Source organism: Pseudomonas sp. UC 17F4, assembly GCF_900101695.1.
Lineage (GTDB): Bacteria > Pseudomonadota > Gammaproteobacteria > Pseudomonadales > Pseudomonadaceae > Aquipseudomonas.
This window is the reverse complement of record NZ_FNKV01000001.1, coordinates 2,927,250-2,981,949: the sequence shown is the minus strand read 5'-3', so window position 1 is coordinate 2,981,949 and position 54,700 is coordinate 2,927,250. Positions and strand designations below refer to the sequence as shown.

57 protein-coding genes (2 of these 57 only partly in view) are annotated in these 54,700 nt (G+C 64.3%); 22 read left to right on the top strand and 35 right to left on the bottom strand.

The features are described from left to right. The 6 genes from BLR26_RS13780 to BLR26_RS13755 form a co-directional block, all read right to left on the bottom strand. On the bottom strand, positions 1-670 hold the 5' portion of the coding sequence (locus BLR26_RS13780; RefSeq protein WP_093381393.1) for a LysR family transcriptional regulator. The gene continues 239 nt to the left of window position 1, outside the view; 670 of the gene's 909 nt are visible here — the first part of the coding sequence; its start codon is at positions 668-670; the stop codon falls past the left edge of the window. After that, the gene (locus BLR26_RS13775) at positions 670-981 is read right to left on the bottom strand and encodes an NIPSNAP family protein (RefSeq protein WP_093381391.1); all 312 of its coding nucleotides are present in this window, start codon (positions 979-981) and stop codon (positions 670-672) included. Before BLR26_RS13775 ends, BLR26_RS13780 begins: the two co-directional genes overlap by 1 nt. A gap of 60 nt (positions 982-1,041) precedes the next feature. Beyond that, on the bottom strand, positions 1,042-1,701 hold the full coding sequence (locus BLR26_RS13770) for an HD domain-containing protein (protein WP_045195652.1): 660 nt from the start codon (positions 1,699-1,701) through the stop codon (positions 1,042-1,044). An 86-nt stretch (positions 1,702-1,787) separates the two neighbouring features. Further along, positions 1,788-2,351 (bottom strand): hypothetical protein, encoded by a 564-nt coding sequence (locus BLR26_RS13765; protein ID WP_093381389.1) that lies wholly within the window; start codon positions 2,349-2,351, stop codon positions 1,788-1,790. Next, positions 2,348-2,869 carry a GNAT family N-acetyltransferase gene (locus BLR26_RS13760; RefSeq protein ID WP_093381387.1) on the bottom strand — a complete coding sequence of 174 codons (522 nt, stop codon included), beginning with the start codon at positions 2,867-2,869 and terminating at the stop codon, positions 2,348-2,350. Before BLR26_RS13760 ends, BLR26_RS13765 begins: the two co-directional genes overlap by 4 nt. A 73-nt stretch (positions 2,870-2,942) precedes the next feature. Beyond that, the gene (locus BLR26_RS13755; RefSeq protein ID WP_038995826.1) at positions 2,943-3,155 is read right to left on the bottom strand and encodes a PLD nuclease N-terminal domain-containing protein; all 213 of its coding nucleotides are present in this window, start codon (positions 3,153-3,155) and stop codon (positions 2,943-2,945) included. Positions 3,156-3,282: 127 nt separating this feature from the next. Here BLR26_RS13755 and BLR26_RS13750 point away from each other — a divergent pair, with 127 nt between their 5' ends. Beyond that, entirely contained in the window at positions 3,283-4,290 is a 1,008-nt protein-coding gene (locus tag BLR26_RS13750; protein WP_093381385.1) for a GlxA family transcriptional regulator, read from the top strand. On the opposite strand, the gene rarD is transcribed toward BLR26_RS13750, so the two are convergent. Further along, entirely contained in the window at positions 4,254-5,183 is a 930-nt protein-coding gene (gene rarD, locus BLR26_RS13745) for an EamA family transporter RarD (RefSeq protein WP_093381383.1), read from the bottom strand. The genes BLR26_RS13750 and rarD overlap by 37 nt on opposite strands. A gap of 98 nt (positions 5,184-5,281) precedes the next feature. On the opposite strand from rarD, the gene BLR26_RS13740 reads away from it, so the two are divergent. Beyond that, positions 5,282-5,737 (top strand): Lrp/AsnC family transcriptional regulator, encoded by a 456-nt coding sequence (locus BLR26_RS13740; protein WP_045194217.1) that lies wholly within the window; start codon positions 5,282-5,284, stop codon positions 5,735-5,737. 635 nt (positions 5,738-6,372) lie between these two features. On the opposite strand, the gene BLR26_RS13735 is transcribed toward BLR26_RS13740, so the two are convergent. Continuing rightward, positions 6,373-6,843, bottom strand: a complete 471-nt coding sequence (locus BLR26_RS13735; protein ID WP_093381381.1) for an FAD/FMN-containing dehydrogenase — start codon at positions 6,841-6,843, stop codon at positions 6,373-6,375. Between the two features lie 100 nt (positions 6,844-6,943). On the opposite strand from BLR26_RS13735, the gene BLR26_RS13730 reads away from it, so the two are divergent. Further along, entirely contained in the window at positions 6,944-7,477 is a 534-nt protein-coding gene (locus BLR26_RS13730) for a hypothetical protein (RefSeq protein WP_093381379.1), read from the top strand. 8 nt (positions 7,478-7,485) lie between these two features. Here the strand turns inward: BLR26_RS13730 and BLR26_RS13725 are convergent, their stop codons facing one another. After that, positions 7,486-8,706: a benzoate/H(+) symporter BenE family transporter gene (locus tag BLR26_RS13725; RefSeq protein ID WP_093381377.1), complete on the bottom strand. Its 1,221-nt coding sequence runs from the start codon at positions 8,704-8,706 to the stop codon at positions 7,486-7,488. A 100-nt stretch (positions 8,707-8,806) separates the two neighbouring features. Here BLR26_RS13725 and BLR26_RS13720 point away from each other — a divergent pair, with 100 nt between their 5' ends. Continuing rightward, positions 8,807-10,321 (top strand): MocR-like pyridoxine biosynthesis transcription factor PdxR, encoded by a 1,515-nt coding sequence (locus BLR26_RS13720; protein WP_093381375.1) that lies wholly within the window; start codon positions 8,807-8,809, stop codon positions 10,319-10,321. Positions 10,322-10,343: 22 nt separating this feature from the next. Here BLR26_RS13720 and BLR26_RS13715 read toward each other — a convergent pair whose 3' ends face one another. Both BLR26_RS13715 and BLR26_RS13710 read right to left on the bottom strand, forming a co-directional pair. Then, the gene (locus tag BLR26_RS13715; protein WP_093381373.1) at positions 10,344-10,922 is read right to left on the bottom strand and encodes a thioredoxin family protein; all 579 of its coding nucleotides are present in this window, start codon (positions 10,920-10,922) and stop codon (positions 10,344-10,346) included. Positions 10,923-10,946: 24 nt separating this feature from the next. Beyond that, positions 10,947-11,210, bottom strand: coding sequence for a DUF2790 domain-containing protein (locus tag BLR26_RS13710; protein WP_093381371.1), 264 nt, complete (start codon positions 11,208-11,210; stop codon positions 10,947-10,949). Positions 11,211-11,425: 215 nt separating this feature from the next. Here BLR26_RS13710 and BLR26_RS13705 point away from each other — a divergent pair, with 215 nt between their 5' ends. Both BLR26_RS13705 and BLR26_RS13700 read left to right on the top strand, forming a co-directional pair. Further along, positions 11,426-12,160 (top strand): response regulator, encoded by a 735-nt coding sequence (locus tag BLR26_RS13705; RefSeq protein WP_093381369.1) that lies wholly within the window; start codon positions 11,426-11,428, stop codon positions 12,158-12,160. Positions 12,161-12,174: 14 nt separating this feature from the next. Continuing rightward, positions 12,175-13,464, top strand: a complete 1,290-nt coding sequence (locus tag BLR26_RS13700) for a sensor histidine kinase (RefSeq protein ID WP_093387472.1) — start codon at positions 12,175-12,177, stop codon at positions 13,462-13,464. Between the two features lie 7 nt (positions 13,465-13,471). Here BLR26_RS13700 and BLR26_RS13695 read toward each other — a convergent pair whose 3' ends face one another. The 5 genes from BLR26_RS13695 to BLR26_RS27490 form a co-directional block, all read right to left on the bottom strand. Beyond that, a complete protein-coding gene (locus BLR26_RS13695; RefSeq protein WP_093381367.1) occupies positions 13,472-13,723 on the bottom strand; it encodes a hypothetical protein in 252 nt (83 codons plus the stop codon). 96 nt (positions 13,724-13,819) lie between these two features. Then, positions 13,820-14,767: a FecR domain-containing protein gene (locus tag BLR26_RS13690; RefSeq protein WP_093381365.1), complete on the bottom strand. Its 948-nt coding sequence runs from the start codon at positions 14,765-14,767 to the stop codon at positions 13,820-13,822. Continuing rightward, positions 14,764-15,273, bottom strand: coding sequence for a sigma-70 family RNA polymerase sigma factor (locus BLR26_RS13685; RefSeq protein WP_045194228.1), 510 nt, complete (start codon positions 15,271-15,273; stop codon positions 14,764-14,766). The genes BLR26_RS13690 and BLR26_RS13685 overlap by 4 nt, the downstream gene beginning before the upstream one ends. 73 nt (positions 15,274-15,346) lie before the next feature. Continuing rightward, positions 15,347-16,189, bottom strand: coding sequence for an SDR family NAD(P)-dependent oxidoreductase (locus tag BLR26_RS13680; RefSeq protein ID WP_256326719.1), 843 nt, complete (start codon positions 16,187-16,189; stop codon positions 15,347-15,349). A gap of 105 nt (positions 16,190-16,294) precedes the next feature. Further along, positions 16,295-18,805: a hypothetical protein gene (locus tag BLR26_RS27490; protein ID WP_256326718.1), complete on the bottom strand. Its 2,511-nt coding sequence runs from the start codon at positions 18,803-18,805 to the stop codon at positions 16,295-16,297. 120 nt (positions 18,806-18,925) lie between these two features. Between BLR26_RS27490 and BLR26_RS13670 the strand changes: the two genes are divergently transcribed. Next, positions 18,926-19,840 (top strand): LysR substrate-binding domain-containing protein, encoded by a 915-nt coding sequence (locus tag BLR26_RS13670; protein ID WP_093381361.1) that lies wholly within the window; start codon positions 18,926-18,928, stop codon positions 19,838-19,840. Here BLR26_RS13670 and BLR26_RS13665 read toward each other — a convergent pair. From BLR26_RS13665 to BLR26_RS13655, 3 genes are all read right to left on the bottom strand, one after another. After that, complete coding sequence (locus tag BLR26_RS13665; RefSeq protein WP_093381359.1) at positions 19,785-20,120, bottom strand: DUF2790 domain-containing protein; 336 nt, start codon at positions 20,118-20,120, stop codon at positions 19,785-19,787. The two genes, BLR26_RS13670 and BLR26_RS13665, sit on opposite strands and share 56 nt — an antisense overlap. 75 nt (positions 20,121-20,195) lie before the next feature. Beyond that, on the bottom strand, positions 20,196-20,945 hold the full coding sequence (locus tag BLR26_RS13660) for an anti-sigma factor family protein (protein ID WP_093381357.1): 750 nt from the start codon (positions 20,943-20,945) through the stop codon (positions 20,196-20,198). Continuing rightward, positions 20,942-21,451 carry a sigma-70 family RNA polymerase sigma factor gene (locus BLR26_RS13655; RefSeq protein WP_093381355.1) on the bottom strand — a complete coding sequence of 170 codons (510 nt, stop codon included), beginning with the start codon at positions 21,449-21,451 and terminating at the stop codon, positions 20,942-20,944. The genes BLR26_RS13660 and BLR26_RS13655 overlap by 4 nt, the downstream gene beginning before the upstream one ends. A 131-nt stretch (positions 21,452-21,582) precedes the next feature. On the opposite strand from BLR26_RS13655, the gene BLR26_RS13650 reads away from it, so the two are divergent. From BLR26_RS13650 to BLR26_RS13625, 6 genes are all read left to right on the top strand, one after another. Further along, positions 21,583-22,629: a catalase family peroxidase gene (locus tag BLR26_RS13650; RefSeq protein ID WP_093381353.1), complete on the top strand. Its 1,047-nt coding sequence runs from the start codon at positions 21,583-21,585 to the stop codon at positions 22,627-22,629. Further along, positions 22,626-23,156, top strand: a complete 531-nt coding sequence (locus tag BLR26_RS13645) for a cytochrome b (RefSeq protein WP_093381351.1) — start codon at positions 22,626-22,628, stop codon at positions 23,154-23,156. The genes BLR26_RS13650 and BLR26_RS13645 overlap by 4 nt, the downstream gene beginning before the upstream one ends. Before the next feature lie 132 nt (positions 23,157-23,288). Then, on the top strand, positions 23,289-24,542 hold the full coding sequence (locus BLR26_RS13640) for an OprD family porin (RefSeq protein WP_093381349.1): 1,254 nt from the start codon (positions 23,289-23,291) through the stop codon (positions 24,540-24,542). Between the two features lie 88 nt (positions 24,543-24,630). Then, positions 24,631-25,161, top strand: coding sequence for a sigma-70 family RNA polymerase sigma factor (locus BLR26_RS13635; protein WP_045194244.1), 531 nt, complete (start codon positions 24,631-24,633; stop codon positions 25,159-25,161). Further along, the gene (locus BLR26_RS13630) at positions 25,158-26,111 is read left to right on the top strand and encodes a FecR domain-containing protein (protein ID WP_093381347.1); all 954 of its coding nucleotides are present in this window, start codon (positions 25,158-25,160) and stop codon (positions 26,109-26,111) included. The genes BLR26_RS13635 and BLR26_RS13630 overlap by 4 nt, the downstream gene beginning before the upstream one ends. Positions 26,112-26,197: 86 nt before the next feature. Beyond that, the gene (locus BLR26_RS13625) at positions 26,198-28,699 is read left to right on the top strand and encodes a TonB-dependent siderophore receptor (protein WP_093381344.1); all 2,502 of its coding nucleotides are present in this window, start codon (positions 26,198-26,200) and stop codon (positions 28,697-28,699) included. A 48-nt stretch (positions 28,700-28,747) separates the two neighbouring features. Here BLR26_RS13625 and BLR26_RS13620 read toward each other — a convergent pair whose 3' ends face one another. Further along, positions 28,748-29,608 carry a hypothetical protein gene (locus BLR26_RS13620; RefSeq protein WP_093381341.1) on the bottom strand — a complete coding sequence of 287 codons (861 nt, stop codon included), beginning with the start codon at positions 29,606-29,608 and terminating at the stop codon, positions 28,748-28,750. A gap of 221 nt (positions 29,609-29,829) precedes the next feature. On the opposite strand from BLR26_RS13620, the gene BLR26_RS13615 reads away from it, so the two are divergent. Further along, the gene (locus BLR26_RS13615; protein WP_093381339.1) at positions 29,830-31,035 is read left to right on the top strand and encodes an MFS transporter; all 1,206 of its coding nucleotides are present in this window, start codon (positions 29,830-29,832) and stop codon (positions 31,033-31,035) included. 72 nt (positions 31,036-31,107) lie between these two features. Beyond that, on the top strand, positions 31,108-31,653 hold the full coding sequence (locus BLR26_RS13610) for a cupin domain-containing protein (RefSeq protein ID WP_010226800.1): 546 nt from the start codon (positions 31,108-31,110) through the stop codon (positions 31,651-31,653). Between the two features lie 75 nt (positions 31,654-31,728). On the opposite strand, the gene BLR26_RS13605 is transcribed toward BLR26_RS13610, so the two are convergent. Then, positions 31,729-33,219 (bottom strand): DASS family sodium-coupled anion symporter, encoded by a 1,491-nt coding sequence (locus BLR26_RS13605; protein ID WP_093381336.1) that lies wholly within the window; start codon positions 33,217-33,219, stop codon positions 31,729-31,731. 362 nt (positions 33,220-33,581) lie between these two features. Here BLR26_RS13605 and BLR26_RS13600 point away from each other — a divergent pair, with 362 nt between their 5' ends. Continuing rightward, positions 33,582-33,914, top strand: coding sequence for a hypothetical protein (locus tag BLR26_RS13600; RefSeq protein WP_283817199.1), 333 nt, complete (start codon positions 33,582-33,584; stop codon positions 33,912-33,914). Positions 33,915-34,032: 118 nt separating this feature from the next. Next, complete coding sequence (locus tag BLR26_RS13595; RefSeq protein WP_093381334.1) at positions 34,033-34,455, top strand: group II truncated hemoglobin; 423 nt, start codon at positions 34,033-34,035, stop codon at positions 34,453-34,455. Here BLR26_RS13595 and BLR26_RS13590 read toward each other — a convergent pair. The 3 genes from BLR26_RS13590 to BLR26_RS13580 form a co-directional block, all read right to left on the bottom strand. Beyond that, complete coding sequence (locus BLR26_RS13590) at positions 34,446-34,748, bottom strand: hypothetical protein (protein ID WP_045194260.1); 303 nt, start codon at positions 34,746-34,748, stop codon at positions 34,446-34,448. The two genes, BLR26_RS13595 and BLR26_RS13590, sit on opposite strands and share 10 nt — an antisense overlap. Before the next feature lie 138 nt (positions 34,749-34,886). Then, positions 34,887-35,072 carry a hypothetical protein gene (locus tag BLR26_RS13585; protein ID WP_045194262.1) on the bottom strand — a complete coding sequence of 62 codons (186 nt, stop codon included), beginning with the start codon at positions 35,070-35,072 and terminating at the stop codon, positions 34,887-34,889. 164 nt (positions 35,073-35,236) lie between these two features. Further along, the gene (locus tag BLR26_RS13580) at positions 35,237-35,557 is read right to left on the bottom strand and encodes a YbjQ family protein (protein WP_045194264.1); all 321 of its coding nucleotides are present in this window, start codon (positions 35,555-35,557) and stop codon (positions 35,237-35,239) included. 177 nt (positions 35,558-35,734) lie between these two features. On the opposite strand from BLR26_RS13580, the gene BLR26_RS13575 reads away from it, so the two are divergent. Both BLR26_RS13575 and BLR26_RS13570 read left to right on the top strand, forming a co-directional pair. Next, positions 35,735-37,165: an MFS transporter gene (locus tag BLR26_RS13575; RefSeq protein WP_093381331.1), complete on the top strand. Its 1,431-nt coding sequence runs from the start codon at positions 35,735-35,737 to the stop codon at positions 37,163-37,165. After that, positions 37,162-37,806 (top strand): helix-turn-helix transcriptional regulator, encoded by a 645-nt coding sequence (locus tag BLR26_RS13570; protein WP_045194267.1) that lies wholly within the window; start codon positions 37,162-37,164, stop codon positions 37,804-37,806. The genes BLR26_RS13575 and BLR26_RS13570 overlap by 4 nt, the downstream gene beginning before the upstream one ends. A gap of 10 nt (positions 37,807-37,816) precedes the next feature. On the opposite strand, the gene BLR26_RS13565 is transcribed toward BLR26_RS13570, so the two are convergent. Beyond that, the gene (locus BLR26_RS13565) at positions 37,817-38,701 is read right to left on the bottom strand and encodes an EamA family transporter (protein ID WP_045194269.1); all 885 of its coding nucleotides are present in this window, start codon (positions 38,699-38,701) and stop codon (positions 37,817-37,819) included. Positions 38,702-38,912: 211 nt separating this feature from the next. Between BLR26_RS13565 and BLR26_RS13560 the strand changes: the two genes are divergently transcribed. Then, positions 38,913-40,334: a purine-cytosine permease family protein gene (locus BLR26_RS13560; protein ID WP_093381328.1), complete on the top strand. Its 1,422-nt coding sequence runs from the start codon at positions 38,913-38,915 to the stop codon at positions 40,332-40,334. Positions 40,335-40,388: 54 nt separating this feature from the next. On the opposite strand, the gene BLR26_RS13555 is transcribed toward BLR26_RS13560, so the two are convergent. Then, positions 40,389-40,604: a TOBE domain-containing protein gene (locus tag BLR26_RS13555; RefSeq protein ID WP_010227092.1), complete on the bottom strand. Its 216-nt coding sequence runs from the start codon at positions 40,602-40,604 to the stop codon at positions 40,389-40,391. Between the two features lie 215 nt (positions 40,605-40,819). On the opposite strand from BLR26_RS13555, the gene BLR26_RS13550 reads away from it, so the two are divergent. Continuing rightward, complete coding sequence (locus BLR26_RS13550; protein WP_093381325.1) at positions 40,820-41,995, top strand: acyl-CoA dehydrogenase family protein; 1,176 nt, start codon at positions 40,820-40,822, stop codon at positions 41,993-41,995. Between the two features lie 10 nt (positions 41,996-42,005). Then, on the top strand, positions 42,006-43,106 hold the full coding sequence (locus BLR26_RS13545; protein ID WP_093381322.1) for a sigma-54 interaction domain-containing protein: 1,101 nt from the start codon (positions 42,006-42,008) through the stop codon (positions 43,104-43,106). A 90-nt stretch (positions 43,107-43,196) separates the two neighbouring features. Here the strand turns inward: BLR26_RS13545 and BLR26_RS13540 are convergent, their stop codons facing one another. From BLR26_RS13540 to BLR26_RS13500, 9 genes are all read right to left on the bottom strand, one after another. Then, positions 43,197-44,549, bottom strand: coding sequence for an MFS transporter (locus tag BLR26_RS13540; RefSeq protein WP_256326771.1), 1,353 nt, complete (start codon positions 44,547-44,549; stop codon positions 43,197-43,199). A 61-nt stretch (positions 44,550-44,610) separates the two neighbouring features. Next, positions 44,611-45,819, bottom strand: coding sequence for an acyl-CoA dehydrogenase family protein (locus BLR26_RS13535; protein ID WP_093381317.1), 1,209 nt, complete (start codon positions 45,817-45,819; stop codon positions 44,611-44,613). Positions 45,820-45,845: 26 nt separating this feature from the next. Then, entirely contained in the window at positions 45,846-47,507 is a 1,662-nt protein-coding gene (locus BLR26_RS13530; RefSeq protein ID WP_045194277.1) for a dipeptide ABC transporter ATP-binding protein, read from the bottom strand. After that, entirely contained in the window at positions 47,504-48,394 is an 891-nt protein-coding gene (locus BLR26_RS13525) for an ABC transporter permease (protein WP_093381314.1), read from the bottom strand. Before BLR26_RS13525 ends, BLR26_RS13530 begins: the two co-directional genes overlap by 4 nt. Positions 48,395-48,417: 23 nt before the next feature. Continuing rightward, positions 48,418-49,473 carry an NADP(H)-dependent aldo-keto reductase gene (locus BLR26_RS13520; protein ID WP_093381312.1) on the bottom strand — a complete coding sequence of 352 codons (1,056 nt, stop codon included), beginning with the start codon at positions 49,471-49,473 and terminating at the stop codon, positions 48,418-48,420. Between the two features lie 27 nt (positions 49,474-49,500). After that, entirely contained in the window at positions 49,501-50,844 is a 1,344-nt protein-coding gene (locus BLR26_RS13515) for an LLM class flavin-dependent oxidoreductase (RefSeq protein ID WP_093381309.1), read from the bottom strand. Positions 50,845-50,863: 19 nt separating this feature from the next. Continuing rightward, positions 50,864-52,147, bottom strand: a complete 1,284-nt coding sequence (locus BLR26_RS13510) for an acyl-CoA dehydrogenase family protein (protein WP_256326717.1) — start codon at positions 52,145-52,147, stop codon at positions 50,864-50,866. A gap of 22 nt (positions 52,148-52,169) precedes the next feature. Then, a complete protein-coding gene (locus BLR26_RS13505) occupies positions 52,170-53,102 on the bottom strand; it encodes an ABC transporter permease (protein ID WP_093381307.1) in 933 nt (310 codons plus the stop codon). Next, positions 53,099-54,700 carry the 3' portion of an ABC transporter substrate-binding protein gene (locus BLR26_RS13500; protein ID WP_093381304.1) on the bottom strand. It continues 114 nt past the right edge of the window, so the window shows 1,602 of its 1,716 coding nt (coding positions 115-1,716); its start codon lies off the right edge, out of view — the gene reads right to left on this strand; the stop codon is at positions 53,099-53,101. The genes BLR26_RS13505 and BLR26_RS13500 overlap by 4 nt, the downstream gene beginning before the upstream one ends.

The following is a 54,700-nucleotide window of genomic DNA, read 5'->3' as shown; positions in this document are numbered from 1 at the left end:
CATCGCAGCGGTATTCGCCGTGCACCCGCACTTCGTTCACTTCACTGCCACGCGCAAAGCGCCACAGGTCATAGGGCCGGCCGTTGCGCTGGTAGATCACGCACTGATGGTCAGCCAGCTCCTGGGGCATAGAGGGCGTGCCGTGGCGCGCCAGGTACTCGGGGCTGGCGCAGGCCACGCGGTGGTGATCGAGCAGAATCGGCAAGGCGACCATGTCGGAATCGGCCGGCACGCCAAAACGCAGGGCGACGTCGACCGGTTCGCGGTACAGGTCGCTGGCCTGGTCGTTGAGCAGCAGTTGCAGCTGTACCCGCGGGTATTCGCGCTTGAACGCATCGAGCCAGGCCAGCAGCACGCTGCGGCCAAAGTCAGAGGGCGCCGCCAGTTGCAGCAGGCCGCCCATTTCCAGCGCCTGCTCGCGCAGGGCCTGCTCGCCTTCGGCCAGCGCGCCCAGGGCCAGGCGCACGCTGTCGAGGTAGCGCCGGCCTTCGTCGGTCAGCCGTTGCTGGCGGGTCGAACGGGCAAACAGGCGTACCTGCAGGCGCGTTTCCAGGCGCTTGAGCGCAAGGCTGGCGGCTGCCGGAGTGATATCGAGGCTACGCGCGGCGGCAGACAGGCTGCCCTCGTCGGCCACCCGCACGAACAGTTCCAGGTCGAAAAGCGTGCTCATCAGTCCTGCCCGAACACCGGGCGCAAGAACGAGCGCTCATAGCTGAGGATGCAACGGGTGTCCTGGGCGTACTGGAAGGCGGCCAGGCACTCGGGGTCGTTCATCGAGTCCTGGCGGTAGCGTTCGTACGCGGCAAGGTTTGGAAAGGTGAACATCGCCATGGCGATATTGTTGGCACCTTCCGAAGGCAGGAAGTAGCCGTGGTGCTGGCCGCCGAAGCGCTCCACCAGCGGGATCCAGAGTTTGCCGTAGTGTTCGAACTCGGCGAGTTTGTAAGGGTCGAGGACGTAGCGCAGGTAGCAGGTGATCATCGGTGGCTCTCGCTGAAGTTGCTCGGCAGCCGAGAATGCACGATTCCAGCGCTGCCCGCATCAGTCTTGAGGGCCGCCAATCTCATCCATGAAACCTTGCACAAACAGCTCAAGCCGCCGATGCCGCTCGGCCGCCAGACGTGCGCCCTCCCCGGTTTGAAAGCCCGAGGCCAGTTTCAGCAATTTGGTGTGAAAGTGCTCGAGGCTGAACTGGTGGTCCAGGTAGTCGCGGCCTGCCGCGCTGGGATTAGTGAAATCGTACAGGGCCGAGCCCATGCGCCCACCGACGTAGAAGCAGCGAGCCACACCGACCATACCGATGGCGTCCAGACGGTCACTGTCCTGAAGGATTTTTGCCTCGAGGGTTTCCGGCGCCAGGCCGGCTGAAAAACTGTGCGTAGCGACGGCATGAGCGACAGCGCTGATGCGCTCGCCGGGCCAGCCAAGATCGGCGAGTATCCGGGCAGCTTTTTCCGCAGACAGGGTCGAGGCCTGGGCGCGCAGCGGCGAGTTCTTTTCGACCGCGACGCAATCGTGCAGCAGCGTGGCGGCCAGCAGGATGGACAGATCGCCGCCCTCCCGGGCCTGAATCCGCCGGGCATTGCTCCAGACCCGGTGGATATGCGTCAGGTCGTGAGAGCCATCGCCGTTGTCCGCCGGCAGGTGCGGCAACAGCAGGTCCGCAAGGGCTTGGCAGGGATGGAAAGGTTGGGTAGTCATCAGCATTGGGTCTGTATACCAAAATCTGTGGGAGCGGGACTTGCCCGCGATCGAGCGCGAAGCGGTCGTAACCCGGGCAACACGATTCACCCGCGAAGAGCCGCCGCGCGGCCATAGATCAGCAACTCGCCACCGGTGGCGATCACCAGGCTCAAACCGGTATAGGAAAACCCGAAGGCACGCACTTCGGTCTCGATTGCCAGGGTATGAAACCTGGCGGGCCGGTTGTAGCGCGCGCCATGCAGCCAGGAACCCGGCTCGACCAGCAGCAGGTGCTGCTCGGGCCAGGCCAGGGTGATGTTCTCCACCACCCAGCCATCGCTGGTGCTGATCGGCAGGCCGCCGCCCTGGATGCCCGACATGCGGATCACCCGCTCGTTGAGCGGGCCGATGCCGCGGGTTTCCAGATAATGGTCGCTGCCCAGGTTGTCGGTGCGGTCGCGGGCGATTTTCTCGCCGCTGCGACAGTCGATCACACTGCGGCCTGAACTCGAAGCCACCAGCAGCCGCTCGCTGTCACGGTCGAAGCCGATTTCCAGCAGGCCGGCGACGGTGAACTGGCCAGTCAACCGCCACGGCGCAGGTGCGGGTGCAACCGCTTGTTGGCGGATGACCTGGCGCAACGGGTCGAGGTGTCTGCTGCTGGTCATGGTGCCTTCCAGTGCGGATGCGTCAGCCGATACACCCGCACCGGCCGCTCGTGAAACTGCACAGTATCGAAGGCATTGAAGCCGGCTTTTTGCGCCACGCGCAAGGAGGCGATGTTGGCCGCTTCAATAATTGCAATCACTGCCGCCAGCCGCTGCTCGCTGAACGCGTGCTCAAGCACGCCGCGCACCGCTTCGCTGGCCAGTCCCTGACCCCAATAGCGTGTAGCCAGACGATAGCCCAGGCTGGCCTGCTCTACCCCTTCGACCTGCTCCGGGCTGACGCCGCAAAAACCGACCAGCTCGCCGTTGGCCTTGTCGACCAGCGCCCATTGGCCCATGCCGTAGCTGGCGTAGCACTGCACGCACCAGTCGATAAAAGCCCCGGTCATCTGTTCGTCGCAGACACCGCGCACCGAGAATTTCATCACCTCAGGGTCGCTGAGAATGGCGGTCAGGGCGGGCAGGTCTTGACGCGAGAGTTCGCGCACGAGCAGGCGTGGGGTTTCAAACAGCGGCATGAAGTGCTTCCTTGGGTCATGCAGGCGCGACGATGCGCCGTCGCCCCTACAATCCCTGTCGCCAGCCGCCGGGTCAACCCTCCCGCGAAATCGGCACCCCCGCGCTGGCTTTCGGCCCGGCCACGGCCCAGGCAATCAGGCCCAGCACGGGTACAAAGACGATAAACACGATCCACAACATCTTGCGATCCGCCCGGCTCTTGCTGCCGATGATGCGTTTGATGGCCCAGAGTTCGACCAGGGTGAGCAATACGGCAAGGGTGATCCAGATATGACCGTTTTCCATGGGTAGCCTCCAGAGGGGTTCTGAAGGTTAGGTGTGCGCAGCCAGCCGGGGTTCATTCTGATTGCCATTGCGGGCCGGGCAATATCTGGCATCATCGCCTCAACCTGCCAGTTCGCGGAGCCGCGCCTTGCCCACCCCACGCCAGTTCAGCAAGAAATCCAGCACCAGTAACATGCTCAACCTCAAGCACCCCGAGGCTGCCTCGACCCCGGCGTACCAGGTGGGCTTTTTGCTGCTGGAGAACTTCTCCATGGCCAGCTTTACCGTGGCCATGGATGTACTGGTGACGGCCAACCTGCTCAAGAGCAACCTGTTCTTGAGCACGCCGTTTTCCCTGGGCAGCGAGCGGGTCACCAGTGACCTGGGCCTGGAGGTTTATGCAGCGCACCTGGACCGCGCAGCGCTGGACAACCTCGACATGCTGATTGTTTGCGGCGGCCTGCGTACCCCACTCAAGTACCCGCAGCTGGACAAGCTGCTGAGCGATGCTGCCGCCCACCAACTGGCCCTCGGCGGGCTGTGGAACGGCGCCTGGTTTCTCGGCCGTGCCGGGGTGCTGGAGGGCTACAACTGCACCATCCACCCCGAACAACGGGCAAGCCTGGCCGAGCGCAGCCCGCAGTGCACCATCACCCCGGCAAGCTTTGTGCTCGACCGCGAACGCCTGACCGCCGCCAGCCCCAACGGCGCGCTAGAGATGATGCTGGCGCTGCTCAAGCTGCAACATGGCGAAGCGCTTGCCGAGGGCGTCGAGGAGATCCTGGCGTTTTCCAGCGCGCGCTTTCGCCGGGTCGACAGCAGCCAGAAGAAAACCATGAGCGCGCCACTGCGCACCATCGTCGAGCTGATGGAAAGCAACCTTGAAGAAACCCTCAGCCTCGATCAACTGGCGGCCTACAGCGGCCGTTCGCGCCGGCAGATCGACCGCCTGTTCCAGGCGCAACTGGGCACCTCGCCAAGCCGCTATTACATGGAACTGCGCATCACCAAAAGCCGGCGTCTGTTGCAGTATTCCGACCTGCCGCTGATGGACGTGGCGATTGCCTGTGGTTTTGTCTCGGTCTCGCACTTCAGCAAGTGCTACTGCGCCTACTTCGGCTACCCGCCTTCACGCGAGCAACGGCTGGGCGAGTAAGCGCGGCGGTTGCCGTTGAGGCTCAAACCGCCCTCCACCACCAGCACCAGCACCGCCAGCCAGATCGCAATATAGGTCGGCCACTGCGCCGGGGCGATGCTGTCGCCCAGCAGCACTGCGGCGACCACCAGCAGCACCGGCTCGACATAAATCAGCAGGCCAAACAGGGTCAGGTTCAGCCGTGGTGCCGACAGCGCCTGCAGGCCCAGGGCTGCGGCGCTGATCGCGCCGAGGCCGAGCACCAGCCAGGGCAAGCTTGAGGCTGCCCCGGCAAGGCCGAGCACTACCCCGCCCTTGAGCACGAAATACAGGCTCACCGGCAGGCTCAGGCTCATGTCGAACCACAACCCGCCCATGTTGTTGGTGTCGGTCACCCGGCGCAGCCAGAAGTACAGCGGATAGCCCAGCGACACCACCAGCACCGGCCAGGAAATCGCCTTGGCGATGGCGATCTGGTTAATGATGCCCAGCGCCGCCAAGGCACAGGCCAGCAGTTGCAGGCGGCTGATCGAATCCTTGAACGCCAGGCGGCCGACAATCACCATCACCAGCGGCATCAGGAAGTAGCCCAGCGACACGTCCAGGCCATAGCCGTTGATCGGTGCCCACATGAACAGCCACAACTGCGCGCCGAGCAACACCGCCGAAACCAGGCGAATCGCCCAGAACCAGCGCTCTTCGAACAGGCGCAGGAATATCCGCCGCACCTGCGGCCAGTGCCCGCTGGCGATCACCATCAGGGTCAGGCACGGCACGGTCAGAAGGATCCGCCAGCCATAGATTTCGGCGCCGTCCAGGGGCGCGAGCAGGCTGGTGTAGGCGTACATCACCGCGAACAGCACCGAGGCGAGAACATTGAGCACGACGCCCAACGTGGAGTTATGCGCGGTCATTGCAAATTCCTTAATGAGGACCAGCAGAGGGTGATAATTTATTCCGCAGCCACTGATAAGTGCCCTCGTTTTCACCCCTCAAGATGAGAAATTTTTGCATGGACCTGGATGAATTCGACCTTGCCCTGCTTGCCGCCCTGCAGCGCGATAACAGCCAGCCCCTGCGTGAGCTGGCCGAGCAGGTGCACTTGTCTAGCGCCTCGGTGCAGCGGCGGATCCAGCGCTTGAAAAAGACCGGGGTAATCCAGGCCAATGCCGCGGTGATCAACCCGGACAAAGTCGGCCAGGTGATTACCCTGATGGTCGAGGTGCACGCCGACCGCACCCAGTCGGCGGACCTGGAAGTCATGAAGCGTGCGTTCTCGGGACCTGAAATTCAGCAGTGCTACTACGTCACCGGCGACGCCGACTTTTTGCTGGTGCTGACGGTAGCGAGCATGACCGTGTTCCAGGACATCGCCCAGCGACTGTTTCATGACAACCCGAACGTGAAGTGGTTTCGTACCATCGTGGTGCTGGATCGAGTCAAGACGACCTTGCAGGTGCCGCTGTAAGATCTGCGCCTGCCTGCACTGCCCATGTGGGAGCAATTGTCTTAAGCAGCTTGCAAGTATTGGGGCAGCCAGGCTGTTTGAGCTGATCCATTTGATGATGAGGCGCTGCCGGCGCCTTCCGCCCTTACGGCGGGTCACTTTTGCTTGGCGGCAAAAGTAACCAAAAACGCCCTGTCCCTTCATCGGCCCTGCGCTGCGCTGCGGGTTCCCTCCTTCCACCCTTGCTCCCGTGGGGGCGCGCCGAAGGGCCGTCCCTGGCCCTGCGGCGCTCGCCGGCCATCCATGGCCGTCGCCCCACTACGCAAGGGTTCCACTCGGCCTTCTGCAAGGGACGATCGGTGGCGTCTGCAATTACATACATCTAGAAGCAGAGCGCTTTTTTGCTTTCGCTACTCGTGCATCGCCGGTCCATTCGCCGACAAGGCGCAAAGGTGAAGTGTGAGCAGCATCGCCAATGGATCAGCTCGCGCCTCTAAAGGCCTACGCTACCTGTGGGAGCGGCCGTGCGGCGACCCGACTTGCCCCGCGATGGGGTCAGTTCAGCCTCCCCATCAGGTGGCGTCTGGATTGCGACCGCTTCGCGCTCGATCGCGGGTCCAGCCCGCTCCCACAGCGTTGCGCTGCATTCAAATCCACTATGGCTGCGGCAACGCCTTGAGCGCTGTGGCCAACGCCTCGGCACTGGCATATTCCTTCTGCCCCGCCACAACCCCCTGCTCCAACTGAATCCACAGCACCTGGCCTTCAGCGCCCGGATAACGCGCAACCACCTTGCCGTCGCGGTCCAGCAGCACCCGGTAGTTGTAGTCACGCATGGCCGGGATGGCGAACAGTTTGCTGATCAGTGCCGGCATGCGCTGGATGTCGGCGACGAACACCGCATCGCGTGCTTGCAGGTAGCCCTTGGGCTGCTCACCGACGGCGGCCTGGACCAGCTTGGCACCGTCCATGTTGCGCGCCACCAGCAGCACGCGGGTCTGCGCGTTGAGGCTGTAGGGCTGGTCGTGCTGGTCAAGCAAGGTAAAGGGCGCCAGGCGTTCGCCGACTTCGGCGGCGCCAGCCAGCAGCGGCATCAGGCTAAGTAGCAGGGCAATGGCGTATTTCACAGGTGACCTCATTGTCAGTGCAGGACTGCTGATCCTAGCGTGGATGCGAGGGCTACAGTACCCTTTGCGCTCATTTCAAGGAGGACCCCGCGTGCCAAGGATGCTGACATTGTTGCTCTGCTGTGCCCTGTTCCCGACCACCGCCTGGTCGGCGCTGAGCCTTGGCGAGTTCACGCTGGGCATGCCGCGCGCGCAGGTCGTGGAGGTAATGGAGCGGCATTTCACCCGGGTCTGGCTGATCAACGGCGTGCACTACAACGTGCCCCGTCAGTACTACCAGGCTGTCGACCCGGTACCGGGCATCGAACCCTACAAACTCGGCGGTGTCGAGGTCAGCCGCATCGAAGCGGCCTTCGACAAGGATGACCGCCTGCGCCAGGTTTCGCTGTCACTGGAGACCACCGACGGCGAACGCGCCATGCAACTGGTGCCATTGATGCGCCAGGCCAAAGAAGCGCCGCACAGCAGTGGCCGCCACGACCTGCTGCTCGAAGACGGTGAACTGACCTACTGGACCAGCGCGTTCTGGGAGTGGACGGTAATCAACATCGCCGACAAGCCCACTTCGCTGGAGAACATCCCGGCACGGGCGCGCAGCGACGAGAATCAGCGCGCCAAGGCGGCCAAGCGCTGATCGCGGCCTTACCCCTCGCCATTGCTGGCACCGATCACCCCTGCCCGCTCCCGGCGCGGCAAGCGGCCATTGAGCACGGCATAAGCGCCCAGGCCGATCACCAGCCCCCAGAACGCCCCGCCGATACCGAGCAAACTGATATTGGCGGCCGCAGCCAGAAAGGTGATCAACGACGCTTCGCGGGTTTTCGCATCGGCCATGGCATTGGCCAGGCTGCTGCCAATGGTGCCCAGCAGCGCAAGCCCCGCCAGGGTGCTGATGAAAGTGGCCGGGAAGGCCATGAACAGCGCGGCCAGGGTTACCCCGAAGACGCCGACAAGAATGTAGAACACGCCCGCCGCCACCCCGGCGATCCAGCGCTTGGCAGGTTCTTCGTGGGCTTCCTTGCCGGTGCAGATCGCCGCGGTGATCGCGGCGATGTTGAAGGCGTGGGAGCCGAACGGCGCCATCAACAACGAGCCCAGCCCGGTAACGGCGACAATAGGGTTGGCACTGGCCTTGAAGCCGTCATTGCGCAGCACCAGCATGCCGGGCATGTACTGTCCGGTCAGGGTAATCAGGAACAGCGGCAGGGCCACGCTGAGCATGGCATTGAATGAAAACGCCGGCGCGGTGAAGACCGGCGTCGCCAGTTGCAAGCGCAGCCCTGACAGCTCGACCTGCCCGCGCATCAGCAAAAAGCCCAGCCCCAACAGCAGGATGCCGACCACTGCATAGCGCGCACTGAAGCGCTTGAAGAGCAGATAGGCCACGATCAGCAGCGCGGCCAGCAACGGGTCGACGCTGAGCCCGGCAAAGGCACCGATGCCGAACTGCAGCAGGATCCCGGCCAGCAGCCCCGCCGCAATGCCCGGCGGGATCAGGCGGATGAGCTTGTCGAAACAGCCCGATAAGCCCAGCAGCACAAACGCGGCTGCCGAGATCAGGTAGGCGCCCACCGCTTCGGCGTAGGGCGTACTGGCCAGGGCCACCACCAGGAAGGCGGCGGCCGGTGTCGACCAGGCGGTGATGATCGGCTGGCGGCTGAGCCAACTGAGCAACAGCCCGGTAACCCCCACGCCGATGGATACCGACCATACCCAGGAAGCCGTGAGGGCCGGGCTCAAACCAGCGACCTTGGCCGCTTGGAAAACCAGGATGAAGGTTCCGCCATAATTGACGATAACCGAGATGAGACCGGCAATGAGCGGGGGCATGAGGTCGCCGGGGCGTAGTGCTGAAGTAGACATGGCGGCAGGGTTCCTTGCGAAGAGGCAGTGACGAGCGACCGAGTGTACGAATAGACTGGCCTGCCCGTTCAGGCCAGTTTCTTCACTTGCGGCAGACCACATGGCAACCACGTTCGAGCTTGAAACCCTGAAGATGCGCGTCAATGACGCCGAGTTCGCAGCGCTGGACCTGCACCAGCGCATCCAGCGTGCGCTGCGCGCGCTGATCCTTGAAGGGGCGCTGTCCGCTGGCGTCAAGCTGCCGGCCAGCCGTGCCCTGGCCAAATCGCTGGGCGTCGCCCGCGACACCGTCGAGAACGCCTACGTGCAGCTGCAGCGCGACGGCTATATCGTCCGCCGCGCAGGCTCGGGCAGTTATGTGCCGGACAACCTCGGCGCGCAACTGCGTGGCAGCGGGCAACGGCGCATCAAGGCCGGGGCGCAAAAACGCAGTGATCTCGAGCCCGGCCAGGGCTTGAGCCTGCGCGGACGGGCACTGTTCGACAACGGCGGCGTCAGCGACCAGCAGGTGATCAAGGCCTTTGCCACCGGCCTACCAGAAACCCGCTCGTTCCCCCTTGCAGTCTGGGAACGCCTGCAGCGCCAGGCCGTGAAGGACCATCGCGGCAACGTCCTGCTGCACGGCGACCCGCAGGGCAGCGAAGCCCTGCGCAAGGCCATCGCCACCTACCTGAACCTCGAACGTGGCGCCAAGGTGATGCCCGAGCAGGTACTGGTGCTCAGCAGCACCCGCCAGGCGCTGTTCCTGTGCGCACAAATGCTGGTGGATGCCGGCAAGCCGATCCTGCTGGAAAACCCCGGTTACTTCGGCGCGAAGAAGGCCTTTGAAGCGGCGCAGGCGCGGATCGTGCCGATCGACGTCGACGCCCACGGCATCCGCACCGACCTGCTGCGTGCCGACCAAAGCGGCGCCAGTTGCGTCTACGTCACGCCGTCGCACCAGTACCCCACAGGCGCGACCCTGAGCCTTGCGCGACGCCTGGAGCTGATCGACTGGGCGGCGCAGAACGGCAAGTGGATCATCGAGGACGACTACGACAGCGAGTTCCACTACGACGGCCTGCCTACTGCCTGCGTGCAGGGCCTGGACAGCCAGCAGCGCACCCTCTACATCGGCACCTTCAGCAAGACCCTCTACCCCGGCCTGCGCATCGGCTACATGGTCTTGCCGCCGGAGCTGGTAGCGCCCTTCAGCGCGGCGCGCAGCATCATCGACGGGCACACCCCGCAGGTGCTGCAACTGACCCTGGCGCGCTTCATGGACGACGGCCACTACAACGCCCACATCCGCGCCATGCGCAAACTCTACGCCGGGCGCCGGGCCTGCCTGCTTGATGCGATTGGCAAGCACCTGGCGGGCGTCGTCACCGCCATGCGCCCACCGGGCGGCCTGCAGATCCCCTGTTTGCTCGAGCCAGGCTGGACAGAGCAACACACCATTAATCTGGCCACCCGCGCCGGCGTGCAACTGCCCGGGCTCAGCCGTTTGTATGCCGGTGAACATAAACAGCAGGGCTGGCTGCTGGGCTATTCATCGCTGACAGCCAGTGAAATCGAAACCGCAATCCGGCAACTGGCCAAGGCCCTCTGCAGGAGCGGGCTGGACCCGCGATGAGGCCAGCGCCACCCGAACATCTTCACCCCGCTTGCCCGTCACGCTCCTTGAGCAGTTGCTGGATGACTTGCTCCTGGGTGTCGTAGGCGCCTTCGCCAAAGTGCACATAGCGCACCTGGCCGCTGCCATCAACGATGTAGTGCGCCGGCCAGAACTGGTTGCCGAAGGCGTTCCAGATCGCATAGTCGTTGTCGATGGCCACCGGGTAGTCGATATCCAGCTTGGCCACTTGCTCGCGCACATTGTCGACCACTCGCTCCTCGGGGTATTCCGGCGTATGCACGCCGATCACCACCAGGCCCTGGTCGGCGTAACGCTTGGCCCAGGTGTTGACGTGCGGCAGGCTGCGCCGGCAATTGATGCACTCGTAGGTCCAGAAGTCCACCAGCACCACCTTGCCCTTGAGCGCTGCGCGGTCCAGTGGTGGCGAGTTGAGCCACTGCACGGCGCCGGCCAGTTCCGGCATCGGCCCCAGTGTCTCAAGGCTTGCCGGCGTGCCGGCGAACAGGCGATTGCCCAGGCCCGCCAGCGCCAGCAGCACGGCCAGCAGTGCGGCGATGCCCAGGGCCCGACGGCGATTTGTGTTGAAATTGATGTTCATGGACGAACCTCCCTGATCGATGGCTTAACCGCCTTCATGGCAGTCACTGGCAAATTTCTGGTACTGCAGGCGGTGTTCCTTGCCCTGGGAATCAAGGTAGTCCATCTGAGCGTTGACCACGCCGCAGCCCATGCTGCTGTCCTCGTGCAAGGCCAGGACCTTGTGCACATCCAGTTGCTGGCCGTAACGATATTGCTGTACCACCACCGCTTCGCTAGCCTGGGCGGCAACGGTGCCGAGGCTGAACAGGGTCAACAGGCTGGCAGTGGCAAGGGTCTTGAGGTTCATGGCGGTACTCCCGAGTCAGTTTGCACAGAGGTGGCGGCTGCCACCCGTTGCTGGCTATTTCAGGCCCGCCAGGTATCGCCAATGTGTCCGGATCGGCCCGCTTTGCCTCGCCAGGTATCTATGGCCGCAGCAGATACACTGCAATACAAAGCCCGGCAGGCAAGCCCTGCCGGGCTCTGTACACTTGCCGCCACCACCACAGCGGGAGCCGGACGATGGAGCATGTCGATCACATCCTGGTCGTCGACGACGATCGAGAGATCAGGGAGCTGGTAGGCAACTACCTGAAAAAGAACGGGCTGCGCACCACCATCGTCGCCGATGGCCGGCAGATGCGCGCCTTTCTCGAGTCCAATGTGGTCGACCTGATCGTGCTCGACATCATGATGCCCGGTGACGATGGCCTGCTGCTGTGCCGCGAGCTGCGCGCCGGCAAGCACAAGGCCACGCCGGTACTGATGCTGACCGCCCGCAACGATGAAACCGACCGCATCATCGGCCTGGAAATGGGCGCCGACGACTACCTGAGCAAGCCGTTCTCGGCCCGCGAGCTGCTGGCGCGGATCAACGCCGTGCTGCGCCGCACGCGCATGCTGCCGCCAAACCTGAGCATCAGCGAAAGCAGCCGCCTGCTCGGTTTCGGCCACTGGCGCCTGGACACCACCGCGCGCCACCTACTCGACGCCAACGCCACCCTGGTGGCCCTGAGCGGCGCCGAGTACCGGCTGCTGCGGGTGTTCCTCGACCATCCGCAACGGGTGCTCAGCCGCGAGCAACTGCTCAACCTGACCCAGGGCCGCGAGGCGGACATCTTCGACCGCTCCATCGACCTCTTGGTCAGCCGCCTGCGCCAGCGCCTGCAGGATGACGCCCGCGAGCCGGCCTATATCAAGACGGTGCGCAGCGAAGGCTACGTGTTCGCCTTGCCCGTGCAGCGGGTCGAGGCCTGAACATGGGCAGCCTGCTGCGTTGGCCGCGCACCCTCGCCTCGCGCCTGGCGCTGATCTTCTTCACCGGCCTGGTGTTGGCCTACGGTTTGTCGTTCAGCTTCCAGTTCTACGAGCGCTACCAGAGCTCGCGCTCGATGATGCTCAGTAACCTCGAGCAGGACGTCGCTACCTCGGTGGCCATTCTCGACCGCCTGCCGGCCGCCGAACGCGCCGCCTGGCTGCCGCGCCTGGAGCGGCGCACCTATCGCTACCGCCTGGATGCCGGCGAACCCGGCCAGCGGCTGAGCATGGATGACTCGCCCATGGCCGCACTGTCCATCGGCAAGGCCCTGGGCGGCCAGTACGCCCTGGACTACCAGAGCATCCCCGGGCCCACGCCGCACTTCCAGGTGCGCCTGCGCCTGGCCGACGGCGCACCGTTGAGCGTCGACGTCACCCCGGCGCCGGTGCCGATGTCGAGCTGGCTGCCGGTGGTGCTGCTGATCCAGCTGGCGCTGCTGTTGCTGTGCACCTGGCTGGCGGTGAAAACCGCGATCCGCCCGCTGACCCGCCTGGCCGAAGCGGTCGACCAGCTCGACCCCAATGCCCCGGGGCCGCAACTGGACGAAAGCGGCCCGCGAGAAGTGGTGTATGCCGCAGTGGCCTTCAATACCTTGCAGGCACGTATCGGCGCCTACCTGAAAGAGCGCATGCAACTGCTGGCGGCGATCTCCCATGACCTGCAAACGCCGATCACGCGGATGAAGCTGCGGGTCGAGGCCATGGACAGCAGCAGTGATCGCGACAAGCTCTGGAGCGACCTGGAGGCCATGGAACACCTGGTGCGTGAAGGCGTCGCCTACGCCCGCAGCATCGATGGCAACAGCGAGGCACCGTGCCGGGTCAACCTCGATGCCTTGCTCGACAGCCTGGTGTTCGACTACCAGGACAGCGGCCAGCAGGTCGAGCTGCACGACAAGACCGGCGCGCTGCTCGAAACCCGCCCGCAAGCCTTGCGCCGGGTGCTGGTGAACCTGATCGACAACGCCCTGAAGTTTGCCGGCGCGGCGCAGCTCGAGGTGCGCAGCGGCGCCAACAACGGCACGCTGATTCGCGTGCTCGACCAGGGCCCGGGGATACCCGCCGAAGAGCTCGACGCGGTGCTGCAACCGTTCTACCGGGTAGAGAACTCGCGCAACCGCAGCACCGGCGGTACCGGTCTGGGCCTGGCCATCGCCGCGCAGCTGACCCAGGCCATCGGCGGCCGCCTGACCTTGAGCAACCGCGACGGCGGCGGCCTTTGCGCGCAGATCGAGCTGCCCTGAGGCAAGCTCAGCCTTGATCACCTGCAGCGACGCTGCAACGACCCGGCGCCAGCACCGCAGTGATGCTGGCGAATGGAATGCAGCGGCATTCGTCATCGCAGGCGAAGTACAGCTGCAACTGGTGGGTGCACCAGTCGATGCTGCGCACCACGCCTGACTGGGTTTCCATCACCCCGTACTCGGCGGCAAAACAGCCATACAGCACCACAGTGTCTCCAGGTTGATACAGGCGAAGGCGCTCTTTGTTGTTCTCGTCCATGTCGGTATGGCTCCAGCCTTTGAACCGGCATCATCACCAACCGCAAGGCAGCGCGCTACTGGTAAAAATGTCAGGTGACCAACAGCACGGCACCGCTCACACGGTTTTCTCGCGGGCCACCAGGGTCACCCAGTAGCGGCTGCGCGCCTGTACCGCTACCGGCAGGCTGGCCGCCAGCAGAGCCAGCACCCGATCGGTGTCATCCAGGCGAAACGAGCCGGTGACGCGCAGCGTTTCCAGCGCCGGCTGCCAGTGCAGCCAGCCCGGTCGGTAACGCGACAGCTCACGCAAAAACTGCGCCAGCGGCTGGTTGTTGACACTCAGAACGCCATCGCACCAGTCCGGCTGGTGGGGGTCGAAACGGTCCATGGCGCCACTGCCGTCGGCGGTGATAGTCAGCTGATCGCCGACCTGCAAGGCCAGCGCCGGGCCCTGGCGCGGCTGCACCTGCACTGCGCCCTGGAGCACGGCGATGCGACACTGCTCGGCGTCGCGCCGCAGGCACACCTGGGCCTGGCCGACGCTCACCCGGGCCATGCCTAGGTCAACGTGCAGCGCCTGGGCGCGGCTGACGCTCAGGGCGATTTCGCCTTCGACCAGGGTCAGGCGCTGGTGAGCAAGGTCAAGGTTGACGGCGGTTGCCGTGTTCAACTGCAACAAGCTGCCATCGGCCAGACGCACGCCACGGCGCTCGCCCACAGCGGTGCGCAGGTCGGCGCGCAGGGCCTGCAGCGGCACCTGCTGGCTGAACAGCCAGCCGGCGGGCAACACCAGCGCCAAAGCCAGGCCACGCTTGAGCAGGGTTCGACGGTTGGCTTCGGGACGGTCGAGGCTGGCCATGGCCAGGGTTGGCGGCACATCCTGGAAACGCTGGCGCAAGCCCTCGGCGCGCTGCCAGATCTGCTCGTGCTGGGCATTGGCCGCGCGCCAGTGCTGCAGACGCTGCAAATCCTCGGCACTGGCCTGCCCGGAATCGAGCAAGGCCAGCCAGTGCGCGGCCGTGCGCGCCAGTTGCCGGGCTTCGCGGCTGAAGGTGCGGCTCATAGTTCAACCAGCAGGCAATGCTCATAAGCCTGGGCCATGTAGCGTTTGACCGTACGTTCACTGACCGCCAGGCGCTCGGCGATCTGTGCGTAATTCAGGCCTTCAAGCTGCGACCAGAGAAACGCCCGACGCACCGCCGCCGGCAAACCGTCGAGCAGTTCGTCTAGGGCCTGCAGGGTTTCCAGCAGCAACCAACGCTGCTCTGGCGAAGGCATCAGCGCCTCGGGCAGGCTGGCCAGAGCCTCGAGGTAGGCACGCTCCAGGCTGCGGCGCTTGTGGAAGTTGACCAGCAAACGCTTGCCGACGGTCAGCAGATAGGCCCGTGGCTCGCGTAACTCGCTCAGCACCTGGGGGCTTGCCAGCACGCGCAGGAAAGTATCCTGGCTGAGATCGGCGGCATCCCAGCGGTTGCCCAGGCGCTGGTACAGCCAGCGCTCCAGCCAACTGCGATGCTCTCGGTAGAGGCCCTGCAGGGTCTGCTCGGTGGGGCCCGCCGCTTCGCTCATGTCAACGCACCTGGATGGATTAGACTCAAATGAGATTGATTCTAATTAATACCCTGATGCAAACCAAGCGCTATTACATGGCTTTTATCATCTGCCAGCGTTGCCGCACCTCGCGCACGGTGCCGGCCGACACCCCGCGCAGCTCGCGTGGATAGTCCACCTGCGGGTTTTCCTCGAAGCGCGTGGCACAGAACTGGCCGTTGCTGGCACGCAGGATGTAGCCGCTGTCCTGGCAGTCTGCCGAGGCCAGGTACAACACCCCGGGCACAACCCACTCGGGCTTGAGGTCTTCGGGCTCGCCCTGCTGACCCCACATGCGCGTGCGCGCCACCGGCGAAATCGCGTTGACGGCAATCCCGTGCTCGGCGCCCTCGGCGGCCAGGGCGTTCATGATCCCCAGTTGCGCCATCTTGCCGGCGGCGTAGGCACCCAGGCCGGTTTGCGCATGGCGCAGGTACATGGCCCGGTCCGAGGTCGTGAGCACGATACGCCCGCTGCCAGACGCCTTGAGCGCCGGCCAGGCGTGCTTGCTCAACCACAGCGGCGCGTGGACGTTGATGGCCAGGGCGCGCTCGATGAATTCGCTGCTGCAGTCTTCGATGTTCTGGTAACCGACCCAGCCGGCGTTATGGATCAGCGCATCGAGGCCGCCGAAGGTGTCGAGCACCTTGCTGATCAACTGTCGGCACGCTTGCTCATCGCCAAGGTCGGCGCTGTGACCAATCACCTGGTGGCCTTCGTTGCGCAACAGTTCGGCGGCGCCCTCGGCAATCGAAGCATCGTGGCCACAACCTTCGCGGTCGGTGCCAAGGTCGCTGATTACCACCTGCGCACCGGTTTGTGCCAGGGCGCGGGCATAGGCCAGGCCCAGGCCACGGGCGCCGCCGGTGATGAGTACGGTTCTGAATGGGGTCACAAGCAGTCTCCTGATGGCCGTTCAGCCTAGCCAGTCAGCGCTGCAAAGTTGAATACTATCGAACAGGGTCGCCGATATCCGTGGGATATCGGCGGCTCCCGGGCACTACTCGCTGCGGCGCGCCAGGCCGGAGACGATGGCAACCATCAGCAAGCTGATACCCCAGCCAACCAGAATTTCGAACCAGATCAGCAGGCGCACGAAATGCTTCCAGCCAAATGATATGAACTCGTCCCAATACCCTTGCTTGGGTGTCGGCACCAGCGGCGCCCAGTCCGACTCCTGCTGCAGGTCGACCAGGGGCATCAGCACATCCAGGGAATAGGCCAGCGGGCTGAAGCCGGTGTATTCCTCACGCAGGGTTTGGCACAGGTACCAGTTGCCATTGCCATAATAGGTGGGCGGCGTCTCCAGCCCCGGATTGGCCTGCCGCCAGGCGTCGCCCCGGTCTGGTCGACAATCGAAGTAGGCGTCATGCTGGAACACCAGCGGGTTGCTCGGGCCGAACACACGTTGTTGCGAAGCAGCGTACCAATAGAAGCCAGCGCAGATTAACCAGATCGCCAGAAACCAGACCAGTAGTTGCATCGGGCGGTAGCCGAAACCGGTGAGTCGACCGTAGAGCCAGTGCAAGCCTCTGGCCGTGCTTGTGTATATCGGATGTGTCCATTTCCACCAGTTCTGTGGCGGCTGACCAATATGGCCGATGTCGCGCAGTTTCCGTTCAAATGCGACCCCCACTTCACGGGCCTCGGCGGTATGCCCCATGTTCTCGAACACGTGTTGCAGATGGCGCCAGGGTTGGGGGCGAAAGTCATCGCCAGGACTCGCAGGATGGCCTACCAGCGACAGTGCGGGGACCTGCTTGCCCAGCCACGCGACCCTGAACGCAGCGTTGACTGGTGCACTCGCCGCCAGGGACTGGTAGTCCAGGCCGTTGAGCACGATGTTGTCGCCCCAGGTGTCTTCGTCGTCGTCCAGCTCACCAACTCTTGCACCGGCGAACGTGGCGTTACTCAATGGATGATCCAGCGCCCTGAGAATCAACGGCCCCTCCAGATGCATTCCTTCCAGATCCAGTGACACCTTTTTCTCGTCGGCAAACCGGGCTCTGCTGCAATCGAAGCTGCCGGCTAGCCTGGCACCGTCGAAACTCACCGCTTTGTGCGCATGGAAACCATCACCTAGCCTGACCTGCCCCTTCACCTCCACCCTTGCCGCGGCCAGAGAGATATCTTCGTCGCCCTCCAATTCAGCTTTCCCACACATCAGGCCACCGTCGATCTGAGCCCCCATGAGACGAAACGCCCCCGTTGCCTTGAACCCCCGGTGAAGAAAAAGATCTCCTTGAAGAACCATGCCGTCAGCCGACAGCGCATCGCTACCCTGCCCATCGATCACACCGCCGTTAAAATTCAGCTGCCCATCGATCCGGGCCCGAACCAGACGTACCTCGCCCAGCGCGTGGAAACCCTTGCTGAAAAACACGCCTCCCGCAACACCAACACCATCGGCAAACAAGGCTACATTTTGTTGCCCTTCTATACGTCCCTCACAAACTAGTTGCCCATCAATACGGGCCCCTAATAGACGAATCTCACCTATGGCAGCAAAATCGCCTTTCATGTCCAGGTCCTGCCTGAGTTTCAAACCTTCAGCATCCAGAGCCGATTCGCCCATGCCGTTGAGGCTGGCGTCTTCAAGATTCAACTGGCCGTCGATCCGGGCGTTCTGACAACAAACCGATCCCTTTGCCGTGAAAGCGCTGTTCAAACAAACATTGCCTTTCACCCAGGCTTCGTTGAAGAACAGTGACTTCTCGCCCTTGCCGTCAAACATCGAATTACTGCAATCGAGTACCCCTTCGACTTTCATACCCAGGCAGACAACTACCCCCTTTGCCTTAAACTCATCTGAAAGGCGGACTGACGAATCAACCTGCGCATGGGCGAACAGTAGCGCGATAGCCCCTTTTCCATTGAGACGCGCCCCTCGGCCATTCACTTCACCTGATATACGGGCTTCCTGGAACGACACCATGCCCAAGCCAATCAGATCCGTCATCACCAGCGAACCTGCAATTTCGACGCGTGAAGCGAACAACGCAGCCTGTTTGCGCCCATTCAACCTGGCCCTGACCAAGTACAGGCTTCCACCCACTTGGGCATCGCGTAAGTTCATTGGACCGAAACAACGATACTCACTTAGATTCACCGCTCCCCGAACATCCAGCCGTTCAGCCTCGAGGCCCGGGCTTGAGCAGCCAGACATGACCAGTGAGCCGCAAACCTTTGAATCGGTAAAGTTAGGTGAATCACTGAACATACAGTCGCTCAGGGTCATCGAACGAGGTACTGCCGAGCTGCGCAAGTCCAACGTTCCGACGATGTAAGCCCCGGCCAGTTGCACACCACACTCATGAACCGGGGCAGAACGATCACCGCCTAGCAGCAAAAAACGCAGAAAATCGGCTCGAATGCTGTTTTCGAACGTTGCCTGGGTCGGCCGCGATGAACCGAATCGAGCTAGCGTTCCGTGTTTGCAGTGCGCCTGCAAATGACTTTCCGCCGCCGTCAATGGCGTGAAATCGCTGCGCGACCTCCCTGTTGCGTTCATGGACTGTCCTCTGGCTCGGGCAAATCGGCAGATACTAGAGCGCATACAAAGTGCCATCAATCTGAGACGGCGATTTTTCGGTCATAATCAGGCTGCTTTTCTGATCCAAGGACGCCCCCCGTGATCGAAACCCGCCTGCTGCGCCAGTTCATCGCCGTGGCCGAGGAGTTGCACTTTCACCGCGCCGCCGAGCGCCTGCACATGGCCCAGCCGCCGCTGAGCCAGGCCATCGCCCGGCTTGAGCAGCGCCTGGGCTTTGCCCTGTTTACCCGACACTCCCGAGGCGTGGCGCTGACGGCCGCCGGCGCGAGCTTTGTGCATACCGCGCGGGCGACTCTGGCAGCCCTGGAGCACGGCATCGTCCAGGCACGCCACGTCGCCGAAGGCATCGCCGGCCAACTGCGTATCGGCAGCCTGGCGCTGGCGGGCTATCCGCTGCTGCTCAAGGCGCTCAAGCAGTTTCGCAGCGACTGGCCCAAGGTACAGCTGGAGCTGCAACAGGGGTCGTCGGCGCAGTTGGTCGAACAGTTGCTCGATGATCAACTGGATATTGCCGTGGTCCGCCAGTTGCCACTGATGAGCGAACGCCTGAGCAGCCGTTTGTTGCTGGAAGAAGAAATCTTGCTGGCACTGCCGAGTGAACATCCGCGCGCTGGCGAAGCGGCTGTCAGCCTGGCGGATTTTGCCGATGAAGATTTTGTCTTCACCCCACAAGCCCTGGGCGCAGGCTATCACCAGCAACTGCTCGACCTGTGCCAAAGCGCGGGTTTTTACCCGCGCATCAGCCAGCAGGCGGCGCAACTGCAAACGCTGATCAACCTGGTCGGTTGCGGCTTCGGCATCGCCCTGGTGCCGGCCGCAGCCGCCCAGGCCAATGCCCAGCCAGGGCTACGCTTTTGCCGCTTGCGCGAGGCCAGCCCGCGCCTGGGGCTGTACCTGATGTGGCGCAGCGACGATCCCTCGCCGCTGCCGGGGCGCTTTATCGCGTTGACTGAAAACGCGGGCACTGACCTTCGAGCCGATAACGCAGGGTAACCAGCTGGCCACTGGAGTCCTCGAAGGTCATCAGCATCGGCGCCGCTTCGCAGCCGCGGGCCATGGGCGTCTGTTCGATCAGACGGGCGACATCCACAGATTTGCCGTAGGTAAAGTCCTGGATAGTGGGGGCAGTCTTGCCGGTTCTTGCTGCATAGGCCTGCACTGCCTGCTCATGGGCAACCAGACGCGCATCCTTTACCTCTGGTGCCGAAGCCTGCGCGCTTTGGCCGGCCAGCAGAACCACTGCGGCCATTACCAAACCTTGCATGCGCTTCATTGGCGGATACCTCGAATGAAGTGAAATGACAACAGGAACAACGGTTTCGAGCTTACGCCGCTAATGGCATTCCAGCTACAAAGTGATACCGAGGGCCTGACGCAATTGCTCGCTGCGGCTGTCAGACGCGGCGCTGACCAGGGCGTAGTTGTAGTCACCTCGCGACCAGTAGCGGGCCTGCAACTGGCCGTCGGTGCGCTCACCACTGGGCATGCGCACGTAGTGCTCACCCGGCGAGCGCAAGAACAGGCTGACCCGCTGACCCTGGGCGTCCTCGAACAGCAGCAGCGCCGCCGGCCCCTGCTCGTTGCTCAGCAGCCGCGCGCCCACCGGGGTGAAGCCGTAGGCCGAAAGGTCCGGCAGGTTGCCGACATGGGCAAAGTGCTGGCCCAGCCAGGCCTGCAGGCGCGCCGGGTCCTGGGCGCTGAGGTCGAGGTCCTTGGCGTCGGCGAACAACCGATGGGCCTGCACGGCATCAGCCATCGGCGGGTTACTGGCCAGCAGAATCGCCTCGCGCCCTTGCCAGCCGCCCAGGCCGCCGATGCCCAGGGTAACCAGCAGCACCGCAGCACTGGCCCAGCGCCGCTGGCGCCGACGGCGCAGCTCACGGCGTACGTTGGCCGGGTCCAGGCGCGGGTTGGGCGCCTGCCCGGCAAAGCCGGACAGCGCCGCGCGCAACTGGCGGGCATCGTTGCGCCAGGCTTCGACCCGCGCCGCCTGTTCGGGGTTGGCCGCCAGGTACAGCTCCACCGCCCGGCGCCGCTCGCTGTCCAGGCGCTCGTCAACATAGGCGTGTAATTCGTGATCAGACGGGATCAAGCTCATTTCAACCTCCGCAGCGCCGCGGGCGGGGTGTTGCCCTCGGCCAGTTCGCGCATGGCCGCACGGGCGCGCGACAAGCGTGACATCACCGTGCCAATCGGCACATCCAGGGCCAGCGCGGCCTCCTTGTAACTCAGGCCTTCGACGCTGACCAACAACAATAAGGCGCGCTGCTCGGTGGGCAACTGCGCAAACGCCGCCAGGCCCGACTGGGCAACAACGATGTCTTCGGTGTTGCTGCCCGCCTCCTCGCCACGGCCGAACCAGGCCAGCCAGCGCGCCTGGCGGCGTTCGCGGCGTTTGCCGTCGATAAACTGCCGGTACAGGATCGAGAACAACCAGGCGCGCAAGCTGCCCTCTTGCCGCTGTTGCCCGCGGCGGCTCAAGGCGCGCTCGACGGTGGCCTGGACCAGGTCATCGGCGCTGCTGGCCTCGCGCGTCAGCCACAGGGCGAAGCGGCGCAGGCGCTGAAGCATTTCGCGCAATTGCTCGTCGTCTAGTTCGTTCATTGCCGCAGTCTTGGCCTGTAGGCGATCAGTGTACGAGGCAGACGCTGGCGGTGAAGAATTATTCCCGGGCGTTGGAATAAATTTCTGCGACCGGCGTCGTACCGGCTCATTCACTGACCCGGATCACCGCCATGAGCACTCCGTTACACGGCCGCCCCCGCGCTCTGCGCCTGGCTGCCATTGGCCTCGGGCTGGCGGCCCTGGCCGCTGGCTTTGCCTACACCGCAGGCTGGATCGGCGCCGAACGCCTGAGCCCCAAGCGCTTTATCGACACCTTCGAAGACCAGGCCGGGCACTATCCCGGCTACCGTAAGAATCACGCCAAGGGCCTGTGCGTCAGCGGCTACTTCCAGAGCAGCGGCGCGGCGGCCAAGCTGTCCACCGCGCGGGCATTCAGCCAGGCCCGGGTGCCGGTGATCGGCCGCTTCGCCATCGGCGGCGCCAACCCCCACAGCGCCGATGCCAGCGTGCCGACCCGTAGCCTGGCGTTGCAACTGAGCAGCGACGATGGCCAACTGTGGCGAACCGGCATGAATACCCCGCCGGTGTTGGCGGTAGGCACGCCCGAAGCCTTCTACCAGCAGGTACTGGCCATGACCCCGGACCCGGCCACCGGCAAACCGGACCCAGCGCGCCTGCAGGCGTTTTTCGCCGCTTATCCGGAAAGCGCCGCCTTTCGCCAATGGGCCAAGGACTACAAAGCTTCGGACAGTTTCGCCAACTCAAGCTACAACAGCATCAATGCCTTTGCCCTGATCGACGCCGCTGGTAAGGCCCGCTTCGTGCGTTGGAGCCTGCTGCCGCAAACGCCGTTCGCCGCATTGCCGGCCCAGGTCGATGATCGCGACTACCTGCAACACGACCTGCGCCAGCGCCTGGGCCAGGGCCCGCTGCGCTGGACCTTGCAACTGACCCTGGCCGAAGCCGGCGATGCCGTCGATGACCCCAGCCAGCCCTGGCCCGCGCAACGGCCCACGGTGAACGCCGGCACCCTGGTGATCGACCAGGTCGATGCCGCGGAGCAAGGCGCCTGTCGCGACCTGAACTTCGACCCGCTGATTCTGCCGAGCGGCATCCGGCCGTCCGCAGACCCGATCCTCGCAGCCCGCTCGGCGGCCTACTCGGAATCCTTCAACCGTCGCGCCCGTGAAGCCGCGCAGCTGGGAGCCCGCCCATGAAACCTGTTGCCTTCCACCCCCTGGCCCGCGCCGTGCACTGGCTGATGGCCGTGCTGATCCTGGCCATGCTGTTTGTGGGCGTGAGCATGGTCAGCGACCTGTCGCCGCGCCATACCTGGTTGATCAGCCTGCACAAGGCCATTGGCCTTGCGCTGTTGCTGCTGGTGATTGTGCGCATCGGCCTGCGCCTGAGCCTGCCGCACCCGCCGCTGCCCGCCGACGTGCCAGCACCGCAGCGCTGGGCGGCCAAGGCTTCGCACCTGTTGTTGTACGGGTTGATGCTGGCGATGCCGCTGCTGGGCTGGGGCATGCAGTCTGCCGGTGGCTACCCGCTGCCGTTGCAACTGCCGGCGCTGCTGCCCCACGACCTGCAGCTGTATGCCCTGCTGCGCCAGGCCCACGCTTGGCTGGCCTATGTGCTGTTTGCCACCGTGCTGGTGCACCTGGGCGCAGCGCTGGTGCACGGGCTGATCCGACGTGATGGCGTGCTGCGCAGCATGTGGCCGGGGCCGTTAGCCAAGGATTAATATCTTAATTATTTTTCATTCCTGGCCATTTCCACCCTAAAGAGGTCTATTCAAAAATAAAGATAATATGTTAACAATATAGGCAGAGACACCTGGCACCCGCCACACACAACAACAAGAAAGGTAGCCCTAATGCTTCTGCCCCGTTCGCTGACGGTGAGTGCCGGCCTGTGCGCCGCATTCACCCCCTACCTGGCCCAGGCCGAGTTCATCAAGGACAGCAAGGCCAGCCTTGAGACGCGCAACTTCTATTTCAGCCGCGACTTTCGCCAGAGCGGTGCGCCGCAGAGCCAGGCGCGGGAGTGGGCCCAGGGTTTTATCCTGAAAATGGAGTCGGGTTTTACCGAAGGCACCGTAGGCTTCGGCCTCGATGCCCTGGGTGAGCTGGGGGTCAAGCTCGACTCCAGCCGCGACCGCCGTGGCACCGGCCTGCTGCCCTTTGGCGCCAGCCAGGAGCCGGTCGACGACTACAGCGAGCTGGGCCTGACCGCCAAGCTGCGCGTCAGCAAGACCACCCTCAAGCTCGGCACCCTGCAACCGATGCTGCCGGTGGCGGCGATCAACGACGTACGCCTGCTGCCCTCGACCTACAGCGGCGGCCTGCTGACCTCGCAAGACATCGACGGCCTGACCTTGAACCTCGGTCGCCTGGAAAAGCAGAACCTGCGCGACTCCTCGAGCAACGACGAGATGAGCTATGCCGGGGTCGAAAGCAACCACCTGGACCTGGCCGGCGGCACCTACGCGATCAACCCGCGCCTGGCCGTCAGTTACTACTACGCACAAATGCAGGACATCTACCGCCAGCACTACGCCGGACTGGTCCACGACCTGCCCCTGGCCGAAGGCATCAACCTGCGCAGCGACCTGCGCTACTTCGACACCCGCGAACAGGGCAGCCACAACCTGCGCGCAACCTCACGGGTCGATGGTGGCAAGATCGACAACCGCTTCTTCAACGGCATGCTGACCCTGGGCGTGGGCGCGCACAAGTTCGGCCTCGGTTACCAGAATCTTTCTGGCGACGGCGATTTTGCCTACCCGGGCCTGGACCCTTATTCGGTCAACCTGGTCACCGTCAACGTCTTCACCAAGGCCGAGACCGATGCCTGGCAAGCGCGCTACGACTACAACTTCGCCGCCCTCGGCCTGCCGGGCCTGAGCTTCATGACGCGCTACGTCAACGGCAGCCATATCGAGACCGCCAGTGTCAGCGGCGGCAAGGAATGGGAGCGCGATACCGACATTGCCTACGTGGTGCAAAGCGGGCCGCTGAAGAATGTCAGTGTGCGCCTGCGCAATGCCACCTTCCGCTCCAGCGGCGGCTTGACCACCGATATCGACGAGAACCGCCTGATCGTCGGCTATACCCTGGCCCTCTGGTAAACACGGGTGGCGGCAGTGTGAAAACAACCCTTTATAAGTTTTTTGGGAATGCTTATCATCTGCATCATTTTTTCGGGATGCAGCCAGGATGAGCGCACCGCCGTCACCGCCCAATGCCGAGCTCGGCCAGCTCTACCAGCACCATCACGTGTGGCTGCAACACTGGTTGCGCCGGCGCCTGAGCTGCCCGCAGCGCGCCGCCGACCTGATGCAGGACACCTTCGTGCGCATCCTCGCTTCCTCCGAGGCGCTGGAACTGGTGCGCTTGCTGCGTGAGCCGCGCAATTACCTGGTAACTGTGGCGCGGCGGGTGATGATCGATCATTTCCGCCGTCAGCAACTGGAACGCGCCTACCTCGAAGCCCTGGCCGCGCAGCCGGAAGCCGAGCAGATCTCCACCGAAGAGCAGGTGTTGATTCTGGAAACCCTGCGGGAAATCGACCAACTGCTGGCAGGCTGTGGCGCCAAGGCGCGCAAGGCGTTTCTGATGGCCAACTGGCTGGGCATGACCTACGTGGAAATCGCCGCTGCCTTGGGCGTGTCGCTGACCACGGTGAAAAAATACCTGATCAAAACCACCGAGCGCTGCCTGCTGCTCGCCTTCGATGCCCAGCCATGACTGACCGCGAACGCCAACGCCAGGCCCTCAAAGCCGCCGCCCGCTGGCATGTGCAACTGGCCGCCGGCGATGCCCCGGCCGAACTGCAGCAGGCCTGGCAGGTGTGGCTGGCCAGCGCCGCCGAGCATCGCTGGGCCTGGGCACGGGTCGAGCAGTTGCAGGGGCGCCTGGCCAGTGTGCCGGGGGCGCTGGCCTTCGACACCTTGCAACGCAGTGAAGCCCAGGGCCTGCCCCGGCGCAGTGTGCTCAAAGGCCTGCTGCTGGCCAGCGGCCTTGGCCTCGGTGGCTGGGCCAGCTACCGCAGCCAGCCGGCGCAGCAGTGGCTGGCAGATGAGCACAGCGCCACCGGCGAAATCCGTCACCTGAACCTCGCCGACGGCAGCCAGCTGGTGCTCGATACCGCCAGCGCCGTGGACATCCGCTTCGATGATCAGCAACGCCTGATTCGCCTGCGCCACGGGCGGATTTTTCTTACTAGCGGCAAAGACGGCCGCCAGCGCCCGTTGCGGGTGGAAACCGCCGAGGGCCTGGTCGAAGCCCTGGGCACGCGCTTCAGCGTTGATCAGCGCGAGGCCGCCAGCCGGGTCGAAGTGTTCGAGCATGCGGTGCGCATCAACCCGCGCCAGGCCCCGGCACGACGCCTCGAGGCCGGCCAGCGTTGCCAGTTCGACAGCCATGCGGTGCAGGCCGCGCAGGCCGTCGCCAGCAGCGAAGCGGCCTGGACCGGTGGGCACCTGATCGTCGAGGACTGGCGCCTGGGCGAGTTGCTCGACGAACTCGGTCGCTACCGCCCTGGGCTGTTGTCCTACTCCAGCGAGCTTGAAGGGCTACGGGTTTCCGGGACGTTCTCGCTCACCGACAGCGATGCGGCGCTGTCGGCCCTGGCCACCTCGTTCAAGCTCAAGGTGCGTCGTTACAACCGCTTCTGGGTCAGTGTCGACCTGAGTTGAATTTTTTCAGCCAGGGGGGTGCCTGTTTTTTTTCGTTCGTCCGCCTCTGTAGGAAATAATCTCATTTGCGAACGAAGAGGATTTCCATGCAACCCCGCTTCCCCCGTGCCCCCCTTCCCCAGTTGATTGGCCGCCATCTGCTGGCTGCCGCCCTGGCCCTGCCCCTGCTGCCCATCACTGTTGCCCAGGCGGCAGAGAGCGACAGCGCCAGCAGCGGCCAGGTCTTTGCCATCGAAGCAGGTTCCCTGAGCCGGGTGCTGGGCAGCTTTGCCGCAGCCGCCGGGGTCAACCTGTCGTATGACGCGCAGTTGACTGCCAGCCTGCACAGCCCGGGCCTGCAGGGCCGCTTCGGGGTGCTCGAAGGCTTGAGCCGGATCCTCACCGGCAGCGGCCTGCAGGCTTACCGCCAGGCCGATGGCAGCTACTCGCTGCGCCCGCTGCCGGCCAGCAACGGTGCGCTGGAGCTGGGTGCAACCACCATTGGCGCCAGCACCTTGCAGGCGCCGATGGAAACCACCGATAGCTTCACCGCGCGCCAGGTCAGTTTCGCCAAGGGCGAGCATTCGCTGCGCGAAACGCCGCAATCGGTGACGGTCATCACCCGCAAGATGATGGATGAGCAGAACCTCACCACCCTCGAACAGGTGATGGAGAAAACCCCGGGGATCACCGTGCACGATTCGCCCATGGGCGGTAAATACTTCTACTCGCGCGGTTTCATGCTCGCCGGCCAGTACCAGTACGACGGTGTGCCGCTGGACCTGGGTGGCAACTATGTACAGGCCAACAGCTTCGCCAGCGACATGGCTTACTACGACCGCGTCGAAGTGCTGCGCGGCGCCGCTGGCATGCTCAAGGGCTCGGGCAGTTCCGCCGGCGGGGTCAACTTCATTCGCAAACGCGGGCAGGAAAAGGCCGCCACCAGTGTCAGCCTTTCAGCCGGCTCCTGGGACAACTACCGCGCCCAGCTCGATACCGGCGGCCCGCTGAACGAATCCGGCAGCCTGCGCGGCCGCCTGGTGGTCGCCGGCCAGGACCGCCAGTACTTCTACGACATGGGCAAGCGCGACGACCAGGTGGTCTACGGCGCCCTCGACTACGACTTCAACGACGCCACCACCCTGGGCATCGGCGCCGCCTACGAGAAGCTCAATGCCACCCCCTGCTGGCAGGGCCTGCCACGCTACAGCGATGGTTCGGACCTGAAACTGTCGCGTTCCACCTGCCTGGGCGCGACCTGGAACAGCTGGGAAAGCCAGCGGGTCAACCTGTTCGCCGACCTTACCCACCACTTCAACGACAAGTGGCTGCTGAAAGTCGCCGCCATGCACAGCCACAACACCCAGGACATGCAGTACGCCATGACCCTGGGCAGCGTGCCGGTCGGCAGCACTTCGGCCAACAGCCAGCTGTACTCCGGCGTGTTCGACTACGACCAGCACGACTACGGCATGGATGCCTACCTGGACGGCAAATTCACCGCCTGGGGCCTGGAGCACGAGCTGATCGTCGGCGCCAACGCCAGCCGGGCCAAGGGCAGCGACAGCTACGCGCTGATCAACATGACCCAGCTGATGGGCGTGACCATGAACCCCTTCGCCCCCGACCGCGACATTCCCAAGCCGTCAGACAGCCTGTACCAGACGGCCTCCTACCGTGGCGGCCCGCTGCCGGTGGAAAGCGACACCCGGCAGATCGGCACCTATGCAACCTTGCGCCTGAAACTGGCCGAACCCCTGACCCTGGTGCTTGGCAGCCGGGTCAGCTGGTACCGCAGCCAGCGCGACTCCTACACCCAGGCCTGGGACTACTGGCAGCACGACCGCAGCCAGGAAAACGGCCAGGTCACACCGTTCGCCGCACTGATCTACGATCTGGACGAGACCTGGTCGGTGTACGGCAGCTACGCCGACATCTTCCAGCCCCAAGGCACTTACACCGATGCCCAGGGCAGCCCGCTGCAGCCCAAGACCGGCGCCAACTACGAGCTGGGGATCAAGGGCGAATGGCTCGATGGCGGCCTGAACGCGGCGTTCAACCTGTTCCGCACCATCGAGGCGCACCGCGCCGAAGCCGATTACGACTCGGTGTGCGCCGGCTCCTCCGACGGTTACTGCTACAGCGACAAGGGCAAGGTCCGCGCCCAGGGCTTCGAAGCCGAGCTCAGCGGCGAGCTGGCCGAACGCCTGCAGGTGCTGGCCGGCTACACCTACACCGAGCTTGAGTACCTCAAGACCAACAGCACCAGCCAGGACGCCACCTTCACCGCCAGCTACGTACCGCGCCATCTGCTGCGGGTCTGGGCCGACTACCAACTGGACGGCCCGCTGCAACGCTGGAGCCTGGGCGGCGGGGTCAATGCGCAAAGCGACAACCACTACCAGGACCGCGCGGCGAAAACCGAACAGCCCGGCTATGCGATCTGGAACGCGCGCGTGGGTTACAAACTGGACGACAACTGGAGCATTGCCGTCAACGGCAACAACCTGTTCGACAAGCACTACTATTCCAGCGTCGGCGCCCTGGCCTGGGGCAACTTTTATGGTGAGCCGCGCAACTTCATGGTGACCCTGAAGGGCGATTTCTAAAAAGGCAGTTAAACAGTCGGCGGCGATGAATCAAGCGCCCGTCGCCGACTACCGCTCACGCGAACTGATAGCGAAACGGTCGCAGACAATTGAGGAAATCAGGTCGGCATAGCGCGCACGAAAACTGCCCTCCACCCGTAGATACTGTGAATCGTCGCCTTTGTCGACAGTGACATTTAGCGTGCCGTAGGGCAGACGTAAAACGCCACTTTGAATTATCCGAATGTCGTCTACTTTCGCCAGATCAAAAGAGTACGATCCCGAGACCGGAATGCGACGGTGGGGAATGAATATCGAAACAGGCACCCGGGCCTGAAACACCAAGAACACGCCTTCCAAGCCCATGGTCACTGAGAACGCATCGGCAACCAATGCTGTTTCGTTGTAACCCACCCGCCACGTGCCCTTGAACTCATTACCCGAGCGGCTGCCCGCAAGCGATGCGTTGGCCGGCGCGGCCTCGCGTTCTCGGCTGGTGAAGAGAAAATCAGGACATTCAAACGTTGATTTCCCATCGATCAACACGCTGGAAAAACGTCCAGCATAAAAACCAATCAATGCCTGGTCCGTCAACTTTACATCGACCGTCAACATGCCCTGCTCGATGGGCACTTGGGCGCCGCCCATCCAGATACTAACGTCCGAGCCTCGATGCAAATTGAACTGGTAATGTCCCGCGTTTGGAATACAGACAAACGGGATGCTGATCATGACCGTTTGCAATCCCCCCCCGGCGATCAAAAAGACCCCCTTGAAACCATAGAGAAACTCGAAGGTCTGGGCCCGAATTTCATATGTCTCATCCCAGATATGCAGTGAAGCCTGTAAATAGGAAGTACTCTGCGGAGCAGGAGGTTGCATCTCAAGTTCGGTTGCCGAAGCAATTGCTGCGTACTCTGAGTCTTTCATCACGTAATCCTCTGAGTGCCGGGCCAGGTGGCTGACAGCGTCAGGGTAGGTCTGGTGAAACTCATCAGTAAACTGGCAAAAATGCCAGGTCCATGGTTGTCGAAGCAAAAGTGCGAGAGCACATAACGAGCTGCAAATAATTATTATTTGCAGCCTTACTGTTTTGCCAAGGGCTTTCCTACGGCACAATACCCAGTATGTTCACCTGCCCTGGATAGCCCATGACCACCGCAACGGACCCTGCCGTGCTCGACCATAGCGAGCGCTCCCCCTTTGACCTGCGCCCGCTGCTGGCGGCGAACATGGCCTGCACCATGGCGATGATGGCGTTCGTCTCGTTGATCGGCCCGATTGCCCGCACTCTCGGCCTGGCCACCTGGCAAGCCGGCGCGGCGGTAACGGTTGCCGGGGTGATCTGGATGCTCCTGGCCCGCCCCTGGGGCCGTGCCAGTGATCGCCTGGGGCGGCGCAAGGTGTTGCTGCTCGGCACCGCGGGTTTCACCGTCGCCTACTGGGCGTTGTGCCTGTTCATCGATACCGCCTTGCACCTGCTGCCCAGCGCCGCCCTGGCCTTTGCCGGGCTGGTGCTGGGCCGCGGCCTGATCGGCGCCTTTTACGCGGCGTTGCCGGTCGGTGGCGCGGCGCTGATCGCCGACAATATCGAACCCCGGCACCGCGCCCAAGCCATGGCTTCGCTGGGGGCGGCCAACGCTTTCGGCCTGGTCATCGGCCCGGCCCTGGCGGCGGTGCTGGCGCGCTTCAGCCTGAGCCTGCCGTTCTATGTAATGGCGGTGCTGCCGATGCTGGCGTTTGTGCTGCTGCTCAAGCTCAAGCGCCAGGAACTGCACCTCAAACAGCCGCCACGCCCGGTGCGCCTGGCCGACCCGCGCCTGCGCCGGCCACTGCTGGTGGCCTTCGTGGCGATGCTCAGCGTGTCGGTGGCGCAGATCACCGTCGGTTTCTTCGCCCTCGACCGCCTGGGCATGGCCCCGGCCGATGCTGCGCAAACCGCTGGCGTCGCCCTGACCATGGTCGGCGTGGCGTTGATTCTGGCGCAGATCCTGGTGCGCAAGCTCGAATGGCCACCGCTGCGGATGATCCGCGTCGGCGCCAGCATCGCCGCCGCAGGCTTTGCCGCCAGCGCCCTGGCCACCAGCGCCGTGGGCCTGTGGGCGTGCTTCTTTTTCTCGGCCTGCGGCATGGGCTGGGTGTTCCCGGCGTTTTCGGCGCTGGCGGCCAACGCCATGGACGCCTCCGAGCAAGGCGCCACGGCCGGTTCCATCGGCGCCGTGCAGGGCCTGGGAGTGGTCATCGGGCCGCTGGCCGGGACCCTGATCTACGCCGTCGATCCGCGCCTGCCGTACCTGATTGTTGCGGCGCTGCTGCTGTTGGTCGGGCTGTGGCCGCAGCCGAAAAAGCCCGCCTAACAGGTGGGCCGCTAAAGCCGGTTCGAATGTGTTTTAATGCCTCGCCCAAAATTTTTGACACATAAGGCGGCTATGGACACGGGGACACGACTCAAACTGGTGCGTGAACGCAACAAACTCTCCCAACGGGAGCTGGCTCGGCGCAGTGGCCTGACCAACTCGACGATCTCGCAGATCGAGCAGAATCGCGTCAGCCCTTCGGTCAGTTCCCTGAAAAAGCTGCTTGAAGGCATTCCGATGTCGTTGGCGGAGTTCTTCAGTTTTGACGAGCCGATCCGCGAAGAACGCTTTGTGTTCCGCTCGACCGAACAGCCCGACCTGGGCAACAGCGGCCTGCGCATGCTGCTGGTCGGGGCCAGTGTCGAAGGCCGGCAAATGCGCATGTTGCGCGAGCTGTACGCGCCGGGCGCCGACTCCGGCGAGCCGATCGTGCACGCCGAGGGCGAAGAGTGCGGCCTGGTGACCCGTGGCACCATCGAATTGCGGGTCGATGGCCAGGTCAGCATCCTCAACTCCGGTGACGGCTACTACTTCCCCACCACCCTGCCCCACAGCTTCAAGAATATCGGCCAGGATGAGGCCGAGATCATCAGCGCCAACACCCCGGCGAACTTCTGATGGTGCGATCGCGGGTCTTGCCCGCTCCTACAGGACCTGTGTAGGAGCGGGCTTGCCCCGCGATGAACCTTGCTGCTACATCCAGCCTAGCCACTGCCACCAGGTCGCGGCAAATACCAGCATCAGCCCATAACCGATCAGGGTGACGATAATCCCCACCCGGGCGAACTGTTTGGCGGTGAAAGTCTCGGTGCCCAGGCAGACCATGTTCTGCGGCGCGTTGATCGGCAAGATAAAGCCGTAGCTGACCACAAAGCCCAGGGCCATGGTCATGCCCAGGCGGCTGAAGTCTCCCGGCAAGGTCTGCAACACCGCAATCAAAATCGGCAGCAGCGCCGAGGTCAGGGCGGTGGCGCTGGCAAAGCCCAGGTGAATCAGAATCAAAAAGGCCGCAAGGATCGAGAACACCCCCAGGGTACCCAATTGATCCAGCCCGGTATGGGCCACCACTTGCGCGCCCAGCCATTGCCCGGCCTGGGTGGTAAGCAAGGTAGTACCCAGGCTGATGCCTACCCCGAAGACAATCACCGTGCCCCAGGGAATGCGCGCCTGCACATCTTTCCAGGTCATCACCCCTACCCGTGGCAGCAGCAGGATCACCAGCCCGGCATAGGTGGTCGAAGTGGTGTCAAAGTGATGCAGCTTGCCCTCGGTGGCCCAGGCCAGCAGCAGCAACAGCGACACGCCCAACAGACGTTTCTGCGCGCCGCTCATCGGCCCGAGCTCGGCCAGGGTCTTGCTTACTGCCGCCTTGCCACCCGGAATCGCATCGCTTTCGGGCGGCAGCATTTTCAGCACCAGGACGATCAGCACCACCGACATGATCACTGCCCACGGCGCGCCAGCGATCAGCCAGTCGATCCACGACACCCGCGCACCGAGCATCTTGTCCATGAAGCCGACGGTCAGCAGGTTCTGCGCCGCGGCAGTCTGGATGCCGATGTTCCAGATGCTGGTGCCCTGAGCGACGATGATCATGATCCCGGCAGCGATGTTCGAGCGTTTGTCGACACCAAAGGCAGCGATCACCCCCATCATGATCGGCACCACGCAGGCACTGCGCGCAGTGGCGCTGGGCACCACCAGGCTGAGCAGCACGGTGACGGCCACCGCCCCCAGAAGGATGCGCCGGGTGCTGACGCCGATGCTCGACAAGGTCACCAGGGCGATACGCCGGTCCAGCCCGGTGTGGGTCATGGCCGCGGCGATGAACAAGGCACCGACTACCAGGGCCAGGGCACTGTTGGAAAAACCGGTCAGGGCCAGGGTGATGGCGGCCGAGGAGCCGTAGATCACCGAAGGGTCGGCCACCGTCGGCGCCGTGCCGAGCAAAAAGGCCATCAGCGAGGTAATCATGATCGCGCTGGCTTCGTACGACACCGCTTCGCTGATCCACACCACCACGGCAAAAGCCAGAATCGCCAGCACCCGGTGACCGGCCACTGGCAGGTCGGCGGGCATCGGCAGCAACAGCACCCCGACCAGCGCTGCGATACCGACCAGCAGGCCAATCGGCACGCGGGCTCTGGCGGTTTGTGAGACAGGCACATTGGCCGGCGAATTCATCGGTAACTCCCTTTAGAACATGTGCGGCCATGATCGCGCAGATCGCTTTTGCGCAGACTGATACGCATCAATGCCCCGAATTCGAGGCATTGTCCGACAAGATGTAGTGCCTTTAAAAAAACACTACAAAACCTGTTGACGCCGTTCGTCGCCCCTTGCATGATGAGGTCGTCTCCCCGATCGGGGGTACTGGCAAGGGTGTTCCAGGCAGCTCGACAGATCCATGAGCTGTGTGCGGATGGGTACTGCCCAAAAGGCAGCGTGTAGAAGCCCCCAGTTGTGACGCTGCTGTAGCAGCTTTCATTTAACGCTACATGTTATGCGCCAAGTGTGAACAAACAACGAATGGTCAAGGGGGCTTTATGATGAATCTGAACAATCAACCGACTGTTGAAGAACTGGCCCGGCTGTTCGCCGCGCGCAAGGACACTCTCGACAGCCACATCCTCTGGGTTTGCAAAACCGGTGAAGTTCACCTGGACAGCCTGGAAACCATGAGCGACGAAGCCGAGTTCGAAGAACGCAAGCCGAACATGCGTGCCCGCCTGAAGATGTACCGTCGCGGCCAGGGCTACGTTGGCAAAAAGGCCGCCGCCGACACCCAGTATGTCGGTCGGGTTCTGCAGACCCTGCAAAGCGAGTGGGCTGCGCTGCAGAACAAGCCTGGCGTCGCGGTGATCGACCGTCTCTGCTAAGGGTCGCTGGGGTGCGGCACTGCCCCAGCCACGCTTGAGCCCAATCCACGCGGATTGGGCTTTTTTATTTATGGCGGTACAGGGCTAGAATGTCCCTCTTTGCGCCAAGAACCCGCTTATGACCCACCCCACTTTCGGAACCGACGATGCATCCTACCAGGCCGCCGGAGGCATCGACGGCCTGCGCCGCCTGGTCGATGACTTCTACCGCTTGATGGATGAAAACCCCGAGGCACGGACCGTGCGCCAGATGCACCCGCAAAGCCTGGAAGCTTCGCGCGACAAGCTGGCGTGTTTTCTCAGTGGCTGGCTCGGCGGCCCGCGGCTGTTCAGTGAGCGCTATGGCCCGATCGCCATCCCGGCCTTCCATGCCCAATGGCCGATCAATGAAAGCCACAGCGCTATCTGGTTGGGCTGTATGCAACAGGCGATTAACCTGCAGGAGTATTCTGCAGAATTTGCCGAGTACCTGTTGCGCCAACTGCGCGTGCCGGCCGAACGCATCGTCCAGGCCAGCCGCGCCCGTCACCCTCAGGCCTGACGGCGCAGCGGCGCCTTCTCCAGTGGCAAGGCACCGGTGGCCAGCGCCCTGGCGCGGTCAACGCCCCAGACCATGGCGCGGGTCATGGTCTCGCCGGGGCGATTGTCGTGGTACTCCTCGACCAGCGCCTTGCCCTGGCGCGTATAGATGCCGAGGAACAACTGAGTGGCGCCGGTGCGCGACAGCCTCACCTGAACGTCGATACTGGTGCCGTCGCTGAGCTGTTCGTCATGGCTGCGGCTGTGCAGTTGTGCGTCAGCCCAGTTCCAGTAGGTCTCTTCCCTGATACGCATCGAATGGCTCCTGTATTGATGGCGGCATTAGTAAGGCACACAACCCGGCATCAGGCGAGCGCCAGCCGCGCAACCTTTGCGCAAGGTCAAACAATGCAAAAAAAACCCCGCCGTTGGGCGGGGTGGTGGTCGATTCGTTTACTTCTTCGCTGGCAAGCGCGGGGTGAACTTACCCTTCTTGCTGCGCTGTAGCGCGTTCAGGCGCACCTGCGCATCATCCAGCGTCATGTTGGCAAAGCCCAGGCGATAGCCGCTCTGGCCACAGCGCACCACACTGTTGATGGGAAATTCGTCGCCCTGGTCCTCAATGTAGGATTCAATCATGCCCCAGTCTCCCTCCGATGGCGGACCAGTACCGGCAAGCAGATGATTGCCCAGAAAAGTACTGACCCTGGTGACTCTGAGACTAGCCGGTCATTTGTGGACCGCACGGGCAAGAACAAAAAAGCCCGACCAATGGCCGGGCTGTTTTGTCGCACCCCTGGCGTTTACCTGAGCTTCACCGCGGTACCGGTAACGAACACCACGACCATGCCGCCACGGGCCGAGGGCATGCTGATTTCATAGTCCAGGCCGACCACCGCATCGGCCTGCAGGCTGCGCGCGCGGGCGCGGATTTCGTCGGTGGCCTGGATGCGCGCTTCTTTCAACGCACTTTCCAGGGTTTGCGAACGGCCACCGAAAAAGTCGCGGAAACTGGCGAACATATCGCGAACCACGTTGATACCCTGAACCGACTCGGCGCTGACCACATCCAGATAGGCGGAAATTTCCCGGCCTTCGATGGTCCCTGTGGTGGTAATGATCATGCTGCTCTCCTTCGGCCTTGCCTGTCAGCCGCCCGCAATTGAGCGGGCGGAAAAAGCGCGATGGTAACAAAACCGTCGGCCGCTGCGTGGCCATTTATACAAGCAATTGGTTGTGTAATACATGCCAGCCACCTAGACTCCCCTTCCATTGCCGCCTTACTTGCGAAGGAGTCGCCGATGAACACCGCCCACCCTCAGCCCGCGTCATGGGCCGAACTGCTCCACGGGCGCAATGCCCTGCGCTCGATCGCCCTGGCCGGCGGCGTCGCCCTGCATGCAATCAACGTCTATATCGTCACCACCATCCTGCCCACAGTGATCGCGGATATCGGCGGCCTGGCCTTTTATGCCTGGAGCACCACGCTGTTTGTCGCCACCTCGATCATCGGCTCGACCCTCTCGGCGCAATTGATCGAGCGCCTGGGCGCGCGGGAGGCCTTTCTCCTGGCCCTGGCGGTGTTCAGCCTGGGCTCGGTGATCTGCGCCGCCGCGCCGAGCATGCCGGTGCTGCTGATCGGTCGCAGCGTCCAGGGCCTGGGCGGCGGTATCCTGTTCGCCCTGAGCTATGCCCTGATCCGCTTGATCTTCGATGAGCGCCTGTGGCCCCGGGCCATGGCCATGGTCTCGGGCATGTGGGGCGTGGCCACCCTGTGCGGGCCGGCGGTAGGCGGTATCTTTGCCCAGGGCGGCCACTGGCGCTGGGCGTTCTGGTCGCTGCTGCCAGTGGCGGCGCTGCTGGCGCTGATCGTCATCAACCAGTTGCACGGCAAGGTGGCTGCCAGCACCCGGGCCACTCGCCCACCCTATGGCCTGATTGCTTGCCTGGTCGCCTCGGTGCTGGCGATTTCTGCCGCCAGCCTGGCCCAGCAACTGCTGTGGAACCTGCTCGGGATTGGCGCGGGCCTGGCCATCGCAGTGCTCATCGCCCGCCTCGACCACCAGCCCGAGCGCCGCTTGCTGCCTTCTGGTGCTTATTCCCTGGGCACCTCACTGGGCAAGTTGTATGCGGTGATGTGCCTGTTGATTGCGGCAGTGACCACGGAAATTTTCGTCCCCTACTTCCTCCAGGCCATTCACGGCCTCAGCCCGCTGGCCGCCGGCTACATGACCGCGGCCATGGCGGCGGGCTGGACCCTGGCCGCGCTGTGCAGCGCCAGCCGCACCGGTGAGGCCGCCGAGCGCATGATCCGCGTCGGCCCGGGCATCGTCCTTGCGGCCCTGCTGGGGCTGGCGTTGATGACCGGCCAGCAGGCCTGGCTGGGCAGCACTGGCGGCCTGGCCGTGTATTGCCTGGCGCTGGCCGGCGTGGGCCTGGGGATCGGCCTGGGCTGGCCGCACCTGCTGACCAAGGTGCTCAGCGCCGCGCCACCCGGTGAAGAAAACCTGACCTCGGCATCGATCACCACCGTGCAGCTCTACGCCACGGCGCTGGCGGCAGCCCTGGCCGGGGTGGTCAGCAACAGTGCCGGGCTGGTCGAGCCGGGCGGCGTCGCTGGCGCGCAACAGGCCGCGACCTGGCTGTTCGCGGTGTTTGCCATCGCGCCACTGCTGACCTGGCTGTTGGTCTGGCGCCTGACTGGCACTGCACCCAAGGTCATGGCCCGATGAGCCTCAGCAACCTCGATAGCGCCTCAAGCGCCGAGCGCATCCTGTTCCTGCTCAAGACCCGCGGCGCGTTGAAAACCACCGACCTGGCCAGCCTGCTGCAGATCAGCTTCGAGGCCACGCGCCAGCACCTGCAGAAGCTGCAGGCCGCCGGGCAAATCAATGGCATCAGTGTCCCGAGCACTGGCGCCGGGCGGCCTTCGCAAAAGTGGATGTTGACCGACGCCGCCCAGCGGCGCTTTCCCGACACCCACAGTGTGCTGACCCTGCAACTGATCGACAGCGTCGAACAGGTGTTCGGCCCCGAGGGGGTCGACCAGCTCATCAGCCGCATGGAAGCCAGCAGCCGCGCCGAATACCAGCAGGCCTGCAACCAGGCCCAGGGGCTGGAAGACAAAGTGCGGGTGCTGGTGCAACTGCGTGAGCGGGCCGGCTACATGGCCCAGATGCAGGCCTGCGGCGACGGCTGGCTGATCATCGAAAACCACTGCCCGATCTGCGTGGCCGCCAGCCGCTGCCAGGGGTTTTGCCGCTCGGAGCTGCAGGTGTTCCAGGCCGCGCTCGGTGAGCAGGCGCAGGTGGAGCGCTGCGAACACCTGCTGAGCGGTGATCGGCGTTGTGTCTACCGGGTTATGCCGGCGTAATCACCCACGGCTAGGCCATCCGCGCCAGCAACAACTGGCGCAGGCGCGGGCCGAAGACGTTGATCAACAGCCCGGCCATCACCAGCAGCGCGCCCCAGCCTTGCAGCGGGGTCAGGCGCTCGTCCAGCAGCAAGGCCGAAGAGCTCAGGCCCACCACCGGCACCAGCAACGAAAACGGCGCCACCTTGCCGGCCGGGTAGCGCGACAGCAGATGGCTCCACAGGCTGTAGCCGAGCATGGTGGCGATAAACGCCAGATAGGCCAGCGCCAGCACCGAGCTCCAGCCGATGCCGCGCAGCGAGCTTTCGATCCGCTCGGGGCCTTCCAGCCACCACGACAGCGCCAGAAACGGCAGCGGCGGTACCAACCCGCCCCAGATCACCAGGGCCACCAGGTCGATATTGCTGAAACGCCGGGTGATGATATTGCCCATGGCCCACATCGCGGCGGCGCACAGGGTCAGCAGCAAGGCAAAAAACGGCACGCTGGCGCCGTTTTCGCTGCCGATCAGGGCCAGGCCGCCGGCGGCCACCAGCAGGCCCAGTACGCTGGCCGCGCGCAGCCGCTCGCCGAGGAAGATCGCGGCAAAAAACAGGGTGAAGAACGCCTGGGATTGCAGCACCAGCGACGCCAGCCCCGGCGGCATGCCATTGCCCATGGCCTCGAAGAGAAAGGCGAACTGGCCCAGGGAGATGGTCGCGCCGTAGGCAATCAGCCAGCGCCAGGGCAACTGCGGGCGCTTGACCAGCAGCACCGCCGGAAACGCCACCAGGGCAAAGCGCAAGGCACCCAGCAACATCGGCGGCAAGCCATCGAGGCCGACCTTGATCACCACGAAATTGACGCCCCAGGCGACAATCACCACCAGCGCCAGCAGTAAATCCTTTAACGGCATGCTTCCCTCAACGGCTTTGTAATATTTCGCAACAGCATAACCTTATGCACGAAATCATCGCAGCATCCATCGCGACGGATGGACGCCGCAAAGCCGACACCTCCACTTGACTGTATTTGTATATACATGCTCATATCTGTTTCAGTCGCCCGCCTGCGTTCGGCTGGCGACCCGACCGCGACAACACAACAATAGGCGGAGATCCCGAGCAATGACCCAGGCCAATGCCTCGCGCAGCAAGCCCCTGATCGAGCGGCGCTCGATCGACTACATCCCGGAAAACGAACGACACGGACGCCTCTACAGCCAGTTCACCCTGTGGCTGGGTGCCAACCTGCAAATCACCGCAATCGTCACCGGGGCCCTGGCCGTGGTGCTCGGTGGCGATGTGTTCTGGTCGCTGATCGGCCTGCTGCTCGGGCAACTGGTCGGCGGCGCGGTCATGGCCCTGCACGCCGCCCAAGGGCCGAAACTCGGCCTGCCGCAGATGATCTCCAGCCGCGTGCAGTTCGGGGTGTACGGCGCGGCCATCCCGATTGCCCTGGTGTGCCTGATGTACCTGGGCTTCACCGCCACCGGCACGGTGCTCTCGGGCCAGGCCATCGGCCAGTTGCTGAGCGTCAGCGACAGCGCCGGCATTCTGATTTTCGCCGGGGTCATCGTCCTTGCCACGGTGTTCGGCTACCGCATGATCCACTGGATCGGCCGGGTGGCCAGCGTGCTGGGAATCATCGCCTTCGTCTACCTGTTCAGCCGCATCATGGTCATCAGCGACATCGGCCAGTTACTGGAGAACCGCCACTTCAGCTGGGCCTCGTTCCTGCTCGCGGTGTCGCTGTCGGCGTCCTGGCAGATCTCGTTCGGCCCTTATGTCGCGGATTATTCGCGCTACCTGCCGAGCAACACCTCATCGTTCAAGACCTTCCTCGCCGCAGGCCTGGGCTCGGTGGTCGGCGCCCAGGCGTCGATGGTCCTCGGGGTGTTTGCCGCGGCGATTGCCAACGGCCAGTTCTCCGGCCGTGAAGTGGCCTACATCGTCGGCCTGGGCGGTACCGGCGCCACGGCCGCGCTGCTGTACTTCAGCATCGCCTTCGGTAAGGTGACCATCTCGACTCTCAACTCCTACGGCAGCTTCATGTGCATCGCCACCATCATCAGTGGCTTTCGCGGGCACATCGAAGTCACCCGCCGTCAGCGGCTGTTCTTCGTCCTCGCCATCGTTGGCGCTTCGACGTTGATCGCCCTGCTCGGCCAGCATTCGTTCCTGGCCGCGTTCAAGTCGTTCATCCTGTTCCTGCTGACCTTCTTCGTGCCCTGGAGCGCGGTCAACCTGGTGGACTACTACTTCATCACCAAGGAGCGCTACGACGTGCCGGCGCTGGCAGACCCCAACGGCCGCTACGGGCGCTGGAACCTGCCTGGCATCATCGTCTACACCATCGGCGTGCTGGTGCAGATGCCGTTCATTTCCACCAAGCTCTACACCGGCCCGATGGTTGCCCACCTGGGCGGCGTTGACCTGTCGTGGATCATCGGCCTGATCGTACCGAGTGTGCTGTATTACCTGGTGGCGCGGCGCAAGGCTGCCGATGCCCCGGCGCAGATGATCCTGCCGCAAACCAGCCAGTCCTGAAACAAAAAGGCCGAGCCCCATCACCGGGGCTCGGCCTGTTTTTGTTCCTGCCCTTCATAGCTTGGCGATCGACACCTCGGTGGATTTGACGAAGGCAATCACTTCGCTGCCGACCCGCAGCTCCAGCTCGTGCACCGAGCGGGTGGTGATCACCGAGGTGACGATGCCGGCGGAGGTCTGTACGTCGATTTCCGATACCACCGGGCCTTCGATGATCTCCTTGACCGTGCCTTTGAACTGATTGCGTACGTTGATCGCCTTGATGGTCATGTGCTGCTTCCTCGTCCTGGGGTGCACTGCCGCGCAGTGCTTGAGGTGCAGATTGCGCTCGAGCGAATAAAATTAAAAAGAATAAATACTTACGAATATAGAACAAAACGAAATATACAAATCGACATATCGAAAGACCTACAAGTTATTTATTTTCAGTTTTTTAGATCCTTTAGCATCGGTGCCAATCCTCATCGAGCAAGTGAGCGCCACCTTTGCACCGCACTCCATCGACCCCTTTGCACATCGCCCGGGAACTGGCCAGCGAGTTCGCCCGCAACGCCGTCGAGCGCGACCGCCAGGGCGGCACGCCCAAGGTTGAACGCGATGCCATCCGCAGCAGCGGCCTGCTGGCCTTGAGCATCCCCCGCGAGTTCGGTGGGCTGGGCGCCAGCTGGAGGCAAACCTTCGAGGTGGTTCGTGAATTCGCCCGGGTCGACAGTTCCCTGGCCCACGTGTTTGGTTTTCATCACCTGATGCTCGCCACCGTGCGCCTGTTTGCCACGCCCACGCAGTGGCAGCCGTGGTTCGAACTGACCGCGCGCAAGAGCTGGTTCTGGGGCAATGCCCTCAACCCGCTGGACACCCGCACGGTGGTCAAGGACCGTGGCAGCTTTCGCGAGTTCTCCGGTAAAAAAAGCTTCTGCTCCGGCGCCAGCGATTCAGAGATGCTCATCGCCTCGGCGGTGGACGAGAGCGCCGGCGGCAAGCTGCTGATTGCGGCGATCCCCAGCGGGCGCACCGGCATCACCCTGCACAACGACTGGCACAACATGGGCCAGCGCCAGACCGACAGCGGCAGCGCCAGCTTCGAACGGGTACGGGTGGAAGAAAGCGACCTGCTGCTCGACCCCGGTCCCTTGAGCACGCCGTTCGCCTGCCTGCGGCCGCTGATTGCCCAGCTGCATTTCGCCAATATCTTCCTCGGCATCGCCGAGGGCGCTTTCGAAGAGGCCCGGGATTATGCCCTGCGCGAGTCGCGGCCATGGTTCAAATCGCTCGCCGAACAGAGCAGCGCCGACCCGTATGTACTCAAGCATTTCGGCGACTTCTGGGTGCGCCTGCAGGGTGCGCGGCTGCTGGTTGACCAGGCCGCCCAGGAGCTGGACCAGGCCTGGGCCAAAGGCGCAGCGCTGAGCGCCGAACAACGCGGGCGCCTGGCGGTGAGCATCGCTACCGCCAAGGTCGCCGCCAGCCGCGATGGCCTGGAGATTTGCAGCAAGGTGTTTGAAGTCACCGGCGCCCGCGCCACCCAGGCCTCGGTGGGCCTCGACCGGCACTGGCGCAACCTGCGCACCCAGAGCCTGCACGACCCGCTCGACTACAAGCTGCACGAACTCGGTGAATGGGCCCTGCGCGGGCAATTGCCGACTCCGACCTTCTACTCATAGTGTGACCGCCATGCAATTGTTGACCCTACCGCCCTCCCCGGCCCTGGCCACCTCGATCCGCGCCACCGCGCAGGTGTTCGAAGACCCCAAGTCACGGGCCTTGCTGGCGCACCTGCAGCGGGTCGCGCCGAGTGAAGCCAGCGTGCTGATCATCGGCGAGACCGGCACCGGCAAAGAGCTGGTCGCCCGGCACATCCACAACCTCAGCGGCCGGCGTGACAAGCCGTTCGTGGCGGTCAACTGCGGAGCGTTTTCCGAGTCGCTGGTCGAGGCCGAATTGTTCGGCCACGAAAAAGGCGCGTTCACCGGCGCCCTCAGTGCCAAGGCCGGCTGGTTCGAAGAAGCCAACGGCGGCACCTTGTTCCTCGACGAGATCGGCGACCTGCCGATGCCGATCCAGGTCAAGCTGTTGCGCGTGCTGCAGGAGCGCGAAGTGGTACGCCTGGGCTCGCGCAAGAGCATTGCCATCGATGTGCGGGTACTGGCCGCTACCAACGTGCAGCTGGAAAAAGCCATCAACGCCGGGCACTTTCGCGAAGACCTGTACTACCGCCTCGACGTCGTCAGCCTGGAACTGGTGCCACTGCGTGAACGCCCGGGCGACATCCTGCCGCTGACCCGCCACTTCATCCAGGCCTACAGCCAGCGCCTGGGCTATGGCCAGGTCAGCCTCAGCAGCGAGGCCGAAGCCAAGCTGCGCAGCTACGGCTGGCCGGGCAACATCCGCGAGCTGGAAAACGTCATCCATCACACCTTGCTGATCTGCCGTGACGGCGTGATCCGCCAGGAGGACCTGCGCCTGTCGAACATGCGCATCGAACGCGCCGACGACAGCCCCGGCAGCGATGATTCGGCGGAAGGCTTGCTGGCGCGGGCTTTCCAGAAACTCTTCGAACAACCTGGCGGCGCCTTGCACGAGAAGGTCGAGGACGCACTGTTGCGCGCGGCCTACCGCTTCAGTCATTACAACCAGGTGCACACCGCCAACTTGCTCGGCCTGAGCCGCAACGTCACCCGCACCCGGCTGATCAAGATGGGCGAGCTGGCGGTGAATCGCCGGCAGCCCGGGGGCAGTACCCAGGGCGAGCGGGTGCTGAATTTGTCGATCTAATGGCCTTATCACAGGCCCTGCACCCATCCTGTGGGAGCGGGCTCGACCCGCGATCGAGCGCGCAGCGGTCGCAGTCCAGTCGAGAAAAGCTCAGCGGTAGATCTCACTCCCCGCATCCGCCGCCAGCGTGCGAAACACCAGCGCCGAAGCCATGCACAGCAGCGCCCCGACGCCAATCACCAGGGCGATATCCGCCACCGCCACTTGCTGCTCACCTTTCAAGCTCATCAACACACTGAGCAGTGAAGCAGCCACCCCCACCGACAAGCTCATGGACAACTGCACCGTCGCCGCCGACAGGCTGCTGGCGCGGCTGTGCAGTTCGGCGGGCACGTCGGCATAGGTCAGGCCGCCCATGGCGCTGAACTGCAAGGAGCGGATCAGGCCGCTGGCGAACAGGATCAACACCACCAGCCAGTACGGCGTGTCGAGGTTGAAACTGGCGCAGGCGCCCAGGCTCAAACCGGTGAACAATGCATTGATACTCAAGGTGCGGCGAAAGCCAAAGCGGCGCACGATACGCACCGCCAGCAGCTTGACCACAAAGGCGCCGACACCCCCGGTGAAGGTCAGCAAACCGGCATGCAAAGGGCTTAAACCAAAGCACAGCTGGAACAACAACACCATCAAGAACGGCTGCGCCGCCGTGCCCAGGCGAAACAGGTTGCCACCCCAGAAACTCACGGCAAAACTGCCTACGCGCAAAGGCGAAAAGTCCAGCAGCGGCTGGGCGCAACGCCGGGCATGGCGCACATAGAGCAGCGCTGTTATTAGCCCGATCAGCAGCAACAGCAGCACCCAGCGCCGCGCCAGCAAACCATGGCCGAGCGCCTCGAAGCCGAACACCAGTGACGCCAGGGTCACACTGGCCAGCAGCAAGCCGCGCAGGTCCAGGCGTTGCTGGCTGTCGCCGGGGTAATCGGCAATATGCCGCAGCACCAGGTACACCCCGAGCACGCCGATGGGCAGGTTGACCAGAAAAATCCACTGCCACGACAGCAGCGTCACCAGCAGACCGCCCAGCGGCGGCCCGAGCATCGGCCCCACCAGTGGCGGGATGGTCAGGTAGGACATGTTGCGCAGCAGTTGCTCGCGCGGCGACCAGCGCAGCAGGATCATCAAGCCCACCGGCACCATCATCGCCCCCGCCGCGCCCTGGCACAGGCGCGCCAGGCACAGTTGCAGCAACGATCCGGCCAGGGCGCAAGCCAGCGACGACAGGGTGAACAACACTATCGCCAGCACGAACACCCGCCGCGGCCCGTAGCGGTCCGCCGCCCAGCCGCTGACCGGCACTGCCAGGGCCGCGGCGAGCATGTACAGCGACACCACCAGGTTCATGCGCACACTCGGTGCGCCGAACTCGCTGGCCATCTGTGGCAATGCGGTCATGACCACGGTGGAGTCGATCAGCTCCATCAGCAACGCACAGCCGATGATCATCGGTACCCGCCGTGATTGCCCGGTGCTGTGGGTCAACAGCGGCGCCTGCAAACTGCCCACCTCAGAACAAGCCCGACGTCGGCGGCGGCGTGCCGGTCAGTTGCCAGGCACCCACCGCTGCGGCCTTCCAGTGCCGCGGGTTGTGGTTGGCGACCGTGCGCGCGTTGCGCCAGTGGCGGTCGAGATTGTGGCTGCGGCCGGTGGTCGAGGCGCCGCCGACGTCGAACAGCAACTCGGCAGCCTTGAGCGCGGACTCGGCGGCAATGAACTGGGCCTGGGCGACGTCGATGGCGGCCTGGTCGACCTGTTGCGGGTCAAGCCCGCTGGCCCAGGCGCGGTCGATCGACGCCGCCGCGCGCAACACCACGGCCTCTGCAGTAAAGGCACGGGCGGCGATCTCGCCGACGCTGAGCTGCACGTAAGGGTCATCCACCGAACGCGCGGCGCTGCTATGCTTGATCGGCCGCGCATGCTCGCGGGCAAAGCGGCTGGCGTCGTCCAGCGCATTGCGGGCGATGCCGGCCTGCACCGTGGCCAGAAACAACTGCAGGAACGGCGTGACGATGGTGCGCTTGCCCTCCTCCACGGTCCGCGTGCGGATCTCGTCGGCGTACACCACGACATCATTCAGGCGCGTGGTACCGCTGGCAGTCAGGCGCTGGCCCATGGCGTCGAAATCGTCGAGCAACTCCAGGCCCTGGCGCTCGCGCGGCAGCACGAACGACACCGGCTGATCGTTTTCATCCAGGGCCACGGCGCTGACCCAGTCGGCGTACAGGGAGCCGGTGCTGTAGTACTTGCTGCCGCTGGCGCGGTAATGCTCGCCGTCACGCACGATGCGCGCACTGATCGCGCCATTGGCGCCGCCCACTTCCCAGCCGGCATTGCCCAGCACCGCGCCTTGCAGGTAGCGGGCGAACCAGCGCTGGCGCTCGGCCTCGGCGCCGTCGGCGGTTGACGACAACAAGCCTTCGATAAAACCAAAGCCCGGGCGCAGCGCCTGGGCGACATTGGAGTCCACCGAAGCGATGCGCAGCAGCAGGCCGATCACATCGCTGACGCTGCCACCCGGGCCGCCGTATTGCTCGGGAATGCGGCAGGTGTAGAGCCCGGCCTGGGCAATCTGGCGTACCGCTTCATAGGGCAGCTGGCGCTCGCGTTCACGTTGCGCGGCGCCGGCGGCAATCAGCGCCAGCAGGTTTTCGGTATTGCCTTTGAGGTCGTCGAGGTTGCGACGCTCAATCGGGGGGACTGCGGATAAACCAGGCATGGACTTTCCTTGTGCAAATCAGGCGATCAGATCGCCAGGCGGAGAAATTCGAAACTGACCTTGCGACCGCTTTCCAGGTGTGGAATGGCGTCAAGCAAGGCACGGGTATAGGGGTGTTGCGGACGGTCGAAAACATCGCGCACGGCGCCGCTTTCCACCGCCACGCCGTCTTTCATCACCAGCACCTGGTCGCTGACGTGGTTGATCACCCCCAGGTCGTGGGAGATGAACAGGCAGGCCAGGCCCAGGCGCTGTTTTAGGTCGTCGAGCAGTTCGAGGATCTGCGCCTGCACCGACACATCCAGCGCCGACACCGGCTCGTCGCACACCAGGATCTGCGGCTGCGCGGCCAGGGCGCGGGCAATGGCGATGCGTTGCCGCTGGCCGCCCGACAGCTCGATCGGGCGCCGCTCCAGCAGGCTTTCGTCAAGGCGCACCAGGGTGAGCAACTCGACGGCCTGCGGGCGCCACTGCGCGCGCAGGTGCCCGGCTACTTGCAGCGCCTCGTACAACACCCGCTGCACGGTGTAGCGCGGGTCGAAGGAGCTCAGCGGGTCCTGGAACACCACCTGGATGCTGCGGCGCAGCGCGCGTTTCTCCTGGTCATCGAGTTGCAGCCAGGGCCGGCCCTTGATCTGGATCGCGCCGCTGTCGGGGGTTTCCAGGCCGAGGATCATCCGGGTCAGGGTGGTCTTGCCCGAGCCCGACTCGCCGACAATGCCTAAGGTGCGGCCCTTGTGCAGCTGCAGCGAAACCTTGTCGACCACGGTGCGCAAGGCGCCGTCCGGGCCCTTGAAGGCCTTGCTCAGTTGCTGCACCTGCAACAGCGGCGCGCTGGTTTCCACCACCGGCGGCGCCACGGCCGCAAGTTTTGCTGCCTGCGGTCGGCGAAAATGCACGGCGGCACCGGCCTTGAGCAGGTACTGGGTGTAGGGGTGCTGCGGGTCTTGCAGCACCGCCTCGACACTGCCCTGCTCGACGATCACGCCGTTGTGCATCACTGCCACGCGGTTGGCCAGGCGCGAGACCACCGCCAGGTCGTGGCTGACAATCAGCATCGCCGTGCTGTCGCCGCGCAGAGATTCGAGCAGGCTCAAGACCTGGGCCTGCACCGTGGCATCCAGCGCCGTGGTCGGCTCGTCGGCAATCAGCAGGCGCGGGTTGCAGGCAATCGCCGAGGCGATCAGCGCCCGTTGGCGCAAGCCCCCGGAGAGCTGCCAGGGGTACTGGCGGGCGCGCAGCTCAGGTTCCGGCACGCCGACCGCGCGCAGCAGTTCCAGCACCCGCGCCTGACGCTGCTCGCGGTTCAGCGCGCTGTGCAGTTGCAGCGGCTCGGCAATCTCCTTGCCGACCGGGCGCAGGGGGTCGAGCGAGCCCAGGGCGTCTTGCATGACAAAGCCGATTTGTGCGCCGCGCACCCGGCGCCAGGCGCGCTCGTCGAACTGGCGCAGGTCCTGCCCGGCAAAGGCCAGGCGGCTGGCCTGCAACTGCGCATGGGCTCCGGTGAGCCCGGCCAGGGTGCGCGAAGTGACGCTCTTGCCCGAGCCGGATTCGCCCACCAGCGCCAGGCATTCGCCCTGCTGCACGGTGAAGCTGATGCCCTTGAGCACCGGCACGCCCTGGCCGAAGCGCACCTGCAAGTCGCTGACCTCGATCAGCGGCGCGGGGTGTTGAAGAACAGCGTTCATAGGCGTTTACCTTCGTTGCGGCGCAGCAGTTCGCGGCCGATGGCGGTGATCGAAACCACGGTGAGGGTGATGGCCAGGGCCGGCCAGGCCACCAGCCACCAGGCGTTGGCCAGGTAGTTGCGGCCGATGGCGAGCATGCCGCCCCATTCCGGCTGCGGCGGTGGCGCGCCAAAGCCAAGAAAGCTCAGGGCGGCGCCGGCAACGATGGTGCTGCCGATGCCGATGGTGGCGAGAATCAAAATCGGTTTGATCGCATTGGGCAGCACGTGCCGCCAGATCACCTGGCGTCGTGGCAGGCCCAGGGTCGTGGCCGCCTCGACGTAGCCGGCATTGCGTACCACCAGGGTTTGCGCGCGCACCAGGCGCGCATAGCGCGGCACGCTGGCGATGCCCACGGCGATGATGGTGTTGAGCGCGCCCTGGCCAAAAAAGGTGATGATCACCAGCGCCAGCAACAGGTCGGGAAAGGCCAGCAGCACATCGACCAGGCGCATCACCGCGCCGTCGACCAGCCGTGGGCCGAGGCCGGCCAGCAGCCCGAGCACGGTGCCCAGCAGCAATCCCAGCGCCGTGGCACTCAGGCCCAGTACCAGCGACGGGCGCACCGCGTAGACCAACCGCGCGAGGATGTCGCGGCCGTTCTCGTCAGTGCCCAGCCAGTGCAGGCTACCCGGTGGCTGGAACGCCTGGCGGGCGTTGGCATCAAGCGGGTCGGCGGCCACCAGCCAGCCTGGCTGCAGCGCCGCCAGCAGCAAAAAGACGACGAACAGCGCCGCCAGCACCAGCCCCGGGCGCACCGCCAGTGGCCGGCGCCTGGCAAAACGCGCCGGGGCCGGGATCAGGCCGCTGACCGGCAGCACCGCTGCCGTTGAATTGATCGGCGCCATCGGGCACCTCCATGAACTGAACGTTAGGGAGCCGGGTTAGGGATCTGCCGGTGGATCTGCTCGATGCGCACCAAGGCTTCGCTACCCAGCTTCACCTGCAATGCGCCGAGGTTGTCGGCCAGTTGCGCCAGGCTGGTCTGCCCGGTCAGTGCGCTGCTGACAAACGGCTTGTTGAGCACATAAGCCAGGGCCAGTTGCGCCGGGCTGATCGAAAGCTCCTGCGCCAGCGCCACATAGGCAGCGATGGCCTGATGGGCGCCGGGGCTGTCGTAGCGGTTGAAGGTGCGGTACACCGACGACAGCCGCGAGCCCTGCGGCAAGGCGCCGTTGAGGTACTTGCCGGTCAGGGCGCCGAAGGCCAGCGGCGAATAGGCCAGCAAGCCGATGTTGTCGCGCTGGCTGAACTCCGACAGGCCGCCCTCGTACAGGCGGTTGAGCAGGCTATAGGGGTTCTGGATGCTGACGATGCGCGGCAGGTTCTGCTCACGCGCCTGGCGCAAAAACTCGGCCACGCCCCACGGGGTTTCGTTGGACACGCCGATATGGCGGATCTTGCCGGCGGCGACCTGATCGGCCAGCACCTGCAAGGTCTCGGCGATGCTCACGGTTTCGCGGTCATCCTGGACATAGGGGTATTCGCGCTGGCCAAAAATATTGGTGGTGCGGTCCGGCCAGTGCAGTTGGTAGAGGTCCAGGTAATCGGTTTGCAGGCGCTTGAGGCTGCCGTCCAGGGCGGCGACGATATTGGCCCGGTCGTGGCGTGTAAGCCCCTCACGGATATGCGCGCCGGCCCCCGGCTGGCGTGCCGGGCCGATGATTTTGCTGGCCAGCACCACCTCGGCGCGCCGCCCGCTGTTCGCCAGCCAGCTGCCGATGAAGCGCTCGGTGCTGCCCCAGGTTTCGCCGTGGGTCGGCGTTGGGTACATCTCGGCGGTATCGATCAGGTTGATACCAGCGGCCAGCGCCGCGTCGAGCTGGCGGTGGGCATCGCTTTCGCTGTTCTGGTGGCCCCAGGTCATGCTGCCCAGCCCCAGCACGCTGACCTGAATGTCGCTGTGGCCCAATCTACGTTTGATCATGCTCGCTCCGTATCGAAAGTAAAAAGCTCAAACCGCTTCGGCGGCGCGCTGGTACTGGCTGGCCGGGTACGGCAGGCCGAGGTGCTCGCGCAAGGTGCTGCCCTGGTATTCACGGCGGAACACCCCGCGCTGTTGCAGCAGCGGCACCACCTGGTCGACGAATACCTCGACACCGGAGGGGAACATGTCCGGCATGATGTTGAAGCCATCGGCAGCGCCGGCACGGAACCAGTGCTCAAGGCTGTCGGCGACCTGTTCCGGGGTGCCGACGATCAGCCGGTGGCCGACCAGGATGCGCCGCGACAGTTCGCGGATGGTCAGGTTCTCGCGCCGCGCCAGGTTCAACTGAGCTTCGAGAAAACCGTGGGAGCCGCGCTCGAAATCCGCCACCGGGCCAATCCGCTCCCAGGGCAACGGCGCATCCAGCTGCAGCTCGCTGACCGCCAGGCCCACCCGCGCCGCCACCTGGTTGATCAGCCCTTCTTCGCCGTACCAGGCGTTGAGCTCGTCGAAACGCGCCTGGGCCTCGGCCTCGCTGCTGCCGATTACCGTTGACAGCCCCGGCATGATTTTCAGGTGCTCGGGGTTGCGCCCCCACTGGCGGGCGCGCTGTTTCATTTCCTGATAGAACGCCTGGCCGTCGACCAGGGTGGTCTGGGTGGTGAAGATCGCATCGGCATAGCGCGAGCCGAGGGCCTTGCCGCCTTCGGAAGACCCGGCCTGCACCAGCACCGGCCGGCCCTGGGGCGAGCGCGGCAAGTTGAGCGGGCCCTTGACCGAAAAGTGCTCGCCGACAAAGTCGATGGCATGCACCTTGGCCGGGTCGGCAAAACGCCCACGGCGGGCATCGCCGATCACCGCGTCATCTTCCCAGCTGTCCCACAATTTAAGGGTGACATCGATGAACTCATCGGCCCGGGCATAACGGTCGACGTGTCGCGGCGCACCGGCCAGGCCGAAGTTCTGCGCGGCGGCATCACCGGCATTGGTGACCACGTTCCAGGCCGCACGGCCGCCGCTGATATGGTCCAGCGAACTGAAGCGCCGGGCCAGGTTATACGGGTCGTTATAGCTGCTCGAAGCGGTGGCGATCACGCCGATATGGCGGGTAGCCAGGGCCACGGCGGTGAGCAGCACGGTAGGTTCCAGGCGCCCGGCCGGATGCTGGCCAACATCGCCGATCAGCGCCGGGCCGTCGGCGAGGAAGATCGCATCGAGCTTGCCGCGTTCGGCAATGCGCGCGATGTTGCTGTAGTACTGGTGATCGAGATAGGCATTGGCCGGCACCTCGGCCTGGCGCCAGGCACCGGAGTGGGCGCCGAAACCGAGGATGTTCATGCCGATGCTCATGTGTTTTGCAGGCTGGCTCATGGCAACTCCTTGAGTGGGGTCAGACCGCGCTGGCTTCATCGCGGGCGGCGTTGTCCTGGGCGTGCAACTGGCGCCAGGCGGCACCAGGGCTGATGCCGTTGAGGTAGTAATTGCCCAGCGCCCGCTCGCGGTAGATCGCCGGGTTGTGCGAGGCCAGGGTGCGGGCATTGCGCCAGTGCCGGTCGAGGCGCCGGGCCTGGCTGGTGGCCGAGGCGCCGCCGACTTCAAACAGCAAGGTGGTGGCTTCGAGCACCTGCTCGAGAACAATCTGCTGGGCCTGGTAGGTGCGAATGTCGGCCTCGACGTAGTGCTCCTCGCCAATAGAACCGTCGAGCTCGGCTTCATGCACGGTCTGCAGCACCTGGGCGACATCCAGCACCAGGGCCTGGGCGGCATAGGCCAGGCTCGACAGACGACCGATCACCCGCTGCACCAGCGGGTCGTCCTTGGGGCTGGACTGGCCCGGCACGCCAAAGGCGCGGGTGCGGCCCTGGACGAAGGCCACGGCATCGCGCTGCGCGGCGCGGGCGATACCGGCCAGGGTCGCCAGGTGGTACAGCTGGTAGAAGGCCGACAGGTAGGATTCGGCGCGCAGCTCGCCGGGCTTGAAGCGCCGCAGCACCTGCTGCGGCGGCACCGCGACATTGGCAAAACGGGTAGTGCCGCTGCCGCTCAGGCGCTGGCCGAAACCGTCCCAGTCATCTTCCAGGCTGACCCCTGGCGCCGTGGTCGGCACCACCACGCTGACAAAATCCTCATCGAGCATGGCCACCGCCGCCACCCAGTCGGCATAGATGGCGCCGGTGCAGTAGTACTTCTCGCCGTGCAGCAGCCAGCCGGCCTCGGGCGCCTGCGGGTCGGCAGCGCGCAGGCGCACCGAATTGCCGGTGGTGTCGGTGCGTTCGGCCATGGCCGCGCCCCACAACTGCCCCGTCGCCACCTTGGCCAGCCAGTGCTGTTGCGAAGCGGCATCGCCACTGGACAGCCGGCCTTCGACAAAACCGAAGTGGGCGCGAAAGATTTGCGGCAGGTTGGAGTCGGCTTCGGCCAGGTCGATCAGCAGGCGAAACAGCACCGGCAGGCTGGCCTGGGCGCCGTTCAATGCCTGGGGCACGCGCAGGGCGCCAAAGCCGGCTTCGCGTAGCCAGGCCACCGGCTCATGGGCCAGGGTGCGCTGCTGCTCGCGCTCGACCGCACCTTCGGCAATGCGGGCAAACACCGGGGCAAAACGCGCCTGCAGGTTTACGTAGTCCTGGCCTGCGTAGTTCGCAGCCAGGGCTGTTGGCAGTTCATGGGCACTCATGGCTGGTCCTTGAAATTCGGGTTCATAGGCTTTTGCTGCGCGGGTCGACCCAGTGGTTGATCAGGTCGACGAGAAAGTTGACGAGCACATAAATCGCCGCCGCCAGCAGGGTGATGCCCAGCAGCAAGGGCATGTCCTTGGTGACTGCGGCGTCGAGCATCAAGCGGCCGATGCCCTGGCGGGCGAAGAGCATTTCGATGATCACCGCACCGCCCAGCAAGCTGGCGAAAACAAAGCCCGACAACGTCACCAGTGGCACCAGGGCATGGCGCAAGGCATGCTTGAGGCGCACGCCGGTCTCGGACATGCCGCGGGCGCGGGCCATGGCGATAAACGGCTGTTCGAGGATGTCTTCCAGCTCCTGGCGCAGTACCTGGGTCAGCACCGCGGCAATCGGCAGGGCCAGGGCCAGGCTCGGCAGAATCAGCGCCTGCCAGCTGTTGGAACCGGATGGCGGCAGCAGGTGCCAGCCGAACGAAAACACCAGCAACAGCACGATGCCGATCACGAACGACGGCGCCGACGACAGCACCAGTTCAGTGCCGGACACCAGCGAGCGCACCCAGCGCGGCCGGTTGGCGGTGAGCACCGCGCAGCTCACCGCCAGCACAATCGACAGCAAGGCGGCGGCCAGCGACAGCTGCACGGTGGCGCCCAGCTGGCTGCCGATCACCTGCAGCACCGGAATGCGCAAACGGTACGACTCGCCCAGATCGCCCTGGGCCAGGCGCGCCAGGTACTGGCCGTACTGCACCCACAACGGCTGGTCGAGGCCGTATTCGGCGCGCACCTGGGCAATCAGCTCGGCGCTGGGCATCGCGTCGGGGCCGCCGAGAATCGCCAGGGCCGGGTCGCCGGCGCTGAGGTTGATGGCCAGGAAAGTCAGGGTCGCCGCGCCCCAGAGCACGCCGATGCCGGCCAGCAGGCGCCAGGCCAATCGTTGCAAGCTAGTCATTTGCCCTCCGGGTCGAGCCAGACACTGGTGAAAAACGGGGTGTTGTGCGAAGTGTCGAAAATCAGCCCCTTGACCTGCTTGCGGTAGGCCAGCAGCACATGGCTCTCGAACACCGGCACCGCCGGGATGGTCTGCGCCAGGCGCTGCTGGGCGATGCGATAGAGGTCGTTCAGCGCCACCGGGTCGGTAGTCTGCCGCGCTGCGCTGAGCACCCGGTCGAGCTCGGCATCGCGAAAGCGCCCGGCGTTCTGGCCGATCAACTTGGCGGTGCTGATTGCCTGGCTGTGATAGAGGATGTACAGGCCATCGGGGGTGTTGGTGTGCCAGTAACCGCCGCCGATCAGCTGGAAATCACTGGCGTAACGGCGCTGGGTGACCTGGGCCAGGGGCAGCAGGTCGATGTCGATCTTGAGGCCGATCTTCTTCAGGTCGGCCTGGATGGCCACGGCGATGCTGCTCGGGTAGGCCGCGGTTTCGTAGGTCAGCAGGTGCGCGGCCAGGCGCTGGCCGTTCTTGACCCGGTAACCCTCGGCGTCGCGCTCACTCCAGCCGGCCTGGTCGAGAATGCGGTTGGCCTCGGCGACGTCATAGGCCAGTACATCCTTGAATGCCGGGTCGTAGTAGCGGGTGTTGGCGGCAAGAAAATCACCCTTGGCCAGGTACTCGCCAAAACCGGTGATCCAGGCCAGGCCGTCGCGGTCGATGGCCTTGGCCACGGCGCGGCGCACCTGCACGTCGTCGAAGGGAAAGCGCTCGACGTTGAAGGTCAGGCTGCGAAACGGGTTGGCCTTGCGAATGCGGCTGCGCATCTGCAAGTCCGGGTTGTCACGGATAGCCCGGGCGTTCTGGGTCGGAGCGTCGACGGTGAAGTCCGACTGGCCGGCTTCCAGGGTACTGAAACGGATCATCGGCTCGGGGACGATGCTCAGCTCCAGGCGGTCGAGGTAGGCCTCGCCCTGGTGGCGGGTGACTGCGGGCGCCCAGTTGTAGCCCTTGCGCTTGACGAAGTTGGCGCCCTGGTCGCGGGTGTAGCTTTCCAGCACGAAGGGCCCAGAGCCGATAGGGTGCTCGGCGATGGTCTTCGGCGCTTCAAGGATCTGTCGGGGCGAGATCATGCTCAGCCATGACTGCGCCAGCACATCGAGGAACGGCGAATACGGCTCGCGCAAGTGCGCTTCGAAGGTGTACTCATCGACGATGCGCCCGTCGACATATGGGGCGATGTAGGCAGCGGCCAGCGGCGATTTGGTCGCCGGGTCGCGCATGTGTTCAAGGTTGACCTGCACGGCACGGGCGTTGAATTTCTCGCCATCGCTGAAGGTCACGTCATCGCGCAGGTGAAAGGTGTAGGTCTTGCCGTCGTCGGAGATCTCCCAGGACTTGGCCAACCACGGCGAGATATTGCCCTGCTCGTCCTGGTACAGCAGGCAGTCGAACAGAATGCGCCCCAGCCACTGCACATTGCCGTGGGAAATCGAATGCACGTCCAGCGTCGTGGTGTCGGAGGCCGTCGACACCCGCAGGGTGCCACCGGGCTTGCCCGGGGCGGCCTCGTAATAGTCCTGCGCGCCATAGCTGAGGGTGCCGTTGTGCAGCGT

What these genes read in the sequence shown, in the direction of transcription:
- BLR26_RS13530 (WP_045194277.1), bottom strand. Translation starts at nt 47,507, where the DNA reads ATGAACGCTGTTCTTCAACACCCCGCGCCGCTGATCGAGGTCAGCGAC.
- BLR26_RS13515 (WP_093381309.1), bottom strand. Translation starts at nt 50,844, where the DNA reads ATGAGCCAGCCTGCAAAACACATGAGCATCGGCATGAACATCCTCGGT.
- BLR26_RS13545 (WP_093381322.1), top strand. Translation starts at nt 42,006, where the DNA reads ATGCAATTGTTGACCCTACCGCCCTCCCCGGCCCTGGCCACCTCGATC.
- BLR26_RS13760 (WP_093381387.1), bottom strand. Translation starts at nt 2,869, where the DNA reads ATGCCGCTGTTTGAAACCCCACGCCTGCTCGTGCGCGAACTCTCGCGT.
- BLR26_RS13555 (WP_010227092.1), bottom strand. Translation starts at nt 40,604, where the DNA reads ATGACCATCAAGGCGATCAACGTACGCAATCAGTTCAAAGGCACGGTC.
- BLR26_RS13685 (WP_045194228.1), bottom strand. Translation starts at nt 15,273, where the DNA reads ATGAGCGAAGCGGCGGGCCCCACCGAGCAGACCCTGCAGGGCCTCTAC.
- BLR26_RS13570 (WP_045194267.1), top strand. Translation starts at nt 37,162, where the DNA reads ATGAGCCTCAGCAACCTCGATAGCGCCTCAAGCGCCGAGCGCATCCTG.
- BLR26_RS13525 (WP_093381314.1), bottom strand. Translation starts at nt 48,394, where the DNA reads ATGGCGCCGATCAATTCAACGGCAGCGGTGCTGCCGGTCAGCGGCCTG.
- BLR26_RS13630 (WP_093381347.1), top strand. Translation starts at nt 25,158, where the DNA reads ATGACTGACCGCGAACGCCAACGCCAGGCCCTCAAAGCCGCCGCCCGC.
- BLR26_RS13585 (WP_045194262.1), bottom strand. Translation starts at nt 35,072, where the DNA reads ATGATTGAATCCTACATTGAGGACCAGGGCGACGAATTTCCCATCAAC.
- BLR26_RS13665 (WP_093381359.1), bottom strand. Translation starts at nt 20,120, where the DNA reads ATGAAGCGCATGCAAGGTTTGGTAATGGCCGCAGTGGTTCTGCTGGCC.
- BLR26_RS13590 (WP_045194260.1), bottom strand. Translation starts at nt 34,748, where the DNA reads ATGCGTATCAGGGAAGAGACCTACTGGAACTGGGCTGACGCACAACTG.
- BLR26_RS13510 (WP_256326717.1), bottom strand. Translation starts at nt 52,147, where the DNA reads ATGAGTGCCCATGAACTGCCAACAGCCCTGGCTGCGAACTACGCAGGC.
- BLR26_RS13600 (WP_283817199.1), top strand. Translation starts at nt 33,582, where the DNA reads ATGATGAATCTGAACAATCAACCGACTGTTGAAGAACTGGCCCGGCTG.
- BLR26_RS13765 (WP_093381389.1), bottom strand. Translation starts at nt 2,351, where the DNA reads ATGACCAGCAGCAGACACCTCGACCCGTTGCGCCAGGTCATCCGCCAA.
- BLR26_RS13560 (WP_093381328.1), top strand. Translation starts at nt 38,913, where the DNA reads ATGACCCAGGCCAATGCCTCGCGCAGCAAGCCCCTGATCGAGCGGCGC.
- BLR26_RS13655 (WP_093381355.1), bottom strand. Translation starts at nt 21,451, where the DNA reads ATGAACGAACTAGACGACGAGCAATTGCGCGAAATGCTTCAGCGCCTG.
- BLR26_RS13660 (WP_093381357.1), bottom strand. Translation starts at nt 20,945, where the DNA reads ATGAGCTTGATCCCGTCTGATCACGAATTACACGCCTATGTTGACGAG.
- BLR26_RS13605 (WP_093381336.1), bottom strand. Translation starts at nt 33,219, where the DNA reads ATGAATTCGCCGGCCAATGTGCCTGTCTCACAAACCGCCAGAGCCCGC.
- BLR26_RS13595 (WP_093381334.1), top strand. Translation starts at nt 34,033, where the DNA reads ATGACCCACCCCACTTTCGGAACCGACGATGCATCCTACCAGGCCGCC.
- BLR26_RS13540 (WP_256326771.1), bottom strand. Translation starts at nt 44,549, where the DNA reads ATGATCATCGGCTGTGCGTTGCTGATGGAGCTGATCGACTCCACCGTG.
- BLR26_RS13710 (WP_093381371.1), bottom strand. Translation starts at nt 11,210, where the DNA reads ATGAACCTCAAGACCCTTGCCACTGCCAGCCTGTTGACCCTGTTCAGC.
- BLR26_RS13715 (WP_093381373.1), bottom strand. Translation starts at nt 10,922, where the DNA reads ATGAACATCAATTTCAACACAAATCGCCGTCGGGCCCTGGGCATCGCC.
- BLR26_RS13635 (WP_045194244.1), top strand. Translation starts at nt 24,631, where the DNA reads ATGAGCGCACCGCCGTCACCGCCCAATGCCGAGCTCGGCCAGCTCTAC.
- BLR26_RS13730 (WP_093381379.1), top strand. Translation starts at nt 6,944, where the DNA reads ATGCTGACATTGTTGCTCTGCTGTGCCCTGTTCCCGACCACCGCCTGG.
- rarD (WP_093381383.1), bottom strand. Translation starts at nt 5,183, where the DNA reads ATGACCGCGCATAACTCCACGTTGGGCGTCGTGCTCAATGTTCTCGCC.
- BLR26_RS13520 (WP_093381312.1), bottom strand. Translation starts at nt 49,473, where the DNA reads ATGATCAAACGTAGATTGGGCCACAGCGACATTCAGGTCAGCGTGCTG.
- BLR26_RS13770 (WP_045195652.1), bottom strand. Translation starts at nt 1,701, where the DNA reads ATGACTACCCAACCTTTCCATCCCTGCCAAGCCCTTGCGGACCTGCTG.
- BLR26_RS13580 (WP_045194264.1), bottom strand. Translation starts at nt 35,557, where the DNA reads ATGATCATTACCACCACAGGGACCATCGAAGGCCGGGAAATTTCCGCC.
- BLR26_RS13690 (WP_093381365.1), bottom strand. Translation starts at nt 14,767, where the DNA reads ATGAGCCGCACCTTCAGCCGCGAAGCCCGGCAACTGGCGCGCACGGCC.
- BLR26_RS27490 (WP_256326718.1), bottom strand. Translation starts at nt 18,805, where the DNA reads ATGAACGCAACAGGGAGGTCGCGCAGCGATTTCACGCCATTGACGGCG.
- BLR26_RS13705 (WP_093381369.1), top strand. Translation starts at nt 11,426, where the DNA reads ATGGAGCATGTCGATCACATCCTGGTCGTCGACGACGATCGAGAGATC.
- BLR26_RS13505 (WP_093381307.1), bottom strand. Translation starts at nt 53,102, where the DNA reads ATGACTAGCTTGCAACGATTGGCCTGGCGCCTGCTGGCCGGCATCGGC.
- BLR26_RS13625 (WP_093381344.1), top strand. Translation starts at nt 26,198, where the DNA reads ATGCAACCCCGCTTCCCCCGTGCCCCCCTTCCCCAGTTGATTGGCCGC.
- BLR26_RS13725 (WP_093381377.1), bottom strand. Translation starts at nt 8,706, where the DNA reads ATGTCTACTTCAGCACTACGCCCCGGCGACCTCATGCCCCCGCTCATT.
- BLR26_RS13645 (WP_093381351.1), top strand. Translation starts at nt 22,626, where the DNA reads ATGAAACCTGTTGCCTTCCACCCCCTGGCCCGCGCCGTGCACTGGCTG.
- BLR26_RS13535 (WP_093381317.1), bottom strand. Translation starts at nt 45,819, where the DNA reads ATGCCTGGTTTATCCGCAGTCCCCCCGATTGAGCGTCGCAACCTCGAC.
- BLR26_RS13615 (WP_093381339.1), top strand. Translation starts at nt 29,830, where the DNA reads ATGACCACCGCAACGGACCCTGCCGTGCTCGACCATAGCGAGCGCTCC.
- BLR26_RS13650 (WP_093381353.1), top strand. Translation starts at nt 21,583, where the DNA reads ATGAGCACTCCGTTACACGGCCGCCCCCGCGCTCTGCGCCTGGCTGCC.
- BLR26_RS13755 (WP_038995826.1), bottom strand. Translation starts at nt 3,155, where the DNA reads ATGGAAAACGGTCATATCTGGATCACCCTTGCCGTATTGCTCACCCTG.
- BLR26_RS13640 (WP_093381349.1), top strand. Translation starts at nt 23,289, where the DNA reads ATGCTTCTGCCCCGTTCGCTGACGGTGAGTGCCGGCCTGTGCGCCGCA.
- BLR26_RS13620 (WP_093381341.1), bottom strand. Translation starts at nt 29,608, where the DNA reads ATGAAAGACTCAGAGTACGCAGCAATTGCTTCGGCAACCGAACTTGAG.
- BLR26_RS13740 (WP_045194217.1), top strand. Translation starts at nt 5,282, where the DNA reads ATGGACCTGGATGAATTCGACCTTGCCCTGCTTGCCGCCCTGCAGCGC.
- BLR26_RS13775 (WP_093381391.1), bottom strand. Translation starts at nt 981, where the DNA reads ATGATCACCTGCTACCTGCGCTACGTCCTCGACCCTTACAAACTCGCC.
- BLR26_RS13565 (WP_045194269.1), bottom strand. Translation starts at nt 38,701, where the DNA reads ATGCCGTTAAAGGATTTACTGCTGGCGCTGGTGGTGATTGTCGCCTGG.
- BLR26_RS13610 (WP_010226800.1), top strand. Translation starts at nt 31,108, where the DNA reads ATGGACACGGGGACACGACTCAAACTGGTGCGTGAACGCAACAAACTC.
- BLR26_RS13575 (WP_093381331.1), top strand. Translation starts at nt 35,735, where the DNA reads ATGAACACCGCCCACCCTCAGCCCGCGTCATGGGCCGAACTGCTCCAC.
- BLR26_RS13695 (WP_093381367.1), bottom strand. Translation starts at nt 13,723, where the DNA reads ATGGACGAGAACAACAAAGAGCGCCTTCGCCTGTATCAACCTGGAGAC.
- BLR26_RS13720 (WP_093381375.1), top strand. Translation starts at nt 8,807, where the DNA reads ATGGCAACCACGTTCGAGCTTGAAACCCTGAAGATGCGCGTCAATGAC.